At 53.8% G+C, this 57,671-nt stretch carries 37 protein-coding genes and 1 pseudogene (1 of these 38 running past the window's edge); 16 read left to right on the top strand and 22 right to left on the bottom strand.

Going from position 1 to position 57,671, the window contains the following annotated elements:
• A protein-coding gene (locus HB631_RS19860; RefSeq protein ID WP_213992913.1) for a nitrogenase component 1 crosses the window boundary here: on the bottom strand, positions 1-849 show its 5' portion. It extends 459 nt beyond the left edge of the window; the window shows 849 of its 1,308 coding nt (coding positions 1-849); it begins with the start codon at positions 847-849; its stop codon lies off the left edge, out of view.
• Positions 850-852: 3 nt separating this feature from the next.
• Positions 853-2,322, bottom strand: coding sequence for a nitrogenase component 1 (locus HB631_RS19855; protein WP_213992912.1), 1,470 nt, complete (start codon positions 2,320-2,322; stop codon positions 853-855).
• A gap of 273 nt (positions 2,323-2,595) precedes the next feature.
• Here HB631_RS19855 and HB631_RS19850 point away from each other — a divergent pair.
• The 4 genes and pseudogenes from HB631_RS19850 to HB631_RS19835 all read left to right on the top strand — a co-directional run.
• A pseudogene (locus tag HB631_RS19850) lies at positions 2,596-2,727 on the top strand (AraC family transcriptional regulator); the annotation flags it as partial.
• Between the two features lie 310 nt (positions 2,728-3,037).
• Positions 3,038-4,645 carry an iron uptake transporter permease EfeU gene (gene efeU, locus HB631_RS19845; protein ID WP_213992911.1) on the top strand — a complete coding sequence of 536 codons (1,608 nt, stop codon included), beginning with the start codon at positions 3,038-3,040 and terminating at the stop codon, positions 4,643-4,645.
• Between the two features lie 14 nt (positions 4,646-4,659).
• Positions 4,660-5,904, top strand: a complete 1,245-nt coding sequence (gene efeO / locus HB631_RS19840; protein ID WP_213992910.1) for an iron uptake system protein EfeO — start codon at positions 4,660-4,662, stop codon at positions 5,902-5,904.
• A complete protein-coding gene (locus HB631_RS19835) occupies positions 5,901-7,160 on the top strand; it encodes a Dyp-type peroxidase (RefSeq protein ID WP_213992909.1) in 1,260 nt (419 codons plus the stop codon). The genes efeO and HB631_RS19835 overlap by 4 nt, the downstream gene beginning before the upstream one ends.
• Positions 7,161-7,164: 4 nt before the next feature.
• Here the strand turns inward: HB631_RS19835 and HB631_RS19830 are convergent, their stop codons facing one another.
• Positions 7,165-7,959 (bottom strand): deaminated glutathione amidase, encoded by a 795-nt coding sequence (locus HB631_RS19830; RefSeq protein ID WP_213992966.1) that lies wholly within the window; start codon positions 7,957-7,959, stop codon positions 7,165-7,167.
• Between the two features lie 287 nt (positions 7,960-8,246).
• On the opposite strand from HB631_RS19830, the gene HB631_RS19825 reads away from it, so the two are divergent.
• The 4 genes from HB631_RS19825 to HB631_RS19810 all read left to right on the top strand — a co-directional run bounded on the left by HB631_RS19825 (position 8,247) and on the right by HB631_RS19810 (position 19,141).
• On the top strand, positions 8,247-9,539 hold the full coding sequence (locus tag HB631_RS19825) for an MFS transporter (protein ID WP_213992908.1): 1,293 nt from the start codon (positions 8,247-8,249) through the stop codon (positions 9,537-9,539).
• 160 nt (positions 9,540-9,699) lie between these two features.
• A complete protein-coding gene (locus tag HB631_RS19820; protein WP_213992907.1) occupies positions 9,700-11,136 on the top strand; it encodes a sulfatase-like hydrolase/transferase in 1,437 nt (478 codons plus the stop codon).
• 304 nt (positions 11,137-11,440) lie between these two features.
• Positions 11,441-12,442 carry a type I glyceraldehyde-3-phosphate dehydrogenase gene (gene gap / locus HB631_RS19815; protein ID WP_213992906.1) on the top strand — a complete coding sequence of 334 codons (1,002 nt, stop codon included), beginning with the start codon at positions 11,441-11,443 and terminating at the stop codon, positions 12,440-12,442.
• Positions 12,443-13,279: 837 nt separating this feature from the next.
• Positions 13,280-19,141, top strand: coding sequence for a hypothetical protein (locus HB631_RS19810; protein ID WP_213992905.1), 5,862 nt, complete (start codon positions 13,280-13,282; stop codon positions 19,139-19,141).
• Between the two features lie 99 nt (positions 19,142-19,240).
• Here HB631_RS19810 and HB631_RS19805 read toward each other — a convergent pair whose 3' ends face one another.
• A complete protein-coding gene (locus tag HB631_RS19805) occupies positions 19,241-20,620 on the bottom strand; it encodes a hypothetical protein (RefSeq protein WP_213992904.1) in 1,380 nt (459 codons plus the stop codon).
• Positions 20,621-21,125: 505 nt separating this feature from the next.
• Here HB631_RS19805 and HB631_RS19800 point away from each other — a divergent pair.
• Both HB631_RS19800 and HB631_RS19795 read left to right on the top strand, forming a co-directional pair.
• Complete coding sequence (locus HB631_RS19800; RefSeq protein WP_213992903.1) at positions 21,126-21,446, top strand: hypothetical protein; 321 nt, start codon at positions 21,126-21,128, stop codon at positions 21,444-21,446.
• A gap of 58 nt (positions 21,447-21,504) precedes the next feature.
• Entirely contained in the window at positions 21,505-22,314 is an 810-nt protein-coding gene (locus HB631_RS19795; RefSeq protein WP_255557139.1) for an SDR family NAD(P)-dependent oxidoreductase, read from the top strand.
• 133 nt (positions 22,315-22,447) lie between these two features.
• Here the strand turns inward: HB631_RS19795 and HB631_RS19790 are convergent, their stop codons facing one another.
• The 7 genes from HB631_RS19790 to HB631_RS19760 all read right to left on the bottom strand — a co-directional run bounded on the left by HB631_RS19790 (position 22,448) and on the right by HB631_RS19760 (position 31,153).
• A complete protein-coding gene (locus tag HB631_RS19790) occupies positions 22,448-24,046 on the bottom strand; it encodes a gamma-glutamyltransferase family protein (protein ID WP_213992902.1) in 1,599 nt (532 codons plus the stop codon).
• A gap of 14 nt (positions 24,047-24,060) precedes the next feature.
• Complete coding sequence (locus HB631_RS19785) at positions 24,061-24,927, bottom strand: ABC transporter permease (RefSeq protein ID WP_255557152.1); 867 nt, start codon at positions 24,925-24,927, stop codon at positions 24,061-24,063.
• Positions 24,928-24,937: 10 nt separating this feature from the next.
• A complete protein-coding gene (locus HB631_RS19780) occupies positions 24,938-25,882 on the bottom strand; it encodes an ABC transporter permease (protein ID WP_213992900.1) in 945 nt (314 codons plus the stop codon).
• A 37-nt stretch (positions 25,883-25,919) separates the two neighbouring features.
• A complete protein-coding gene (locus tag HB631_RS19775; protein ID WP_213992899.1) occupies positions 25,920-27,437 on the bottom strand; it encodes an ABC transporter substrate-binding protein in 1,518 nt (505 codons plus the stop codon).
• A gap of 13 nt (positions 27,438-27,450) precedes the next feature.
• The gene (locus HB631_RS19770; protein ID WP_213992898.1) at positions 27,451-28,530 is read right to left on the bottom strand and encodes an oligopeptide/dipeptide ABC transporter ATP-binding protein; all 1,080 of its coding nucleotides are present in this window, start codon (positions 28,528-28,530) and stop codon (positions 27,451-27,453) included.
• Entirely contained in the window at positions 28,527-29,537 is a 1,011-nt protein-coding gene (locus HB631_RS19765; protein WP_213992897.1) for an ABC transporter ATP-binding protein, read from the bottom strand. The genes HB631_RS19770 and HB631_RS19765 overlap by 4 nt, the downstream gene beginning before the upstream one ends.
• Positions 29,538-30,148: 611 nt before the next feature.
• Complete coding sequence (locus HB631_RS19760; protein WP_213992896.1) at positions 30,149-31,153, bottom strand: bile acid:sodium symporter family protein; 1,005 nt, start codon at positions 31,151-31,153, stop codon at positions 30,149-30,151.
• Between the two features lie 93 nt (positions 31,154-31,246).
• On the opposite strand from HB631_RS19760, the gene HB631_RS19755 reads away from it, so the two are divergent.
• The gene (locus HB631_RS19755; RefSeq protein ID WP_213992895.1) at positions 31,247-32,167 is read left to right on the top strand and encodes a LysR family transcriptional regulator; all 921 of its coding nucleotides are present in this window, start codon (positions 31,247-31,249) and stop codon (positions 32,165-32,167) included.
• On the opposite strand, the gene HB631_RS19750 is transcribed toward HB631_RS19755, so the two are convergent.
• A complete protein-coding gene (locus tag HB631_RS19750; RefSeq protein WP_213992894.1) occupies positions 32,164-33,234 on the bottom strand; it encodes an MBL fold metallo-hydrolase in 1,071 nt (356 codons plus the stop codon). The genes HB631_RS19755 and HB631_RS19750 overlap by 4 nt on opposite strands.
• 549 nt (positions 33,235-33,783) lie before the next feature.
• On the bottom strand, positions 33,784-33,918 hold the full coding sequence (locus tag HB631_RS27115) for a hypothetical protein (RefSeq protein ID WP_255557138.1): 135 nt from the start codon (positions 33,916-33,918) through the stop codon (positions 33,784-33,786).
• Between the two features lie 304 nt (positions 33,919-34,222).
• On the opposite strand from HB631_RS27115, the gene cycA reads away from it, so the two are divergent.
• On the top strand, positions 34,223-35,617 hold the full coding sequence (gene cycA, locus HB631_RS19740; protein ID WP_213992893.1) for a D-serine/D-alanine/glycine transporter: 1,395 nt from the start codon (positions 34,223-34,225) through the stop codon (positions 35,615-35,617).
• 127 nt (positions 35,618-35,744) lie between these two features.
• Here cycA and HB631_RS19735 read toward each other — a convergent pair whose 3' ends face one another.
• Positions 35,745-36,707, bottom strand: coding sequence for an aldo/keto reductase (locus tag HB631_RS19735; protein ID WP_255557137.1), 963 nt, complete (start codon positions 36,705-36,707; stop codon positions 35,745-35,747).
• A gap of 164 nt (positions 36,708-36,871) precedes the next feature.
• Here HB631_RS19735 and HB631_RS19730 point away from each other — a divergent pair, with 164 nt between their 5' ends.
• Positions 36,872-37,879 (top strand): LacI family DNA-binding transcriptional regulator, encoded by a 1,008-nt coding sequence (locus HB631_RS19730; protein WP_213992892.1) that lies wholly within the window; start codon positions 36,872-36,874, stop codon positions 37,877-37,879.
• 140 nt (positions 37,880-38,019) lie between these two features.
• On the opposite strand, the gene HB631_RS19725 is transcribed toward HB631_RS19730, so the two are convergent.
• The 7 genes from HB631_RS19725 to HB631_RS19695 all read right to left on the bottom strand — a co-directional run bounded on the left by HB631_RS19725 (position 38,020) and on the right by HB631_RS19695 (position 51,760).
• Positions 38,020-38,328 carry a YciI family protein gene (locus tag HB631_RS19725; RefSeq protein ID WP_213992891.1) on the bottom strand — a complete coding sequence of 103 codons (309 nt, stop codon included), beginning with the start codon at positions 38,326-38,328 and terminating at the stop codon, positions 38,020-38,022.
• A gap of 310 nt (positions 38,329-38,638) precedes the next feature.
• Complete coding sequence (locus HB631_RS19720) at positions 38,639-40,030, bottom strand: NAD-dependent succinate-semialdehyde dehydrogenase (protein ID WP_213992890.1); 1,392 nt, start codon at positions 40,028-40,030, stop codon at positions 38,639-38,641.
• Between the two features lie 239 nt (positions 40,031-40,269).
• Entirely contained in the window at positions 40,270-43,203 is a 2,934-nt protein-coding gene (locus HB631_RS19715) for a sulfide/dihydroorotate dehydrogenase-like FAD/NAD-binding protein (protein ID WP_213992889.1), read from the bottom strand.
• 200 nt (positions 43,204-43,403) lie between these two features.
• Positions 43,404-48,386 (bottom strand): 2-oxoacid:acceptor oxidoreductase family protein, encoded by a 4,983-nt coding sequence (locus tag HB631_RS19710; RefSeq protein ID WP_213992888.1) that lies wholly within the window; start codon positions 48,384-48,386, stop codon positions 43,404-43,406.
• Positions 48,387-49,222: 836 nt separating this feature from the next.
• Complete coding sequence (locus HB631_RS19705; RefSeq protein WP_213992887.1) at positions 49,223-49,708, bottom strand: GNAT family N-acetyltransferase; 486 nt, start codon at positions 49,706-49,708, stop codon at positions 49,223-49,225.
• A gap of 104 nt (positions 49,709-49,812) precedes the next feature.
• Positions 49,813-50,010 carry a hypothetical protein gene (locus HB631_RS19700; RefSeq protein WP_213992886.1) on the bottom strand — a complete coding sequence of 66 codons (198 nt, stop codon included), beginning with the start codon at positions 50,008-50,010 and terminating at the stop codon, positions 49,813-49,815.
• Between the two features lie 487 nt (positions 50,011-50,497).
• Positions 50,498-51,760: an MFS transporter gene (locus HB631_RS19695; RefSeq protein WP_213992885.1), complete on the bottom strand. Its 1,263-nt coding sequence runs from the start codon at positions 51,758-51,760 to the stop codon at positions 50,498-50,500.
• A gap of 309 nt (positions 51,761-52,069) precedes the next feature.
• Here HB631_RS19695 and HB631_RS19690 point away from each other — a divergent pair, with 309 nt between their 5' ends.
• Positions 52,070-52,945, top strand: a complete 876-nt coding sequence (locus HB631_RS19690) for a DMT family transporter (protein ID WP_213992884.1) — start codon at positions 52,070-52,072, stop codon at positions 52,943-52,945.
• Between the two features lie 200 nt (positions 52,946-53,145).
• Here the strand turns inward: HB631_RS19690 and treR are convergent, their stop codons facing one another.
• Entirely contained in the window at positions 53,146-54,093 is a 948-nt protein-coding gene (gene treR, locus HB631_RS19685) for a trehalose operon repressor TreR (RefSeq protein ID WP_213992963.1), read from the bottom strand.
• Positions 54,094-54,335: 242 nt separating this feature from the next.
• Here treR and treB point away from each other — a divergent pair, with 242 nt between their 5' ends.
• Positions 54,336-55,754 carry a PTS trehalose transporter subunit IIBC gene (gene treB, locus HB631_RS19680; protein ID WP_213992883.1) on the top strand — a complete coding sequence of 473 codons (1,419 nt, stop codon included), beginning with the start codon at positions 54,336-54,338 and terminating at the stop codon, positions 55,752-55,754.
• Positions 55,755-55,831: 77 nt separating this feature from the next.
• The gene (treC, locus tag HB631_RS19675) at positions 55,832-57,541 is read left to right on the top strand and encodes an alpha,alpha-phosphotrehalase (protein ID WP_213992882.1); all 1,710 of its coding nucleotides are present in this window, start codon (positions 55,832-55,834) and stop codon (positions 57,539-57,541) included.
• Positions 57,542-57,671 lie beyond the last annotated feature (130 nt).

The raw sequence follows: 57,671 nt of genomic DNA, 5'->3' as shown, positions 1-57,671 counted from the left end.
GCGTTCGATATAATAATAATACTCCGCTTCGGACTCAGCGATAACGCTATTCACTACCTCGGGGGGAATGCCGGCGGCCTCGGCAACCGCACGCAAAAATTTCGACGTTTCAAACGCGCCAATGGGCAACACCGGATAATGCAAATAGGGTGTAGCGTATTGGTCATGCAAAAAGACAACGCTTTGAATACCCGCCCAGGGAGACACTAAAATATTCAGCTCCGCCGCCGGGATTTTTTTTATGTTGCCGATACCGCGGTCATGGCCAAAAATGGTGTTGGGTTTAAGGCCCAGTCTGGTCAAAAGATGTTCGAGCGTTCGTAAATTACCCAGCCAATAGGGATCATAAAGCGGGGGACCGGCAAAGAGATTGACACATCCCTTTTGGGTCACAACCTTCTCTTTCGACAAAAGCTGATCAAAAATGCCCGATAACACCCAGTCATGACCGAGGATATTATTCCCTTTGAAACCCGGGGTGTTGACATATACCACCGGCTTACCCTGCCGCTGGAATTCGCGGCTGATTTCCTCCACGCGATCGCCGACGATTTCCGATGTACAGCCGGTTAACACCACAAACAAATCGGCATTGATGACTTTCAATGCATTTTCAATGGTGGCCTTGAGCTTATCGTTACCGCCGAAAATTACTTCTTTTTCGCTGATACTGGTGCAAGGAAAAATATTCGGTGAAAAATGCCCTGAACTTCCTTCCGCATTATTATTCAGTTTTTCCGCGCATCCCGGCCCGGAATGCAAAATGGGAATGGCGCCGGGAATGGATTGTACGGTGCGCATGGCCCCCAGCGCACAAACATATCTTGGCTGATCGAGAATTTTTGTCATGGCTTATTCTTTCTCCAGCAGCGCATCATTGTTTTGCCGATACCACCAGTCGGTATAAGGCATGCGGGTATGGGCAGCTAAATTTTTCTCAAAACTGCGGTTGCGCACGGTGTCCAATATGGTCTTGGCAAATGAGAGCATGCCTTTGTAGCCAAAAATCATATACTCGTCGGCAACGTACACCGAGGCTATTCCCTGTTTCACCGCCCATACCGTCGAACCAGGATGGCGCGAAAAATAGAGATCCGGCTGCTGCGTATTGAGAATGTTCATGACTTCAAAATTTTGCTGATCCGCGACGCTTAGCGGAAAATTATTCGCCGCGTGCTTATCCAGGAAATCCATCGCCGGCGGCGGCTGCCCGTTATCGTGTTTATAGTCATAATGCCAGGCAGCCGCCCAAGCCACTTCGATGCCGAGTTCTTGTAAAACCCGCGCGACCTCATAAGTATACCCCGGCCCCATGCCGATAACCGCCCGCAGCCCGGCAAGCTGCTCGGCCAGCGCGGTTATCTGCGGCAGGTATATCGCCCTCTCACGTTCGATATAGCTCTCCACCTCATAGATTTTATTGATAACCCGGCCGATTTCCCGTAACCAGGCTTCATAACCGATCACGCCCATTGGATTAAGGGTTCGGATATAAGGCACGCCATACAGCGATTCCAGCCCATTACCCAAATAGGTCCCCAATGTTCCGCAAATACAAACCGTCGCCAAGGATTCGGATAAATGGGAAAGATCTTCCACCGAAGAATTGGTATACAAAAATTGGGTTTTAACGCCGAATCCAGCGAACAGGTCGGTAATTTCCTGCCGGTGGCTTTCGTAGAAATTTTTAAAATTAATCACCTGCCGTTTTTCTTTAGGCGGTTTAACGATACCCTGGAGTACGGCATGGTCGGCGATATCAAAACCGGAAGCCCAGATCCTGGACTTAAAACCCTCGCAGTGCACGGCGATAACGGGAATGTCCAATTCTGATTTTAAATCCGTGACTAATCCGTCGATATCCTCGCCGATAACACCGCTCACGCAGGAGCCGGAAATAAACAAGGCCTTCGGCCGGTAGGTCTCGACTGTTTTTAATACAATTTCACGCAGTGAAGTTAACCCGCCAAAAATGGTATCTATTTCATTCATATCAGTGCCGATAATCACGGTTTCATATTTCTTACCAACCTTCACCGCCAATTGTTCACCGATAACCGTTGAACCGGGTGCCACGGCGGTACAACCGGCCGGCGTGTGGTAAATAACGGCGACATCCATAATTCTCGTCAGTTGTGAAATGGCACAGCTGGAAAGGCAGGTGCTTGACTGGCTAAAGCAGCGCTCCCGGTTTTTTACCTGACCGCAGCGGGTCTGCCGAGTCAAATTGGCCAAATCGCCCTGGTAGCCGGTAATGGATCCCAACCGGTTTTCGCGCGTTCTGACATTGGAAGAACGTATATTGATTGAGTTTATTTTCATTATTTTTTAAAGGATACGACCGTATCCCCCAATAACCATGCATATTATGTGGGTTAATAGCCGAACTTTAAGGCGTAATTTTACAGAAGTAAAATGCCCATATTGAATTTGTATATTTATTTATGATGTTTTATTTGCGACAGGTTAAACACCTAATGACGACTTGGAATTGCCATTGACATCTTCCCCTACCTTGCCATCATCACCTACAGCCGGGAGGGTGATGTTGATAGCAAAGTCGACGCGGGCGAGGAGTTGCTCATTGTTTACCGCAGCCGGTTCATTTTGGATATCGCCCCGCGATACCATTTTCACTCCCAGCAAACCTTTACCCAAACCTTTAAAAAACAGTTCGGCCTTACGCCGCGAGTTTATCGTCATTCCGCCGATTGGTCAGCACGAGGTCATCTCTATGAAATGAATTATATAGCATGATTTCTCTTTATCTTTGAACAGTAGCCCGCGCAGTGGAAATTAAAGGGGCTTTGCACTAGGGATGACATATTTCGACTGGTCGTATCGCTCATGCTGTGGCGCCAGAGCGTGACGTCGGTCGTGAAAAACCCGCCGGATACATTTATTTACACTTTACGATACGTTTCATTACTCTCCCTGTTTTCTCTTCTTCCTCATTCTTAATGTTAATGGTATTAATATTCATTCGTATTTTACCCCTAAAAATAATTGAAAGAGGTCCAAAACGTTAGCCACACTCGTGATAGGCCTGCGTGAAGGTCTGGAAGCCGCGCTGATAGTCGGCATTATAGCGGCGTTTCTGCGCAAGAACGGGAAACGTCTGACGGCCATGTGGATTGGCGTTGTATTGGCGGTGATACTCTCCATTATCGTCGGCGTCGGCCTTGACGTGGCCGAGCAGTCCCTGCCCCAGGCCCGCCAGGAAGGAATGGAAACCATTATCGGCGCCGTCGCGGTGTTTTTTGTCACCGGCATGATAGCCTGGATGAACGCCCACGCACAGGATATGCGGCGGCAGCTTGAGGCCGAAGCGGCGAACGCGTTAAGCCAGGCCAGTGCCTATGCGCTGGCCAGTATGGCTTTCCTGGCGGTGTTGAAAGAGGGCTTCGAAACCAGCGTGTTCCTATTGGCGACGTTCTCGGTGGCGCAGTCGGCGCAAATGGCCGTCGCAGGCGCCGTCATCGGGTTGCTGATGGCCGTTGTTATCGGTTGGGGTATTTATATCGGCGGCGTGAAAATCAATCTGTCCCGGTTTTTCAGCTTTACCGGCGCCTTCCTGATTCTGGTTGCCGCGGGACTGGTGATCTCCTCCCTGCGCACCGCCCATGAGGCCGGCTGGCTGAATGTCGGTCAACAGGCAGCAATGAACCTGTCGTGGCTGGTGGCGCCCGGGACCATACAATCCGCGCTGATTACCGGCGTACTGGGTATCCCCGCCGACCCCAGGCAGATTGAGGTGGCGGGCTGGCTGATTTATCTCATCGTGGTCGCCCTATTTGTCTATTGGCCATTATCCCTGCGTCCGGGGCCGCGTTTGGCCGCCCGGCTTCAGATAGCGGCGGCCGCGGCGTTCGCCGCCGTTGCGCTGGCTATGGTTATGTTTTATCCGGTCCCCCGGCCCGCGGTGCCCGAGCGGGCCCCGATAGTAGCCGCGGCGGACGCCGCCCCACAGCCCATCGGCACCCTTCGCTTGACAGCGGCGTCCGAGGATTCCCCGGCCACCCTGCAAGTTGCTCTCAACGATGGGCAAGGGAAAACGCTGCTCCTGTCCGAAGATCAGCGCCGGCAGGAGCAATATGAAGGCATCGACGCTTCCGTCTGGACCCTCAGCGGCGCCAGCCCGGTGGCTGATTCACCCTCTACGGTGACCCTCGACGACGTCGTGACGCTCAATGGCGGACGCATCCCCATCGGCCTTAATCCCCAGCAGCATCCGGGACCTTTCAATGCCTCCCTGTCGATGAATTGCTCCACCCGGGTGTGGGTTGCCGACGGCGTACTGCTGGATGCCGGCAGCAGCGTCAATAACCTGCTCACGCTGTCCGGCAGCGGTCTGCAGACCCCCCGTACGCTGATGGTAAACGATGCCGGCGCTCCGCCCGCCGCCTGTCACTGGCAGGTGGATGAGGCGTACCGGGACAAGGCCGTCGCCGCCATGAATCTCTTGGTGTTCGCTCGGGAGGAACGGCAGTTCTGGGCGGTAGTGCTGCCGACCGCGCTGGCTATCGCCTCGATTCTTCTCATGATTTCCGCCGCCCGAATTCTAATTCGGCTGTGCCGCGCCGCCAAAGCCGTCACCGCCGATTCAAAACCACACCACAGTCTTAATGCCGATAATCTGGATTAATAAAGGAGCACTACATGCCGAGCACCACCCAACCGTCACGGCCGTTCATCACCACCGCCGGTCTCACGACGCTTATCCTGTTCTCTTCAGGCATCTATTCCATTAATGCCTTGGCGGACAATACCCCGGCGCCGGTAAAAAACGGCGTCTCACAGGTGAATATCACCATGACCGGTGATAATGACGGCACCTGTGTTCTCGATCATAGTTTCGCCAAAGCCGGCCCTGTGACCTTTTCGGTAACCAACAAAACCGCCACCGCCATCACCGAGATAGAACTGCAAAGCAACAACCGCATACTGGGGGAGAAAGAGAATCTGGCGCCCGGCTTGCCTACCGTCAGCTTTACACTCACCCTTGACGGCGGCGCCTATCAGATCTACTGCCCCGGCGCGAAGCATGAGATGGTGAATTTCAGAGTCACCGGCAAAAGCGCGGCGCGGCCCACCGGCAGCACGGCATCGATTCTCGCCGTCGGCACCAAAGGTTATGCCACCTATGTAAACGGGGTGGTTGACGCCATGAAAACGGCGGTGGACCGGCTGAAATCCGACATTGACGCCGGCGATCTGGCCAAAGCCAAAGCGGATTACCCGCAGGCCCGCCCGTTCTATGAACGCGTTGAATCGGATGTGGACGGTTTCGTTTTGCCCGGTTTCAAAGCCACCGACAACGCGGGTAATCTCGATTATCTCATCGACATGCGCGCCTCCAACCTTGATCCTAAAGTCGGCTGGCACGGCTTCCACGCCATCGAACGGGATTTGTTCCAGAACGGAAAAATCACTGACCAGACCAAACAGCTGGCGGCGGAGTTGCAGGCTAACGTCATCAAGCTCGACAATGTGGTGAAATCCCTGAACTACAAACCTGAAGATCTTGCCAACGGCGCCGCCGATCTCCTTGAGGAAGTGCAATCCACCAAAATCAACGGCGAGGAAGAAGCCTTCAGTCATTATGACCTGGTGGACTTCGCCGGCAACGTCGAAGGAGCGCAACAGGCTTTCGCTTTCCTTGAACCCGGTATGGAAAAAATTGACCCCGACCTCACCAAACAGGTCAACGCCCAGTTTGCCGCCGTGCATACCCTGCTGGAAACCTACCGCGATCCAGGCGTACCCGGCGGTTACAAACTCTATACCGAGCAGTTGAAAGCCTCCGATGCCAGCAAACTCAGCAAGAGCATCCAGGCCCTCCAGGAGCCGCTGTCCAAAATTTCCGAAAAAGTCGCCACCGCAGGCAAGGAACATAAACTATGAGTGATAAAGACACCCCGGTCGACAGACCGACCGGGGAGTTTTCCCGCCGCGATGTGATCCGCGGCGCGGTGGTGGGCGCCCTGGGCATATCCACCTACGCGGGCGCCGCTCAATCCTTGCCTGCCGATGAGAAGGACAGCGTGGACCTGACGCGGTCCCACCCTTTCTATGGCAACGCCGAACAGGCGGGCATCCGTACGCCGCCCCAGCGCTATACCTTCTTCATGACCTTTGATCTGACCACCACCCAACGCACGGAGCTGCAAGTCCTGCTGGCACGCTGGTCGGCGGCCATCGCCCAGTTGACGAAAGGACAGACCATCGGCCAGGTGGAGCCGGTGCGGGACTTCGGCGTCGGTTTCGACACCGGCGAGGCACTGGATCTCGGTCCCGCTTCCCTTACGGTGACGGTGGGTCTCGGGCCCAAGGTTTTCACCGACACCTATGGCCTGGCACAGCATAAGCCCCCGTTGCTGCGCGAGTTAAAGCAATTGCCCAGCGATGCCATGAAGCCGGAATTAACCGGCGGCGATCTCTCGCTGCAAGCCTGCGCAGACGACCCTCAGGTGGCTTATCATGCCATCCGGGATTTGGCCCGTATCGCCAAGGATACCGGCGCGGCGTCAACCCGCTGGACGGTGATGGGCTTTGGCCGCGCCTCCGCCGGCAAAGGCCAGTCCACCCCGCGCAACCTGTTGGGATACAAAGACGGCACGCGGAATATCATGGACACCGCGGACTTTGAAAAATTTGTCTGGATAAAGGAGGGCCCGGACTGGCAGCGTTACGGCAGCTATCAGGTGGTGCGCAAAATTCAGATCCATATCGAGAATTGGGATACCGACCGGGTCAGCAATCAGAATGCGGTGTTTGGCCGCCACAAGGTTTCCGGCGCCCCGCTGTCAGGGGTCAAGGAGTTCGATACGCCGGATTTCCATAAGACCGGCGCCGACGGCAACCTGGTGATCCCCGCCACCGCGCATATTGCGTTGGCCGCTCATGAGAACAACGGCGGCCTTAAAATCCTGCGGCGCTCGTATAATTATACCGACGGCATCAACAATGTCGGGCTGCTGGATGCGGGACTCCTGTTCATCAGCTACCAGAATGACCCGGCCGCGTTCGAGACGCTGCAAACCAGGCTGGGTGCTTCCGACGGCCTTAATGAATATATTTCCCATATCGGATCGGGGATCTTTTTCGCTCCTCCCGCCCCGCCCGTGGGTTCCTACATCGGCGGCAACCTGTTTGTATGAGGCGTTATTCATCATTGAGCCGCGGAGGAGAAAATCGGCGGTTTGCCAGCACCGGCAAGTTCTGGCGCGCATAGGCAATCCGCTCGGGAGAGAGTTCGGTAAATACCAGCGCCGGCGCTTCCGCCGCGCGGGCGATGGCGACGCCCAGCGGATCCACCGTCATGCTGCCGCCGATATTGCGAGGACCGCATTCTCCCACCGCCACCACATAACAGGTATTTTCCAGCGCACGGGCGGTCACCAGCACCTCCCAATGCATCTCCTTCAGCGGCCCTTTGACCCAGGCGGACGGCAGCACCAGCACATCGGCGCCGTCCAGCACCAGGCGCCGGGCCAGCTCAGGGAAGCGCACGTCATAACAGGTCATCAGTCCCACGCGCATCCCGGCCACCTCCACCAGCGGCGGGATCTCGTTGCCGGATGCGACGTTATCGGACTCCCGCATGGAAAAAGCATCATATAAATGCAGCTTGCGGTAACTGGCGATAATGTCGCCGTTGCGCAGCGCAATCAGCACATTCCAGGCTTTAGCCCGCGGCGCGGGAACATGCACGCTCATCATGGTGGTCATATTGTTGCCGCGACTTGAGGCCAGCAGCTGCGTGACAAACGGGCCGTCCAGCGGCTGCGCCGCTTTACGCGCAAAATCGGGATCGGCGATATCCCGCGCCAGCACCGCCTCCGGCAAAACCAGCAAATCGGCGCCGCCCTGGCGCGCCTGGTTCATCAGGGCGATACAGGTTTCGGCATTGGCCTGCCACTCGCGGGCGACCATAAACTGACCCATGGCGACTTTCATCATCAGGCTCCTGTTGCGATGAACGGAAAAAGCTGCGAGACCTCTGTCTGATAATAAGCGCCTCAGCGCGGGATGATAAGCGTTGTACAAAAGAACAATAAAAATGAGTGCGGCGCCTTTCATCGCCTGGGCCGTTTAATCCCATTAAAGACAAATGGTTAGTGGATTATGTTATTTGCACCCTCTTGATCGCCAAGCGTATAAGTTTTGTGGCAACAAAAAGCACATCAAAAAAAGTGGAATGCCAGGAGCGCGCCGGCAGCGCGCACAGAGAGGATTGAAGTGCAATGAAACCGAATTACGTCAAGGGCCTTAGGTGGTGGATCATCGGACTGGTCATGTTCGGGGTCGTCCTGAATTATTTAGACAGAAGCGCCCTGTCCGTGGCAATGCCGACTATCGGCAAGCATCTGGCCATCACGACGCAGCAGTATTCCTATGTGGTGGCCGCGTTCCAGGGTGCGTATATGGTGATGCAGCCCATTGCGGGATACCTTTTGGATCTCATGGACACCCGCATCGGGTTCGCCGTCTTTACGGTACTGTGGTCGGTTGCGTGCATGCTGCACGCCTTTACCACCGGCTGGTTATCCCTCTCCTTCTTTCGGGGCTTGTTGGGCTTTTCCGAGTCCGCCGCCATTCCCGCCGCCATGAAGGTTGTCGCGGAGTGGTTTCCCGACAAAGAGAAATCCGTGGCAACCGGCTGGTTCAACTCCGGCACCTCCATCGGCGCCATGATAGCGCCTCCCCTGGTGGTCTGGTGTATTCTAAGCTACTCATGGCAGGCGGCATTCCTGATAACCGGTGTGCTCGGCCTCTTTTGGGTCGCCGTCTGGCTTCTGGTGTATAAAGACACGGAAGGCCATCGCCGTCTGAACCCGCAGGAACGTGATTATATCGTCGCCGGACAGTCCATAGCCGAACCCGTCGTCAAGCCAGGCAAAACGTCCTGGACGGCGCTGCTCAAAAAACGCGACCTGTGGACACTGATGGCCTCGCGCTTTCTGGTGGCGCCCGCATGGGCGACGTTCACGTTCTGGATCCCGATTTATCTCACCACCGTTCGCGGCATGAGCCTCAAGGAGATTGCCCTCTTCGCCTGGATGCCGTTCCTGGCGGCGGATCTGGGCAGCATCGTCGGCGGCTATCTCTGCCCGTTATTCATGCATCAATTCGGCGTGTCCCTGATTACGTCGCGAAAACTTGTGGTCATCTTTGGGGCATTGCTCATGTTTGGTCCCGCGTGCATCTGGCTGGCAACGGACAAATACACGGCGGTGTTCCTGTTCTGCATCGGCGGATTCGCCCACCAGGCGCTGTCGGGATCGCTCATCACCCTGGCATCGGACATTTTCCCAAAAAGCGAAGTCGCCACCGCCAGCGGCTGGACCGGCTCGGCGGCATGGCTCGGCCAGGCGTGCTTCTCCCTGCTCATCGGCGCCACCGTCGCCACTATCGGCTACAATCCTTTGTTCATTTGCCTGGCCTTTTTCGATGTGCTCTCGTCCATCATTCTATGGACGATGCTTCCCTCCACGGTCCCCCGGAAGGACGAGACGGTTGCGGTCACGCCGGGTTGACGGCGTCCAAAGAACGCCGGTACGACAAGGTTGCCTGTTCTAATGTATGGTCCGTTCCAAACGTTCCGACAAGGTTGCCTGTTCAGAGCGTCCGGTACGATCTATTATCGGTTTAACCTGACGACATTACCGTCAATTTCCGCTGCCTGATAAGATGACTATGACCGCTCCGAACGTATTACTGATCACCGCGGACCACTGGGCCGCTTCAATGATGGGATGCGCAGGCCACAGCGCAATAATGACCCCCACCCTCGACCATCTGGCCAGGACCGGTACCCGGTTTACGAATTGCTACAGCACCTGCCCCGTCTGCATCCCGGCTCGCCGCTCGCTTATGACCGGCACATTTCCCCGCACGCACGGCGATCGTGTCTATACCGACAGGCTGCCGATGCCGAACGTGACGACGCTGGCCCAATCGTTCAGGGACGCCGGATACCAGGCGTACGCGGTGGGCAAACTTCACGTCTATCCCCAGCGCAACCGGATTGGCTTTGACGATGTCATTCTCTCGGAAGAGGCCCGCTACAACTTTGGCGTCACCGACGATTATGAGATATGGCTGGGAGAGAATGGTTATCTTGGTAAAGAATATGCCCACGGCATGTCCAATAACCAGTATTACACCCGCCCCTGGCATTTGCCCGAGGATGCCCACCAGACAACCTGGGCCACCTCGCAGATGATCAAAATGATTAAACGCAAAGACCCGACGCGGCCGGCATTCTACTACCTGTCATACGTACATCCCCATCCGCCGCTGGTGCCTCTGCAAGCCTACTGGGATATGTACGACGGGGTGGATATCCCCGCGGCCCCGATGGGAGACTGGCTGGACGCCGACGCCGCAATGCTCAAGCGATACCGCCGGGACGCGGCCCCCTACAGCCCGCAAGATATAAAAAGAGCCAAACGGGCCTTCTTCGCCCTGTGTACCCATATCGATCATCAAATCCGTCTGCTGATAGGCACACTGCGGGAAGAGGGACTGCTGAACGACACCATCATTGCCTTCACCGCCGATCACGGCGACACGCTGTTCGACCATGGTCTGACGGCCAAAAGAACTTTCTACCGGAACGCAACCAACGTGCCCCTGATACTTACCGGGCGCCCGCTTGGCGCCTATGCGGGAATGACGGATAACCGCGTTGCCTGTCTTGAAGATATCATGACGACGCTGCTCAACGCCTGCGGCATCGCCTCTCCCGCCTCCGCAGAAGGCCGCGATCTGCTGAAGGGCGAAAGGCGCGACATGCTCTATGGCGAGGTATGCGAAGGGGTGGTGGCCACCCGCATGGTCACCGACGGACAGTATAAGCTGATCTATTATCCCTACGGCAACGTCCTGCAACTCTTTGACTTGCGGAAAGATCCGGATGAAACGCACAATCTTGCCGCAACCGCCGAAGTCCAGACGGTGGTTAATAGATTAACAGCTTTTTTGATTGCCAATTTGTATGGCGGGGATGAACAGTGGGTTGAGAACGGCAAACTGGCGGGGGTCGTGGATTCAGCTCCGATGGATCCCGTTATCGATTACGGGCTTAATAACCAGCGCGGCGGGCATTGGCCGGCACCCAAAGCGGGGTGAGCCCAAAACGGGGTGAGCCGAAACCTTGTCTGAACTCGCCCCGGCGCCCTATAGCTTACTTAACCCACGCGGCAAAGCTGTTTCCATTAACATAAGTCATATCTCGTAAAAAAATATTCAGTTATATAAAACATCAATTAATACAGTTGATTGTAACAGCCAACAGGCTTTAAGAGCGCTTTGCGCCTGCTGCCCTCTGGCTAATACTTAGCTATCTTAGTAATGTCTTATGTAACAGCACGAAGGCTTGCTCATGAAAAGCGGTTATCTATTACTGACAAATTTTGTTTATGAGGAGTAAGTTATGAAAAAGATCGGTATCAATGGTTTTGGTCGTATCGGACGTTTGGTGTTGCGTCGGATTCTGGAAACTAACAGCGAAGTGGAGATCGTTGCCATTAACGATCTCACCTCCCCCAAGGTGCTGGCCTATCTGTTGAAACACGATTCAAGCTACCGGGACTTTCACGGCACGGTGGATTTCACCGACGACGCCATCATCGTTAACGATAAGAAAATCGCGGTCTATGCCGAGAAAGACGCCAAAAATATCCCATGGGGCACGCTTGGCGTAGAGATTGTGATTGAGTCGACCGGCTTTTATGCCTCCAGTGAAAAAGCTCAGGCTCATTTGGACGCGGGGGCGAAAAAAGTGCTGATATCCGCCCCGGCCGGCAATATGAAAACCATCGTTTTCAACGTGAACTGCGATACCATCACCTCCGAAGACACCTTCCTTTCCGTCGCGTCCTGCACCACAAACTGCCTGGCGCCGATGGCTAAAGTCCTCAATGACAGTTTCGGCGTCAAAATCGGTACCATGACCACCATTCACGCTTATACCGGCACCCAGTCGCTGGTGGACGGCCCGCGTGGCAAAGATTTGCGCGCATCCCGCGCGGCGGCGCAAAACATTATTCCCCACACCACCGGTGCGGCGAAAGCCATCGGCCTGGTTATTCCTGAACTGCAAGGCAAGCTGAAGGGCCATGCCCAACGCGTGCCGAACCTCACCGGTTCGGTTACCGAGCTGGTGTCGGTGCTGGATAAAAAAGTCACCGTGGATGAAGTCAATGCCGCGATGAAAAAAGCCGCCGAAGGCAATGAATCGTTTGGCTACACCGAAGAAGAAATCGTCTCTTCCGATATCGTCGGCACCCACTTTGGCTCGGTGTTTGACGCCACCCAAACCGAAGTCAGCGAAGTTGGCGACCTGCAGTTGGTGAAAACCGTCGCCTGGTATGATAACGAGTATGGTTTCGTTACCCAGTTGGTACGCGTGCTGGATAAAGTCGCGGCATACTGATTTTCCACATCTTTCCTGCCTTCTCTTCCCGGAGAAGGCTATAAAAATTTTCATCTTAAAATCATCATATTGTTAACCAAAACGCCAAGTAATTGTGCGGACAAATCTTTTTAAATAGGTACTGTCTGTAATAAACACAGTCTAAATTAAAACCAATCTGGCAAAATGCATTCTTGCCGAAAGATCTTTTATAATGTTATCGGTGAATTTAATGTCGCTAGGAATCAGAAATAGTGTTGGCTCTTAGTCTGAGTATGCCGTTAAGCAGCGTAGCTGTGCTGTCACTCCTGTTAACTCTAACGTCAGGCATTTATCGTGAGCGCGGTGGGCGTCATCAGATATATTGGCAACATTCATTGGCCGCCCTCATTATATGTACTTGATGTAAAGTTTTCTTTATTAAACGTTTGGAAAATATTGTCTCCGGCTATTAGATAATTCGAGGACCATCAGGGAATAGATGACAACCTGCCGTTGAGACCCTGCATATTATGGTTCATCATGTTGTTAACCGGAAGCGACTCTAATTAAGCAGACAAAAGAATTTTTAACAGGTAAGGTCTATATTAAATACAAAGAGGAAAGCTCAAGACAATAATTGACATAATTAAATAAACTTAACGATGAATATAATTTAAACCTATAGAAGGCTAGTCATTAATATAACATAAAAAATCAATAGTACCCCCGAAGACTATAGACGCAGAAAAATGCCAAACTCATTTATAGAAAAAAATTACATTACAAAATGCAAGTATATAGCCAATTCTTGGTCATTTTAGTAAAAAGAGACAAAGCATCAATTTCAATTTTTCATATAATATCAGGAGTTTAAAAATGAACAACATATCATGTTCTGGCAACTCTTATCCGCCAAACATCATCCATCCGCAGACTTCGGGCATTATCCCTCCCCCCGTTCTGCATCAATCATCATTAGATAGCAGTGTTGCTAGCGGAAGCATGGCCTCTGGATGGGAAAAAAAAACGGCGCGTCATAAGGTATCACCTCCTTCTGCAGAGAATAACCTACAACATTGTGCGCAAGAAGAAATCAATGCGGATAATTTATTTTCCTGTGTCGCAGAATTAAAGCGGAATATCGATTTTTTATTAAAAGCGAAAGGAAGTAAATACGTAACACTATCCATTGAGGGGAAAAAAAGCTCGATATTGGCCAAAATAGTCGTTTTGCCCAGCGGGAGAGAAATATACGTGGGGAATCTTTCAGGTAAGATGATGGTTTCCGACGGCACGCTTTATCATCTGGAACATACCTCAGCCAATCAGAACAGTGTTATCTCCTCATTGATGCTGGCATGGGCCCACGGAAGCATGGCTTTTTGTCAGCCTCCTTCACAGCATGCAACACGCCAGAGTGATGCCGATCTACCCCGTCCGGGATACGATGGCTTTCAGTCTGCAACCGCGGCATCAACGGCTGTGCCGCAAATCGCCGCACATTCCTGGTATTCTCCTATTTTTTCAGTCTGGACGAATATCATTATGCGACCCGCAGAAGCCCTGTTGAATGCATTCACTTTACCAGGAGCGGCGGCAACTGAAACACGGGGTTCCCCAGATGATATTTTTGAAGAAGAGTGGCCCAATGATATTAAAGATCTTATTAAGGATGAAATAACCCCTATTCCCATGAGAAACGGATGCCATCCATCCAGAGACTACTTAAACGAAGATAACTATTTTGTAGTCGATAAATCGTTGACCTTTATGATCGATGGAAAAAAAACGACACTGTCAATGCCCCACCGCGATGCTCAGAGTGAATTTGAGCATTGGGTGTCAGTTTTCTCTCTCACCCCCTCCCCTTCCGCTGATTCCCTCGAAATGCTATTGTCTTTTGATCAGTATATTGGGGAAAAAGTACAGCTAACTTTTGATAAAGGCAATATTTTATCAAAAGAAAAAAAATATGTGCATCTTATTCTCTTAAAAGGTATGGTTGAAAAAATTATCAATGGCTGTCTTGAAAGGACTGAAGTAAGCACTGCTACACAAACCGCCATAAAAAAATATGAAAAAAAACAAATCAAGATTAATCGCTTTCTTAAAACCGAGGCAATTGATTTAAAGAATTTATTTAGTGAATCTGAAATGGACATGATTTACGAAACCCTAGAGTTTAAAAGAGGCGTAACATTTGAAGATGCGAAAGGTACCATTCACGCATTATATAAAGATGCCGATTATGAGCAAAAAGAAAAATATGTTAAATATTATAAAATATTATTACTGATGGAAGAAGCAAAAATACATTATTGCAATGAACTCAACGCTGTTCCAAATTCGACAACCCTGGAAAGGGTACTTTATAAGAATGACATGCAGTTATTGGAAGCAATATTTAATGAAAACATAGAAATAGCTAACAGTTTAATTAAAAAGAGGATTTTTTACAGCGTATTTGAATTTACTCGAGGAAACGACGTTAGTTTACAAACTGAAAATCTGCTAATGCCTGGAGAATTAACAAAATATAACACATTATTTCAACAGCCAGAACATGAAGTTATCGAAGATGACCTTTTGAAGAACTTTTCAGCTGAACTTACAAATTATTTAAACTTGCGTAACGAGCATGGTTCTAATTTAACCAAGACCCTAAAAGTAATAGAATTATTTAGAGAAAACGACGAAAAAGAACTCAATGTAGATCCTTGGCACGAGATAAACCTCATGCCCTTCAAAAGGGCTAAAAAATTATTTTTTGAAATAATTCACTCCAGTCAAGAGAAAAAAACATACATAGCCTTACCCGCTACGTGGCAGAATGATTATAATACTCAGTTATTTAATGATAAAATTTCATATATAAATTCCGATATTTTAATATCCTTACAAATGGATTTTAATAAGATAGTCAGCAGCATCTTGGACAATGGAAAATTCATAGAAGCGGAAAGTGAGGAACAGCGCATCATTCAGGCTAAACTGGCAGCGGTGGCGCTGACTTTCCCGAGTGATTTAATACGAACTGATTATGATTCACACCTGATATCTTATAAAGACAGTGTCAGTCAAGGGTATATATCTGTCCTAATATCGGCAGCAGCCTACTGGTATCTTTCTACACTCAAAGCAGAAAGCCTATCCCATACACTGCGAGATGCTCATGTCTTGACAATCGTCCGTCAATTTGTCGAGCAAGAACATAACATTGCCACGGAACTCAATCTGGCGGCATCGGAGAGGTTCTCAAGCGTTTACACTTTGAAACCCTCCAATGAATTTGACGATAAACGTGATTATTATAATCAATTTATTGATTATAAAATAAACACTATTAAAAGAGAAGCAAAATATAAAACATTTTTTGCTATAAAACACTCATCCATTGGCTATTATGATCTGATTTACAATCCCCAAGAAGTTTACACCTTTAAGGTTTACTCCAGAAAATATATCCAAAACACCTTGGCCAATGCTCCCAGCGTATTAAGCCCAGCGACAAACCTGGGTTTTGTGTCCATCGCCAAAACAGAAACGAATCGTTTATTTCTTATTTCGACCCTTGCGGATTTTACCTATATCAATGATGTTACCGAGCTTATGGATGATTTATTTATTTCACGTATAATAAAGGAATGGGTGAGTGCGCCGGATCGGCTGGAGACGAAAAGTCGCAACAAATTCGCCGTCACCCTGCGCGAGTTGCAACTGCTCTTTTGTTCATCTGAACAAGACAACAATGATAGCAATTTCTCTATGGATTTATTATTAATAAAACCGCAGGAAAATGAATATTCAACTCCCTCATCGGAAATTACCTTCTCCGCGGTAAAAGAAATTGATCTTAATCAAAATTTACGAGATTTTATAGACACTTTGAATGTTAAAACCTTATTGGAAATTTGTAATGGTCTAAAATTTTCTTTAATTAAACCAACTTGGATTGATTTTATTACAATGAATATCCCTTTTTATCATACCTTAGAGAAATATTGGTATGATGCCGATATGACGCTCAGATTCGAAGATGTCATTTTTGATATTTTTGATTTACTCATTACTCTAATTCCCGCAGGAGTTGTCGCTGGCAGGCTTCCAAAGAATTTTATAGTGACTATTTTGAGCTCTGCTAAATCCAAAAATATCCCCAAACAACTATTCAGGAGTTTTTTAATCGCTGAATTTGCAAAAATCTTACCGGGCATGTCTCTCTCTTTAGCGAAAAAAGCGTCGAGTGATTTATTAGGATTTATTAGTCCACTGCCTTTATCCCTACAATCGACATTGCGCTTGCCCTTAATATGTTATAAAGGTTTGAAGATAAATATGCATTTTGTTAATTCAAGAACGAAGACACAAAGAATATTTCGGGAAAATTTGCGCAATAAATGGAGCATGAAAACAACTCCTGAAAAACTGAAGCCGCTTAGGGATGGCATCTATATTGAAGATGAATGGAGTAAAACTGCCCGGCATTTTATTAAAGATAGGAACGATATTTTCCAAGTTCAGCGCGATGAGACAAACAACGTTTGGCGTGTTCTTGATCCTGGTGCAAACGAAGGCATGAACAATGCGGTAGCGGTTGCGCCACATGGAGTAAACGCTTGGGAAATTAATCCATTGGATGTTAAAATTGAATCGCCGGCCTTTTCATATCATGCCCCTGCATTGACGGGTAAAAATATTATCCCGGATATTGAATTTGAAAAATTTCCCCCTGTGCTGATGAGCCACGCCACTGAAGATAATTACGCAGAAAGCCACCTGCGGGTGCTGAGCTTTTTTTTGACGGAAAATGATTATTATATAAATGAGCTATTATCCTCTCATTTTAGCAGAGATAGCATACTCTTGGCATTGTCCGATCGGCTTAAGGGTAACGTCTCCAAAGCCCAGATTTTCTCCAGTGAGGATTATACTTCGTTACAAAATAATCTAATTGAGGAATTTTATAGTCTCTCGACTAAATTCGAGACGAATATCAGTTTCCGGGCCATCAATTTCTGGATCGACAAACTTGATTACAGCCCTATTAATCATATTCTGATTAATTATAAAATCGGTAATAATGTTTACATTTTAGACTTGCAGGCACTTAGGCCGCCAAAAAATATAAACACCAGCACCACGCAGGTCTATTTAGAAAATGATTGGCTAAGAAAATACAAAACCGATTTACCCTCAACATTGACTTTAGTGAAATATAAAGATTACATCGATATTGATGAGGCCTTGTTATTTTCAAAAAAAGGGCACCTTTCACCTTCACAGGTAATCGAAAATTCGTATCTGCTCAGGGAACCGGCATGGTATCTGAGTTCCGTATTGAAGAACAGCCACACCTCTATGAAAAAGGCCTATCCAATAACATCCGGAAACAGTCCCGGTTTCCGTGGTATCTGTAGAAAATCCTTCAGAAATTTGAAATCAATGACGCCCTTTGAAGCCCTACCGCCCAAGGTACTTGAAGAGGCAGGCTTTATTGATAAAGACCAAGCGAAAGTACTTTTAAGTCAACTTAATATTTCGAAATCCAATATTATTCCCGCCGGCGCTTTTTTAGATGCAGGCGCGCTGATACCAAACCTTGATATATTTATACGTATTAATCCAGGAAAATTGGTGCTCTATTACGATCAGATTGGCATACTGAGTCATGCCCAGGTGAGCATCGGCAATGGGCGTTTCGCCAGCATAGGCAATGCTTTTTTCGACCCCCAGCTGTCTGATCGGCCTGCCATATTAACGGCTGAAGAACTAGGTGTGTTTTATGGAAAAACCTTGGAGCTCAGGCACAATAATATGAAATTGACCGTTATTGCCGGCAGTATAAAAGGCAGCGAAGAAACATTGCCGACAATTGCCCCCACCAAAATGATATTAAAGACCTTGGCGGTGAAAGGTCATGGCGAGGAAGTCATTGAGAAATTGATTCCAATGCCTCGGGAAGAGATGCTGCTGGGTAAACATTGGGAAATGAGTCAAGTCCCTAGTCTTAAAGACCATATTCAGATCAAAGTGCATGGTATGCCCTTCAATGTCAATTACATGGACGCAATGGAATTTTCCCATGTTGTCCGTGGCCTTATGCTGGCCAAGCCTGACACTTACCCTTTGGCTACACTGCGACAAATCGATCTCTTTTCATGTTTTAGCGGGTTTGGCGGCAAATATTCCATGGCGCAAGTCCTGGCAAATGAGTTGCAGGTAAGGGTAAAAGCCTATCCCAGCATGATTAGCAAAGACATTGAACAGAGGCATCCCTCGTGGTTTCATATTTATCAGCCTATGAACACCGACCTGACGGGCAATAAAAATCGTTATGTCTTCGAAAGGCAGAATGACCAGTTGCAGGGTATCATCTCAATGCATACTCAACTACATGATTTTGTTTCATATCTTGCGCAACTGAGAACAACATTCTTTCCTATCCGAGGCAAACGAGCAGTGGCCGGCGAGCCAAAATTCATCGGCTTACCTTACATACCCAGCATACAAACCGCATTAGCGAAATTAATTCTGGGTATATTACCTTTACACCAATTTATAATGGATTTTGATATCGCAAAGGAAACGGAAATAGAGCTTAAAAGGCTCATAACTGATTATCGATTTGAGGAAAATGATCCGGATGACAATTATTTCCAGCTTTATTTTGACATCATTTGTAGCATTGAACGTTTTAAAGATATCGGCAACGGCTGGAAAAGGTTTTCCACTCCTTGATGCGCCGGGTAGGGATTACCTTTTGTCAAAACACATTTCATGAGATGAAACAGGGGGCGGATGCCCCCACAAGTACCCGCGCATAGCGGACTATCCGCTTTACGCGCCCTCGCTGACTAGCGCTTCGTCGGGTGTGTCTTCCCCGGCGGCATTGCCGGCGACGCCATTGGCTATCGCTTCGTCGGGTGTGTCTTCCCCAGCGACATTGCCGGTGACGCCATTGGCTATCGCTTCTTCGGGTGTGTCACCCTCGGCGACATTGCCGGTGACGCCATTGGCTATCGTCCCGCCGGGCACACCTTCCCCAATGGCACTTCTGGTGACGACATTCGCCATCAATCCACCGGGCACGACGCCCCCAATGGCACCACCAATGACGCCACCGGCTATCCCTTCGCCAGGCACGCCTCCTTCAATGGCATTGCCGGGGACCTCATCGGCTGCTACGCCGCCTGGTATGACTTGTCCTATGGTTCCGGCCATGGAGCCGCCGATTATTCCCCCCACATCTCCCCCGCCGGGCAATCCTCCGATAATCCCTCCAGCCAGGATGCCCCCCGGTAACAGACCGATTGATAGGAGTCCACCGGCCAGCAAGGCACCGGGGTAAAGCTTCTCAACCAAGACTGCCAGCGGGGTATTGGCGATATACAGCTTCAATGTGGTAGACAAATTGGCGGGCAAAGCCGCCAATTGGGTATTGCTGGCCTGGAGAATCTGCAGGCCAGAGGGCAATTGAGCCGGAAGCCTGCTCAACTGGGTATTGTTGACGTTCAGGGTTTTTAAGGATGACGGCATCTTCTCCGGCAGGCTGGTCACTGCCGAGCCGCTCAACCCGAGCACCTGCAATCCGTCCGGCAAAGCACCCGTCGGCAGGCTGGTTATCTGGGTACCCTCAAGGTGTAATTCCTGCAGGCCGGACGGCATTTGGTCCGGCAGGCCGTTCAGTTTGGTCCCCCCGACAAACAGCGCCTGCAAGCTCGTTGGCATGCTGGCCGGCAGGCTGTTGATTGGGACGTTATTCAGATGAAGCACCTTCAGGCCCGAGGGCAGATTGTCAGGAATCACCGCCAGTTTGGTTCCGCTAAGATGGAGATTATGCATTGTCGTCGGCAGGTTGTCCGGTAGGCTCTCTAGGGGCGTATTGTCTACGTCCAATTCTTCCAGATCCGGCGGCAGTTGTTCCGGCAGGGTGGTGAAAGCGTTACCGCTGGCTTTGAAAGTAAGCAGACTCGGCGGCAGGTTGTCCGGTAAGCTTGTAAGATGCAGACAATTCAAATTCAGGTAGGTGGCGCCTCGTTCCGTACAATCGCGCAGGTGTTTTACGGCGATGTCGCGCTGCTCCGATCCGCCGGCGGTCGCCTGCTTGGCCCAAGTATCCCACTCATCGAAAAGGATTTTATTTTGAGTATTGCCGTGGTCAAGTCCATTTACTGCGCCTGTAGGAAGGCTGGGGGTTGAGGTTGGGGAGATATCCATATATTTCCTCTTTTAAGTGCATCGAAAATTTGGCACTGAAGAACTCTCAGCTTTGTTGTTATTTAACGGCCTGTCCGCACATTTGGCCGGTAATATCCCCCCGCTCCACGTCCTGAACCGGCGCGGGAGATATTTTTGCCGGCGAGCTTTCCTGGCGAGCGTCGTGGCGTTAAACACACAAAGCTTAGATAGGGATTTATGGATGGGTTAAGTCATTATGGTGAAAGAGATAATGACTATTGCCGGCTTTTATAATCAGCTGATTCTCAAACATTCCGCCACCGGCATAATGGCTTTTAACGCAGGATCCGCCGAACTATACCGCCTGGCCCAAAGACGGTTTCAACGGTATATTTTCCGCTGTTCACGTCCCGGCTCACTGGCGATGGGGTGAGTATCCCCCCACCACCGGCCCTCAGGCCGAAAATCCGTCATCCGGCCAGAAGGAACGGGCCTTTTCCAGCAGCAGGCCACGCATGCGTTTCGCCTCATGGAACGGGGCGCCATGGCTTTTATGTCGTCCCACCGCGCCAGCATTGAAAAAAATGTTGAACCGGGCCTCGGTCTGGAGTTATACAGGGCTAGTAAAGCCGTGCTCACTATGCTGGCAAGAGGTATTTATGCCGATATCAGGGAACCGGGCCATAGCCTGTTGTCCATTCATCCGGGCTGGGTCGCTACCGCCATGGGTACCCTTGACGGCACAGTTGAAGCGGAAATTGACGTCAATACCAGCGTGAACGGCATGGCCGAAGTGATTGAACGCTATCGCGGTTCAGGGCGGCATCACTATCTGGATTATCTCGGTAACCGTCGGCCCTGGTAAAGGCGATGATGGGCATCGTCTGATGCCGCTGTCCGCCGACGGATTTGAATAAGGAAAAATGATGGATTTGAAGATCGCGGGTAAGGTGGCCCTGGTGAGCGGCGCCAGTACCGGTATCGGTTTGAGTATCTGTGAAGAGCTGGCGGACAACGGCGTGCATCTCGTCATGGTGGCCAGAAACGAACAGCGCCTGGTCTTAGCCGCGCAAACGCTGGAAAATAAATACGGCGTAAAAACCCTGGCCGTTGCCGGCGACGTGGCCCGGCCGGATTTTCCCCAAGCCGTCGTCAGCGAGGCGCTGCAACATTTCCCCGGCATCGATTTACTGGTCAACAACGCCGGGCGGGCGCATACCGGTACGTTGCTGACCACCTCGGAGGAGGATTGGCACAGTATGACGGAAGTGAAATTTTCGGCGATGCGGCGGTTTTGCCGCGAGGTTATCCCCGGGATGCAGCGGCGCCGGTGGGGGCGCATCGTGAATATTTCCTCTATCGGCGGCATTTTCCCCAATCCGCCGCTCACCGTGTCTCACGCACTGAGCGCGGCCATCAATAACCTGACGCGAAGCCTGGCGCTGGATGTCGCCGCCGACGGTATTCTGGTGAACGCCATCGGCGTGGGCGCGGTGGCCACCGAGAACTGGGCGCGAAATATGCTGCCCGGCGTCCGGGCGCGCAGACCGGAGCTGAAAGACAGTAGCGACGGGGAAATTATCGCGCAACTGGGTCGGGAGAAAACCCCGGTCGGTCATTTTGGCCAGCCGGAAGACATTGCCGCCATAACGGCCTTTTTGCTGTCGGCCCGTAATAATTTCGTCACCGGGCACACGGTGGAAGCGTCCGGCGGAGCGGACCGTTTTATGTGATTTATCCCCTGCGCCATGAGTCGCGGAACAACCGCTGCGCTTCCGGACAGCCGGCAATAATCGGCTGCCCGGCGGAAGTGATGGCGGTTGAAAACATTAGCGCCTGGCCGTCCTCGCGGGTTTTGCTAACGGCTCAGAACACCAGAGCCTGGCCGTCCTTGCGGGATTCGCTGGCGGCGATGTAATGTCCCTGGGGATGGCGCTGTATTATTTGTGAACCGCCGAACAGGTGGTTAAGCTGCACGTCTTCAATTTCTACCTGGTGGCCGAGAGCGCGCAACGCGGTGAGCAGGTTACGGCCCATGGTATGTTCCACCATCACCCGCCGACCGCCGATAATTCGCCAGCGCGGCGCGTCGATGGCGGCCTGGGGATTCTGTTTGTATTGCATAACCCTCAAGGCCACCTGCAGATGGCCTTGTGCCTGCATCGGGCCGCCCATCAGGCCGAAAGACATCAGCGGCTGGCCGTTACCGTCCAGGGCAAACGCCGGGATAATAGTATGCAATGGACGCTTGTTGGGCGCCACGCAATTGGGATGACCGGCCTTTAGTACAAAACCGGCCCCGCGGTTCTGCAGACTGATGCCGGTTCCCGGCACCACGATACCCGACCCGAACCCTTTGTAATTGGATTGGATATACGACACCATCATGCCTTTGCTGTCGGCGCTGGTGAGATACACCGTGCCGCCCTCGCGGGGGGTGCCGTAGCTGAAATCCCCCGCCTGACGGGGATCGATTAGCGCCGCCCGCTGTCTGAGATATTCATCGCTCAACAGCATATCGGCGGAAAACCGCATATGGTCGATATCGGCAATATGGTTATCCAGATCCGCCAGCGCCAGCTTCATGGCTTCAATGGAGAGGTGCAGCACCTCAATGGAATCGGGGGAATAGCGGCCGATATCCAGTTGCTCCAGGATACCCAGGGCGATCAGCGTGGCAATGCCCTGCCCGTTGGGGGGCAGTTCCTGTACCGAACCGCCGGCAAAGGCGCGGGACAACGGCTTGACCCAGTCGGGGCGATGATTTTTCAAATCATCCCGGCTCATGACCCCGCCGCACTGATTGGAAAACGTGATGATTTTTTCCGCCAGCTCACTGCGATAAAATGCCTCACCCTGGCTTTCCGCAATCAGAGCAAGTGAACGTGCCTGATCCGGATTTTTAAAGCATTCCCCGACACGGGGAGCGCGGCCGCCAGGGGCGAAGCATGCGCTGAAGCCCGGCTGGTCTTTCAGCAGGGCCAGGTTTTTATGCCACAGGAAACTCACCAGAGGAGAGACCGGAAATCCCTGCTGCGCATAATCGATCGCCGGCTCGGCCAGCGTGGTCAGCGGCAGAGAGCCAAACCGTTGCGCCAGCTCCACCCAGGCGGATACCACACCCGGTACGGTTATCGAATTTATGCCCCGGGCCGGCATCTCACTTCGGCCGGCGAAATGCCCTTCGGTCCAGGCCGCCGGGGAGCGTCCCGAGGCATTCAGCGCGTGCAGCTGTTTACCGTCCCATACCATGGCGAACGCATCGCTGCCGATACCGCAGCCGGTAGGCTCCACCACGGTTAATGCCATGGCGGTGGCAATGGCCGCATCCACGGCATTCCCCCCCTGTTGCAGCATTCTTATGCCGGCCTGGGCGGCCAGCGGCTGCGATGTGGCAACGGCATTACGTCCCATCATGGCCGGTCGGAATGAGGGATAGGCAATATTAAAATCAATATCATTCATCGTATTATCCTGGTTTATTCAGATCGGGGATCGAGAGCGTCGCGCAGTCCCTCACCCAGTAAATTAAAGCCCTGCACCGCGAGAAAAATAGCCAACCCCGGTACGATGGACATCCATGGTGCCTGTTCTAGAAAGCTTTTCGACGAATTGAGCATCGCCCCCCAGGACGGCTGCGGCGGTTGCTGCCCCAGTCCCAGGAACGACAGGCTGGCTTCGGTAATAATGGCATGGGCAATGGACAAGGCGGTCTGGACCAGTATGGGGGACAAGACATTAGGCAGAACGTAACGCACCAGGATCCAGCGATCCGGCAAGCCAATCGCCTTAGCACCCTCGATATACTCCTCATTGCGAATAGCCATAACCTGGGAGCGTGTCAGCCGGGCAAAGATGGGCATTGCCGCCACGCCGATGGCAATCATCACATTTCCCAGGCTGGGTCCGAGGAATGCGCCCAGCGCAATGGCAAGCACCAGAAAGGGGCATGACATCAGGGCGTCAATAACCCTTGAAATAAGGCTGTCATAAAATCCCTGCCAGTAACCGGCTATCAATCCCAGCGGCACGCCGAGGGCGATAGCCAGGACAATGGAGAGACAGCCGGCAAGCAGGGAGGATCTGGCCCCCCAGATCACCCGCGAGAGAATATCCCGTCCCAGCTCGTCGGTACCGAGCCAGTGGATAAGCGACGGCGCCTTGCGTATCACCGTGAAATCGGCTTTGATTGGATCAAAAGGGGCAATCAGCGGCGCCAGTAATGCCACCAGAACAAAACACAAGATGATTGCCGCTCCGGTCATCGCCCCTCTGTTGGCAAAAAATTTATTAAAAGCCCGTCCATGGCGCTTTTTCTTGCCCAGGTTAATGGCCCCGGCCGTCAGTTGGCTCACGTCAGGCCCTCCTCATACGCGGATTGATGGCGATATTGAGTACGTCGGCCATTAAATTGAGCAGGATGAACCCCACCGCCACCACGATGACCACGCCCTGCACCACCGCGTAATCCCGGTTAAATACCGCGTCGACAATGAGTTTGCCGAATCCCGGAATGGTAAAAACCTGTTCGGCCAGTACCGCGCCGCCCAGTATTTCCCCGAACAGCAGAGTACAAAGGGTGATGATGGGAACCAGCGCATTGCGTAAGGCATGTTTCAGTACGATACGCAGCGGCAGCAGTCCCTTGGCTTTCGCGGTACGGATATAATCCGCCCTCAGCACGCCGAGCATCGCTGCGCGGGTGTGGCGCATCAGAATCGCCCCCAGTCCGGATCCCAATACCAGCGAGGGCATCAGCAGGGTCCTGAGATTCTGCACAAGATCCACCGCCGGCGAGACATAGCCCGAGGCGGGCAGCCACCGGAGCTTGACCGCAAACAGCAGGATCATCAGCATACCCAGCCAGAAATGCGGAATGGAGATGCCGGTGAGCGACAGGACGTTCGCCACATGATCCAGCCAGCTCCCCTTGCGCACCGCGGCAAGAATGCCAGTGGAAATGCCGATAATCATCGCGATCAGCAGCGATAAAACCGATAACTCCAGCGTGACGGGCAATTTACTGGCAATCAGGCTCAATACCGGCTCCTGATTGCGCAGCGATGTTCCCAAATCTCCCCGGGCCGCACTGGCGAGCCAGCGGTAATATTGCACCGGGATCGGATCGTCCAGATGGTATTTCGCCCGCAGCGCCTGGATAACCTGGGGATCGCGCTCCTCGCCGGCCATGGCCAGCACCGGGTCGCCGGGCAGCAATTTTTGCAGGCAAAACGCCATCACGGTGACCAGTAATAGAGTGGGTATCGCCAGTACCAGACGTTTACAAATTATCTCTAACATAAGGCATCCTCGGCCGTTCGCCCGTGATTCGCTACATTCATTGACTGAGGGTCACATCCGCCAAACGCAACAAGGCATCGGGATACGGGACGAACCCCTTTACCTTATTGCTGATGGCAAATATGCGCGGTTCAAAATAGAGATAGGCCACCGGCATGTCGGTTTGCAGTTGCCGGACCACGTTGGTGTACAGCGCCTTGCGCTGATCCTGGTTATTGGTTTGGCGGGCCGCCAGCAGCCACTTGTCCACCTGATCGTTGCTATAACGGCCGTCATTCAAGGCGCCGTGGCTTGAAATAAACGAATAGACATCGCCGTCCGGATCCGGGCGACCGGACCATGAGGACAGGGCCAGCTGGAAGTCCCCAGAGGATAACCGGCTCAGCAGCGTGGCATGCTCAGTCATTTGCAGACTCACATCAAAACCCGCTTCTGCCTCCATGGATTGGATAACCTGGGCGACTTGCTGGGCGACGGGTTCGTTAGGCACCACCATGGTGACATGCAAAGGCGAGGTCACGCCCGCCGCGGCCAATAATGCCTTGGCCTTAGTCACATCGCGGGACGGAACCGGCAACGGGACATGATAGGGACTGGCATCGGTAAATGGCTGGTTTGCCGGCGTATATTGCCCGGCAAAAACCACCTGATTGAGGGCTTGCCGGTCGATGCCCAGAGAAAAAGCCTGCCTGACGCGCGGGTCGGTCGCCAGAGGACTGGCGGGTTTGTTTTGACCATTGGCGATATTGAACACCACGCTCATGTATCCCAGCGGCGTAGGTTTAGCCAGGGTCAGATGGCTGTCAGACGTCACCGTGCCCACATCGCTGGCAGAGACCCAGTCAATGAGATCCAGGTCGCCGGCGCGTAAATTGGCCAGTCGTACCGAAGCGTCGGGAACCGGCAGAAAAATTACCCGGTCAAAATGGTAACGCTTGCTGTTCCAGTACTGATCAAACTTTGTCAGTACAATGCGATCCTGCTGCACCCGGCTGTCGAATTGATAAGGTCCCGAACATACCGGGTGGGCGGCGACATTTCCCTTGGCCGTGGCGCCGGGGGCCAGCATGGCGCCGGCACGATCGGTTAACTGGGATAACAGCGCCGCGTCGGGATTCTTAAGATGCAAAACAACGGTATAGGGATCGATAACTTCCACCGAACTAACGGAGGAAATTTCACTTTTACGGGTTGAACCCGGCAAGGTAAGATCCCTTTCGATATTATATTTGACGGCGGCGGCATCGAATTTTTCGCCGTCATGGAACACCACGCCCTGACGCAAATGCAGAGTCAACGCTTTATTATCCGCGCTCCAGGACCATTGGGTCGCCAGGCCGGGGACGATATTCAGATGCTCATCTATATCCACCAACCGATCGCACAACGCATTAAAGACAAATCTGCCGGTATAGGAGCGCGAGGTCGCAGGGTCGAGCTGATCGGGATCACTGCTCAGACCTACCCGCAGCACGGTTTCCGCCTGGGCAATACCGCTCGCGCTGAGCATGATCAAACCGCTGAGACCGAGAAAAAACCGAGCACTTATTTTCATCGAGAATTTACCTTTAGGATTGGCTGCTGTTAATGGAAATCTGGCGTTCAAAAAGCCTATGGCGTCTTAAAAAAGCCTCTGATAACGGCGGGGCGACGATAGATCCCTCATGCTGCAACTCTCGCCAACGATGGCATGAGACCTGACGACCCTCCCCTACCGGCGTTAATACCGGCTCCCAGCTCCGGCAGACGTCGCGGGCATAAGGGCAGCGGGTGTGATATCGGCAGCCCTGCGGTACGGAGCCGGGGCCGGGCAACTCCCCCGCCTCTATCGGCAGGTCGCGCCGTCCTCCCGGGGTAAGCCTGGGCGCGGAACGGATAAGTGCCCGGGTATAAGGATGCAGCGGGCTGTCGAACAACGCACCGGTGGGCGCCGATTCAATGATTTGTCCCAGGTACATGACTGCGGTGCGATCGCTCATATGACGAACAACCGCCAATCCATGGGCGACGATAATCATGGTCAGTCCAAACTGCTGCTTAAGCTTTGCCAGCAGATTAATCACCTGGGCCTGCACCGAAACATCCAGCGCCGAAACCGGCTCGTCGCCCAAAAGCAGCTTGGGGCCGCAGGCCAGCGCGCGCGCGATTCCGATGCGTTGCCGCTGGCCGCCGGAAAATTCATGGGGATATCGATCGTCAAACACCGCGGGCAAACCCACTGTTTTTAATAATTCCCTGACCCGCTGCCGGCGTTCTTCCTGACCGACGTTTTCATGCAACCAAATCGGTTCACCGATAATCTCCCCCACCGTCATACGAGGATTGAGAGAAGAGAAGGGATCCTGGAATATAATTTGTAATTCGCGCCTAAGCTGGTTGAGCGGTTTTTTTTTCAAGGCACAAATATTGCGACCCTGATACCAGACCTCGCCCTCGCTGGCGGGGAGCAGCCCCAGCAGCAGACGACCCAGCGTGGATTTTCCCGATCCGGATTCACCCACTATCGCCAACGTTTCCCCCGGGTATACGCTCAGTGACACGCGATCCACCGCCAGCACGCCGGATGTGGTCCGCAACAGCGTTTTGGCGGCGTTAAAGCGTTTGGTTAACGACAAGGCCTCCAGCAAGGGAGGAGTTGAATTGCTCATTGCGCCGCCTCCGCCGATATGTTTTCTTCCAGAGGGGCTTTGAAACAAGCCACCTGATGTTCACGGACCAGATTTTCCAGCTGTGGCCGGTGATGACGGCAATGATGATCCGCAAAGGGGCAACGGGTGGCGAAACGGCAGCCGGCAGGCATCTCATGGGGCTGGGGGACCGTACCCGGAATGGTGGACAGGTTTCCCCCGTGGGCTGAGAGCGTGGGGATAGCGCCAATCAAACCGACGGTATAAGGGTGCTGGGGATTGTTGAAAATCTCCAGGACGGACCCCTGCTCGACAATCTGTCCGGCATACATCACCGCGACATGATGGGCAATTTCCGCCACGACCCCCAGATCATGGGTAATTAACAAGATAGCGCTACCGGTATCCTGCTGTAATTGGCGTAACAGTTGAAGAATTTGCGCCTGGATGGTCACATCCAGCGCGGTGGTGGGTTCATCGGCAATCAGCAGACGGGGGCCGTTGATCAGCGCCATGGCAATCATGACCCGCTGGCGCATTCCTCCCGAGAGCTGATGAGGATAATTATCCATACGCGCCGCCGGATCGGGGATCTGAACTTTTTTCAACATTTCCAATGCCAACGCTTTTGCCTGCGGGCCGGTGAGCGCCTGATGGCGCATGGCCGCTTCCATTAGCTGATTGCCGAGGGTAAATGACGGATTAAGGGACGTCATGGGTTCCTGGAATATCATGGCAACCTGCCGACCCCTGAAATCGGCAAATTCACGTTCGGACAGATGGGTCAGATCGGTGCCGTCCAATTGCAGGTTGCCGGTGATAACCTTGGCGTTCGGCGGTAATAACCCCATTAACGCCAAAGAGGTAATACTTTTACCGCAGCCCGACTCGCCTACCACCGCAAGGGTTTGCCCGCCCTTAATAGCCAGAGAAATATTATCCAGCACCGATATTGGCGCATGGTTAAACCGAACCTGGAGCTTGTCGACATTTAAGACCGTGGATTCAGGGCATGTTGAAACTGTCATGAGTGTTTCCTATTCGTTATTCAAAACCGGCCTGCTTTGTTCAGATAACGACGTTATTCGTTAATCGCCATGTTTTGAAATAGTATTTTCATACGACGATTTTGATATTCATCTCACGCCCTGTGCCCCGATTTTTTACTTCTGCGTGCCATCCTGACAGGAGAAATTTTTGAAATAACGCCATCAAATAACAGAAACAGGGATAAAAAATTTAAATGGGATGAACTCATTGATTACAAGTATTGGTTCAAATAGATGTCTTACACTTCCTACTTATTACAAGCATAAAACGTACCACTAAATATAGAAAATAATAAAAAATATTATTACATATAAAACAATATGTTATTGATAAGTTATTTGGAGGAATAATAACACGTTAATGTTTTATCCGGCACCTGCCCTCATTAAGTGCAAAGGGGAAAAGATATAGTGCAGTTGCTTTAACATCCATGTCATTAGTGATTGAAAAAATCCGATGATAATATATAAAAAATCACCACTCAGACTATGCCCATACTCTTATTCCTGCAATCTATAGCATGTATACATGGATATTGATCATATTGTTTTCTTATTTTATTTTCCTCCCAACTTCTTCTACTTCATCATTATCTATTTACTCGCACCGGGTGTTTCTTACCCGCGGTCAACGCCTGTTGTGCTTTATTTTTATATCTTCTCGCTAATACCGCGCACAACATTAATTGAACCTGATGGAATATCATCAAAGGCAATACCATCACGCCTACGCTTGCGGCCGGAAAAAGTATGTTCGCCATCGGTATTCCATTGGCCAGGCTCTTCTTTGAACCACAGAATAATAGGGTAATTTCATCTTGCCGGTTAAAACCCAACCGTCTGGCGCACCAGACATTGATGAACATGATGACTGACAGAAAACCCAGGCATGACACCAGAATCAACATCAGTGAGCCCGGACTGACGCGATGCCATATACCATGCGTTACCGCTTCGCTGAATGCTGAGTAGACCACCAGCAGTATCGAAGCCCGATCGGTTTTTCCGACAATGTTTTTATGACGTCCCAACCAACCGGCAATCCAGGGGCGCATCAGATGACCGGCAACAAATGGCGCCAACAGTTGCAGCATGATGCTGCCGAACTGACGGATATTGCCGCCGGCGCCGTGGACATGCATCACCAGACCCACCAGTAACGGAGAGATGAACACGCCGAGTAGGCTGGATGCCGAAGCGCTGCATACCGCCGCCGCGACATTTCCGCCAGCCAGGGACGTAAATGCAATGGATGACTGCACGGTGGCAGGCAAAATAGCGAGATAGAGAAAACCGTCATACATTTCCTGGCTCATAGGTACCGGCCGCCACCAGGTAAAGAGCAGGCCCAGCAGAGGAAACATGACAAAGGTGCTGCCCATGATCCATAAATGCAGCCGCCAGTGCGAACTGCCGGCAATGATGGCTTCACGGGAAAGTTTAGCGCCGTGCATGAAAAACAGCAGCGCGATGGCGGCGGTGGTCAGTACCTGAAAGAATTCCACCAAATCGCCGCGGGCGGGAAATATCGAGGCAAGCACGACGGTGCAGACCAGGGACAGCGTCATGGGATCCAAATAATCGGGAAGTTTCATCAAAATTCCTGGCGAAAAAAGTCATAGGCTATTGTGCTTAACTGGCTTTAAGAAATAAAATTGATTTATCTAATCATCTTATGAATTTTCCGCATGAATTATTCTCTACGCCAGCTTCGCGTTTTTGTCGCCATAGCCCGCCACGGCAGCTTCAGCCGCGCGGGCGAAACCATCGGACTCAGCCAGTCGGCGGTAAGCCATAGCATCAAGGAATTGGAAAAAGAGGTGGGGGTCACGTTACTCGATCGCACCACCCGAGAAGTGGTATTGACCGAAGCCGGGCAGCGTCTGGTCAGTCGCCTGGAGCGCGCATTGGATGAGTTGAATACCACCTTGCAAGACGCCCGGCATTACGGACAACAGCGCAGCGGTAAAGTCCATATCGCGGCAAGCCCGACCATCTCCGCCCATCTGATGCCACAGTGCCTGTCAGTCAGCGAGAAGCTGTATCCCGACATTAAGGTGCGATTACGTGACCGGCCTCAGCAGTGGGTGCTGGAGAGTATCCGCAATGCCGAAGTGGATTTCGGCATTGTCATCGACCCGATCCAAACCGCGGACTTGTACTGTCAGCCGGTGTTGCTGGAACCTTTTTTGCTCTTATGCCGCAGCGATCACCCGTTTGCCGGGCAGAAGCAGGTGGCCTGGCGATCCCTGAACGGCTGCCGTCTGGTCTTGCAGGATTACGCCTCCGGCAGCCGCGCCCTGCTGGATGAAGCGCTCAGACAACAGGGCATCACCGCCGAAATAGTGCAGGAGATAGGCCATCCCGCCACGCTGTTTCCCATGGTGGAAGCGGGTATCGGCATCAGTATCGTGCCTGCGCTGGCCCTGCCGCTGCCGGCGGGCAGTTCACTGGTGGTCCGGGCGCTGCAACCGGAAATTAATCGTTCGCTCATGTTAGCCCGGCGTAAAAACCGAACGCTATCACCGGCCGGTGAAGCTGTTTGGGAAGTTGTTCAGCAACAGGCAGCGTTGTTGGCGCAACAGCGCCAGCTGCATCCTTTTTACTAGGCGGGCGCCGCTTGTCCTTCTGCCTGCCACCAAGGGTCAAAACGATGCCCGGGACGCTCCAGATTCACGATGTCCCCCATGCGGGGGGTTTCAAGAACAAAAGATTTACCCTGGCTTGCGGCAACAATGCGGTTATAGGGCTCGTCCCAGGCATGGTGAGACAGGGTAAATCTTCCGGCATGGGCCGGCAGCACTCTTTTTGCCTTCACATCCAGGGCTGCCTGAACCGTTTCTTCGGGCATCATATGGATATATTTCCAATGTTGATCGTACTGTCCGTTTTCCATGATAGCCAGATCCACTGCCCCGAATCTGTCGCCAATCCGGGCAAAGTGCGGACCATAACCGCTATCCCCGCTGTAAAAAACCCGGCGATGGGGCGTCTCCAGCATGACGCTGGCCCAGAGCGTTTGATTCCTTTTCGGTCCGCGGCCGGAAAAGTGCCGCGCGGGCAGCATATGCAAGGTAAAATCCGGCTCGGGCGTCCACTGTTCGTTCCAGTCGAATTCATGGATAATTTCCGGCGCTATTCCCCAGTATTCCAGGTGGGCCCCCACGCCAAGAGGACAGATAACCACCTTGATTTTCCCCTGCAACGCGATCATCGTCGGATAATCCAGATGATCCCAGTGATCATGGGAAATAATCAGATAATCGATTTCCGGCATATCGCCGGCGGAAAAAACCCCGTCGGTGCTGAACGCCTTATTCAAAAAAGACACGGGCGCGGCATAGGGGCTGAAAACCGGATCGATAAGAATACGCTTGCCGGCAAGCTGCAGGTAATAAGATGAATGGCCGAACCATAGCGCCATATCAAGATTCGGGTCCAGTTTTATCAGATTGGTCTTAATCACCGGTAGGGCGTAGTCAGGTTTAACTCTTTCCGCGGCGCCAAACGTAAAATCCCATAATGACGAAAAATAGCTGCCCCCATCGGAAAACATCGTGGTGGGAAGCTGGTTGCGAAATTCGCCCCCGACATAGTTTGACGAAGCCACTATACGATCAAGACGGGGCCCTTTGGGGAGCCTGCCGAATGAAGCGGCAAAATGTGAAAGAGACATAGGTTACGGCACCATTCATCAAGGGAAAACACAACATTAAAGGGTGACTTTTTCGGCGGGACTGTTGCAGCGGGATTTTTCCCAGCGCTTAGGTTTACCCACTGTCCCGCCGGCGACATCGCAGTTTGGCTATCGGACGCATTTCGGGATGCCATTGCCGTGATGCTACAACAACGCGTATTTATGATTTGGGTTTATGGGCCCATGGGGATAGGGTCAGTAAACAAGGTTATCAGGTCAGCGATGACATGTGGATATATCAAAGGATTCCATTTCGTCCCTAACCCAAGAATAACCAGGTACATTGCACATGTCTACATGGCTTATCACAGGCTGTTCCACCGGCTTTTAGAGGATGCATAATCTCGTTCATTTGCATTATCTGCCTTTAAAATACTCGACTAACGCTTTGGGGCTGGGACAGTTATGATGTTGTGCCGCAATCTGTTTTAACCTGTCCCAAGGCATATTAATGGTATTTTCCGGATGCGGTTCATCAAACACATCATCTTCCAGCCAGGTTCTCATCGCTTGCGTATCGGCAATAAATTACCCGCCCTCCTTTGCATCAATAACTGGACGAACGAGTTCAAAATCATGGTCTTTCAAAAACTGCTTAAAAATGGCTGATTCAATAATGGTTCTTTCACTGTCGCCTTCAACGATAAATCCCACTTTTACCATGGCAAACCACCATCAAATAAATTTGTTAGCCAAGCGGTATCCAGGGGAATCTATTCCTCCTGAACCTTATTGCCGATGATGGCTTTAACATCCGACGGCAGGTGGCCTAACTTGCCGTAGTTAATCTTAACACCTTGTTGAGATCAAGAGTGATTCACATAGAGTCTGCAACGATTCATCCAGCTAAAAAACTATTACCCCCTCAAGCTATTATTCCACTATCTTATGCGGCTAACCGGCGTTAACGCCGCACGGATATCGGCCGGCAGAGCCGAAACAACATCACTGACAGGAATAAGTCTATATGGTTGAGCATGCAACAGAAAAACTATTAACTGAACAGAGTCCGAATAAGCTCCGGCGCAATCTCCATAACCGCCATATACAGCTGATTGCCATCGGCGGCGCCATTGGTACCGGCCTTTTTATGGGTTCCGCTAAAACCATCACACTGGCCGGCCCCTCAATCGTTTTCGTGTATCTGATCATCGGCTTTATGCTGTTTTTCGTGATGCGCGCCATGGGGGAGTTGCTGCTGTCCAATCTGGAGTATAAATCTTTCAGCGATTTCGCCGCGGATCTGCTCGGTCCCTGGGCGGGCTATTTCACCGGCTGGACTTACTGGTTTTGCTGGATAGTCACCGGCATTGCCGACGTGGTGGCCATCAGCGCCTACTTTCAGTTCTGGTTTCCCGATTTCTCTGTCTGGATGAGCGCAGTGCTGTGCGTTGGGGTGTTTTTTGCCCTGAATATCGCCACCGTCAGGCTGTTCGGCGAAATGGAATTCTGGTTTGCGATTATTAAAATCGTTGCGATTGTCGCCCTGATTGTCGCCGGCTTCGTTCTGGCGGCCCTTCATTATCCGTCACACACGGGCGGCACGGCGGCACTGTCGAATATCTGGCGTCATGGCGGTCTTTTTCCTAAAGGTCTCAGCGGTTTTTTTGCCGGTTTCCAAATCGCGGTCTTCGCCTTTGTCGGTATCGAACTGGTGGGAACCACCGCGGCGGAAACCCGCGATCCACACAAGGTATTGCCGCGCGCCATTAACGCCATCCCCCTGCGCGTCATCATGTTCTATGTGCTGGCGCTGATAGCCATAATGGCGGTAACGCCCTGGGACAGCATCGCGCCGGATCATAGCCCGTTTGTGTCCATGTTCATGTTGACGGGCCTGCCCGCCGCCGCCGGCGTGGTGAATTTTGTCGTGCTGACCTCCGCGGCCTCCTCCGCCAACAGCGGCATGTTTTCCACCAGCCGCATGCTGTATGGCCTGGCGGAACAGGGTTCGGCCCATCGCCGTTTTGCCCGCCTGTCGCGCCGCGCCGTGCCCACCAACGGGCTGGTGTTTTCCTGTCTGTGCCTGCTGCTTGGCGTCGCCTTGATTTACCTGATTCCCAACGTCATGACGGTCTTCACCCTGGTGACTACGGTGTCGGCGATTCTGTTTATGTTCATCTGGACCATTATTCTCTGCTCTTACCTCGCCTATCGTAAACAATACCCGGAGCGTCATCGGCAATCGCACTTTAAAATGCCGCTGGGTAAAGGGATGTGCTGGGTGTGCATGGGATTCTTTCTGTTTGTGCTGGTGCTGCTGACGTTACAGGCGGATACCCGGCAAGCGCTGTTGGTGACGCCGCTTTGGTTCATTATCCTCGCCGCCTGCTGGGGGCTGAGGGGCAAAAAAACGTCTTGACAGGCGGTCGGTGTCAGCGGCATTTTGTCTGGCGACAAGGGGGAGCCCCGGCTCATTTTTAACCGCCGTAACCGACTTCGCCGACGATGCGCGGCGGGAAACCATCCGTCATGGGATGCGGGCCTCATCAGGCCAAAGCAATAAGCTCGCGCACCTGAGCCGGGGTGAGTGCCGGCCCGGAAGCCGCCGCCGCGTTTTGCGCCATGTTATTGGGATTGCCTGTACCCGGTATCCCGCAGGTAATGGCCGGATTGGCCAGGATGAACTTCAGCGCCAGCTGCGCCCATGAAACGGCCCCAACCTCCCCGGCCCAGGCGGGCAGAGGCGTTGAACCGAGACGGCGCAGCAGCCCGCCGCCGCCGAAAGGGGTATTGCAAATAACGGCCACGCCTTTATCCCGCGCCAAAGGCAACAGCCGCTTTTCGGCGGTGCGGTCATCCAATGCATAATTGATCTGCAAAAAGTCCAGCGGTGTGGTATTGAGCACCGACTCAAGGGCATCGTAGGCCGAGGCGGAATAATGCGTGACGCCGATATAGCGGATACGGCCCGCCGCTTTCAGGTCTCGCAGCGTCGGCAGGTGCGTGCGCCAATCCAGCAGATTATGAATCTGCATCAGGTCGATAACGTCGGTTTGCAGCAAACGGAAGGAATCATTCATCTGGCGGATGCCGGCCTCGCGGCCTGAAGTCCAGACTTTGGTGGCGATAAATGCCCTGGGCCGGGGATGCCGCGCGCTTAATAGCTCCCCCACCGAGCGCTCCGCCAGGCCGTACATGGGGGAACTGTCGATAACCGTGCCGCCGGCGGCAAAAAGCGCGTCCAGTACGCCGGGCAACCGGGCATAATCGGCGCTGCCGGGACCGACATCAAAGCCGCGATAGGTGCCGAGGCCGATAACCGGCAGCGCTTCGCGAGAAGAGGGAATTATTCGGGTCGGCATGGTTTTCGCTCCTGGTGAAGGTTGTCCCGCGGCGTCCGCGGCAGCGCCACAGGAGGCAAGACCGCCTCCCAGGGCTGCCCATGCGGCAGCCAACCGCAACACCTGTCGGCGGGATAAGGTTATCAGCAAGCCGGACTGTTTCTTCATCGGTGTTCCCGCTGTGGACCAAACGTCTTAAACGATTATCGGGTTACCTTTACAATAACCGACAATAAACCCTCCGCCAAGGAGGACGCGAGATGTAATAGCTGACTCGAGTTAGCGGATACGTTACAATTTCCTTACGGTGACTTTTCGGGACAGCATTTTTAATGGTAAAAACGGTTGAGCAGATAGCCACAGCGTTACATCTCTCCATTACCACCATCCGCCTGGTACTGAACGGGAAAGCTGAGCAATATCGCATCAGCGCCAAAACGCAGGAACGGATCAATAACTATGTGGCCGAGTTTGGTTACAAGGTAAACCATACGGCCCGCAGCCTTAAGCTGAATAAAACCGATACCCTGGGGCTCATTGTGCCGCGCCTGTCCAACCTGTTTTTTTCCACCCTGGCGGAGAAATTGGAAATACGCTGCCGGGACGCCGGTTACCAGCTCATGATCGGTTGTACTTACAGCGACGTCCGTCATGAAAACAAGCTGGTTGAAGGGTTGCTGCAACGTAATGTGGACGGTCTGTTTGTCGTGCCTTCATCCCGCGAGTCACAAAACCATCATGCAAAACTGGTGGAAAGGCGTCCGCTGGTGCTGCTGGACCGCGACTTTGGCGAGACGGGCGTTTCATTGGTGGTCAGCGACAATTGTCAGGGCGCCGTGCAGCTCACCCGCGTCATGAAGGCAGCCAACGGATCGGCGCCGCTTTATTTTCTGGCGGGGGATGCCGAACAACCGGCGATTAAAATGCGTTTGCAGGGTTACAGGCAGATCATGGGGGAAAACTCCCGCCAATGGATCCTGGAGGCCGGCCATAATCGCCAGGAAGACGGGGTGCTGATGATGAGCCGGTTCTTTGCGCAGCATCATCGGGCGCCGCAGGGATTTATCGCCTCTTCGTTGCCGATACTGGAGGGTGCGCTGAGCGTTTTGCGTGAACAATATGGCTATATCCCGGCCGAAATCAATATCGGCACCTTTGACGAACATGCCATGCTGGGATTTTTATCAAACAACGTTTGGTCAATGCGGCAAAATGAAAACGCCTGGGTGGAACAGGCCTTTAATGCCATGCAAAACGCATTGACCCATGGCGTGGCCGGCGTTGAGAAAGTCATGATCCCCATGACGATGATCCACCGCCAAAGAGCGGTTGTGCAGTAGTCCTCGCGGCGCAATAAGCGTCATGCCCTGTCGCCTGTTGCCGACTGGACGGCTAATGACTTACTGCAGGCAAACGGCTTTATTCGATAACAGGAAAACGGGGTATTGATGAGATTCTTCGTGGAAAAGGGCTATTATTTTTAGCCGGGCTGTACGCCGCTGGATTCCGCCGCAAACTCGCCAAATAACGGATCCCATTCCGAAATGCTCAAACTCACGATTAATCTTGCCAGGGAAAAGGGGTCTTTCTCAATCAACAATTCAACTTCCTTGCGGGACGCGGCCTTGAAAATCAGAAAACCACTGCGTAATGGCGAATTTTTCACCGGACCCGAAGCCCGCAAAACGCCCTGTTGAACCAGTTTTTGCAGATAGTCGATATGTTCGTGCAGATGTTTTTTCCAGCCATCACCGTCGGGGTGTGTCATGGTGACGATAAAAAAAGCCATTTCGCTCTGCTCCTGTTCTTTGTATGGATTACCATAGCGATCGCCTTCGCTTCGCCCGCCGAGCCAGATTCGTCGCTGATCATAACATAAGATGAAATACGGCCAATCAATAGTATTGGCCGTATTTCACGTTAAATGTACCTTACTTGACAGACGTCGGGTTGCAGCAAGATAGCTGGCTTGTGACAAATCTGTCTGGAACAGATTTGAACGCTGCTTGCAGCGGCCCGAAGGGACGAGGCTCATGGATGAGCCGGGTTACAAAGCAACCCGGCCGCAACGGGAAAAATAAAGGGTATAAACGCCCTCTTTAAAACTCGGCGTTGATATCCACCACCGACACCAGTTTATGGTTTACAAACTCTTTGATGCCGAGCCCGATAAGCTCGCGTCCATAGCCGGAGCGCCGGACGCCGCCGAACGGCAGATCCGCTTTCACCCGGGTGGGATGGTTGATATACACCATGCCGGTGGAGAATTTCCGCGCCAATTCCGCGCCGTGCTTGGCATCGGCGGTGAATATCGAGCCGCCCAGGCCGAAGGGGGAATCATTGGCAATGCGTAAGGCATCGTCCTCGTCCTTGGCACGAAATATCATGGAGACCGGGCCGAAATATTCCATGGAATAGGCCGGGTTATCCTCCGCGACATTCGTCAGGATAGTGGGTTGAACAAACGCGCCCTGCGCCGGCACCTTAGGACCGACTTCCGTCGCGGTGGCGCCGTGTTCCACCGCCAGCCGGATTTTTTCTTTTACCTCTTCCGCGGCTTCCTGGGAAGACAGCGGCGCCAGGGTGGTGGTGTCCAGCAGAGGATCGCCGGCGCGCAGCGCCGCGACGCCCTCGGTATAGCGGGCCATGAAATCGTCATAAACATCGTCAACCACGATCATGCGTTTGGAAGAGACGCACACCTGGCCGCCGTTCCAATGCCGTCCGAACACCGCCCATTTCACCGTGGGTTCCATATCCGCGTCAGCCAGGACAATAAAGGCATCCGCCCCGCCCAGTTCAAGCGTGGACTTTTTCAGCGCCTTCGCGGCCTGTTGGGCCACCAGGGCACCGGCGCCTTCCGAACCCGTCAGCGCCACGCCCTGAACATGGGGGTGGTTGAGGATAAGCTCAATTTGCGAGCGGGTGGCGTACAGATTGGTGAACGCGCCATCCGGCAATCCCGCTTCATGCATAAGCTGCTCAAAAATAGCCGCCGCCTGGGGAACGTTGGAGGCGTGCTTCAGCAGCAGGGTATTCCCGGCCGAAAGCTGCGGCGCAATGATGCGGGCAATCTGATAATACGGGAAATTCCAGGGTTCGATGGCCAGCAGCACGCCCAGAGGCTCATGAAAAACCACCGACTCCCCTTCTTCGGGTTTCGCCACGGTGAGTTTTTCAGGTGCCAACAGGGTTTCGGCATTTTTGGCGTAAAATTCAAAAATCTGTGCCGACAGTTCAACTTCAGCTTTTGCCTCGGATAAGATTTTCCCCATTTCAAGGGTCAAAATCTTGGCGTAACGTTCGCTGTTGTCGCGCAGAATATCCGCGGCGCGCTGCATGATTTTACCGCGCGTCGAAAAAGTCTGGTCTCTCCAGTTCAGAAAAGCCCCGTGCGCATGCTCTATGGCAGTAATCACTTCTTCGTCGGTTGCGTCGGGAAAGGTTTTTATCACTTTGCCGGTAAACGGATTCTTGGTTGCATAAGCCATTATTGTATTCCTTCACATTTTATTTACATCATAGAAGCATTTAATAATACGCTTCGTAACTTTATAATACAGTACCGCTAATATTTCGATACAAAATACCATGAAATTGAACTTATCTATTGAAAGTCACTAACATAATGCTTGAGAAGCGGTACAAAAAACTGGCGAAGAGAGGCGGGAAGATGGCCGATGGCGAGTCCCCCTGAACGGCCTGGTAAGACCGTCCGGGGGAGCCCTTGTTACGCGAAGCCATGCTGCCGTTTACTGGCCTGTTCCTGGACATTGAACTGATTAAAACGCGGCAGGAATTTATCCCAGTCGATAAGATGCCCGTCGATTTCCGGGCCGTCGATACAGGCGTGTTTACGCACCATCTTGCCGTCGATATTCACCGGCACCATGCAGGCGCCGCACATGCCGGTGGCATCCACCATAATCGAGTTCAGGCTGGCAACGGTTTTCACGCCGTAAGGACGCGTCAAATCGCAAACCGCGCGCATCATCAGCGGCGGACCGATGGTCACGACTTCGGTTATTTGCCGCCCTTCCCCTCTCAGGTTGCTTTTAAGCAGGTCTTCCAGCGGGACAGTGACAAAGCCTTTGACGCCAAAACTGCCGTCGTTACTGGTATAAATGACATCCAGCAATCCCGGATAACTCAACTGCAGTTTGCCGATGCGTTCGTCGTCCCCGATCCAGAACAGCAGCCCGGCGTTGCGGAAACCCGCGATGAGAGTGACATGGTTGCCGGCGCGTAAATGCTCCCGCATGATGGGATATACCGGCGGCAGGCCGACGCCTCCGGCGGTAAAGACCACGGTATTGTTGCCGGCGGTCTGGTCCCCAGGCTTGCAGGCATTCTGACCTGTGGGCTTATCCGCATAGCTGCCCGAAGCGTTGCCCGCATCCTTATTCGCTAAGGTGTCCGTATCGTTGCCCGCACCCATATCCCCGGATGTGTCCGAATAGCTGTGCACGACGCTGGGCCTGCCCAGTGGACCGGCAATGCCGGCAAACACATCCCCCACCCGCATCCGGTTGATGGACAGACTGCTGCTTCCCATCCCCTGTACCACCAGGCAGAGAGTGCCCTGCTCCGGGTCCCAATCGGCCAGGGTCAGGGGAATCAATTCGCCGCTGGCCCACGGCAGCACACGAACAAACTGTCCGGCGCGGGCGGCTTTGGCAATCAGAGGCGCATGGACGATAAATTCGACGATGCCGTCCGCCAGCTCTCTCTTCGCCAAAATGGTTTTCGGGGCGGCGGCAAGCAATGAGTAGCCCCGGGCCAAACTTACCCTGGTCCGGATTTCCTCGGGGGACAGCGTCATATCGCCGACGATTTCACGGGCCGCCGCCTGGCCGTCACCGGCGGCGTTAATGGCGGTGGAGCCGCCGCGTGATGCATCTCCCCCTGAATACACGCCGTTGATGGAGGTTTGCTGCGAACCCTGCCCCACCTCGACGGTGCCCCATCGGGTGGTATGCAGATCCGGCTCGGCGTCTTTAATAATAGGATTGGGAGAGTTGCCGAGGGCCATAATCACCAAATCCACCGCCATCGGCTCTTTTTCGCCGGTAGCCGCCGGGCTGCGTCGACCGGAGGCGTCGGCTTCCCCCAGCGTCATGACATCAAGCATGGCCTGCCGGACAAAATGGGTGTTATCGTCGCCGATAAACTCGCAGGGGGCGCGCAGGACTTTGAGCACAATGCCCTCCTCCCGCGCATGTTGCAGCTCTTCCACCCGCGCCGGCATTTCGCTCTGGGTGCGGCGATAGACGATAGTGACCTCGCCCCCCAGGCGCAGGGCGGTACGGGCCGCATCCATCGCGGTATTGCCGCCGCCTATAACCATCACCCGTTTGCCGCTGACTTCCGGCAGCGGCGTTTCATACTCCTCCTGAGCGCCTTGCATCAGATTGACGCGGGTCAGAAACTCGTTGGCGGACATCACGTTAAGCAGATGTTCTCCGGGTACGTTCATAAAGCGCGGCAGCCCGGCACCGGTACCGACGAAAATCTTCCAGAATCCGGCGCTCTTCAGGTCATCAAGGGTGGCGGTCTTGCCCGCCACGAAATTGGTCACGAACTTTCCCCCCAGCAGGGTTATCTTGTCCACCACATCATTAATCAGGTCATTGGGCAGCCGGAACTCCGGGATACCGTAACGCAACACACCGCCCAAGGCGTGGAAGGCTTCGAATACCGTCACCGGAAATCCCTCCGCCGCCAGCAGGTAGGCGTTGATAAGTCCTGCGGGTCCGGAACCCACCACGGCGATGGGGGGTTTTACCGCCAGAGCCCAGGGATCGGGGCGCAGGGGGACATCCTCGCCGCCGCCGTCGGCAAACATCTTATGCCGCTGGGGCAGATACCATTCAAGCTGGCCGATTTCAATCGGTCGTTTTTGGTGGGTGCAGACGCCCTGGCACTGCAACTCCTGCGGGCACACCCGCCCGGTGACGTTGGGCAACGGATTGCAGCTTTCTATGAGTTCCATCGCTTCGCGAAAGCGGCCGGTGCCCAGCAGGCTGAGCATCTGCGGAATGTGAATTTTCACCGGGCATCCGCCCTTGGGCGCTGATTTGCCGGGGACGGTCAGGCCGATTTCACAGGGCTTTTCTTCGCACTGCTTGTCACGCAGGGCTTCCAGCCAGACCAGCAATTCCACCTCACGGGCGCTGTAACCCACATTCATATAACCGAGATAACCCTGGTTTACCAGTTCGAAATCCCGCGCGCGCAGCGCCGGGTCACGTATATAGGGCGGAATGGCGTTCTCCGCCGGCCAGTTATCCGACAATCCCAGGAATACCGGATAACGCCCGGACAGATGCCGGTCGAGGGCTCGAATGAATTTACGCTTGAGTTTTAATGGAACCTCCCAGATAAAACGCATCAGCAGTTTGCCGGCATCATTGTCCGAAAGCAGTAGCTCCCACAGGGTAAAGGTGAATTCGGCGCCCAGCTCCTCCTGGCGGAATTCCAAGGCCACGGCCTGGGTGCCGTCGGCGATGAACATATCGTGAAAGGCCCGCGGCTGGTTTTGCAGCCGGCGGCCCAACAGCGCCATCTGCCGGTGATAGGTATCCACCGGCTCCGTTTGCTCTAGGGCCGACAACTGCGCTCGGGTATTTTCAAGGACCGTGCCGGCCCCGAGATAACGGCGCAAAGCGTCCTGTGGGAAAGCGTTCTCTAAGCAAGCATTCTGTGAAGACGCATACGGTGAGAAAGCGTTCTCTGAGCAAGCATTCTGTGAAGACGCGTCCGGTGAGAAAGCGTTATCCGCGGAAGCAATCCGTGATGATGCGTTTTGTGAGAAAGCATCCTGCGGTGATCCGCCCTGTGTTAACGAAAGCCTGTTTTCGCTGCTCATTGTATGATCTCCGCATCGCAGTTGGCCGCTACCCGCTGAATACGGCGCTTCAGCTCCGGCGTGATGGTCAAACGCTCCAGCACGCCGGGGATCATATGGGCGATTTCCCGGCTCTCGCCGTTGATAACCACGCGGGTCCTTTCAAAGATCTCAGGCAAATCCTGATAGCAGGTTTTGCAATTGGTGCACTTCTCCTGGTCTTCCGGGGAGAGCGTGACCGGCGCCTCGCGCTCCGCCGCGGGGGATAGGCCGGCGGACGATGCGTCGTTCACCATGGTGATGGGAATAGCGCCGGCGCCCATCGGCGGTACCTTGCTGGACGCCGCCAGCCGGGACATGGCGCGGGCGATATCGTCCATGGCAACTTCCCGCTGTTGCACGGAGGCCTGATACCGCGCCGTCAGGGCGTTGATGGCGGCATCGTGTTCCGCCGCCATTTTCCCGACATCCTGACCGGCGAGATATTGCAACATCCGCCAGTACTTACGCCGCTCTTCCACCAGTTCGATCAACGACGGCGAGACGCCGAGCTTGATGAGATGCCGGTTGGCGTCCACGGCATAGACAAAGGGAATGCGCTGCGTCCGCTCAACGGGCGGCAGATCGATATACGTCTCCACCGCTGTCGTGTGCCCCTCGTCCTCGCTATCCAGCGCATAAAACTGCTTTCTGAAGCGATTTTCCCCCAGGGCGAAGACCGCCGGCGTCAGCGCCATGGTCAACAGCCGCAGGGCGCCGTTTTCGTCGAGATACTCAAGGGTAGTGGCGGTCCAGTCCTTATCCGCATCAGGATTCCCCTCCAGGGAGAACCAGTCGTGCAACGAAGCGCCGCGGCGCGTATCGTGCACAAACACCGGGTTCATCCGGCTTTCCACCGCCAGACGGCCATGCCGGGCGGCGGCGGCGTCGGTAATGCCGTGCTCGCTCTGACAAGGGGTATAGATATCCAGCACCGCCGGGCCCTGGCTATAGCGCAGGAACTCCAGCGTATTCTTGAGGAAATGCCCCGGCAGCGCGGTGGTGGTGGAACAGACAAACACACCGGGATGGAATGAGGCAATCAGCCCCAGCTCTTTGCGGGCTTCATGCTTGCCGCCCTGAGCCTTGCCGATGCGGGCCAGGTCGGCGTCCTGGCCGATGAAGCTTGAAGTTGAAGCCTGGCCACCGGTGTTGGAATAGACACCGGTGTTCAGCACCACCACCTTGAGGGGCGTGCCGCTGGTTAGAATGCGTGACAGCGCGCCGAAGCCGATATCATAGGTGGCGCCGTCCCCGCCGATGGTCATTACCGTCGGCAACAGGGCAAGTTCGTCTGGGGTGAAGCCGCTCCACGACAGGTAACGGAGCGCCGGATCGTGCAGGTCCGGACAGTATTGGTCCGCCAGTTCGAGACGCGCCAGGCGCAAGGCGCGGACATCCCCCACCGCCTGTGCGGCCAGCCCCTCGAACATCCCTTTGGCCAGCGGTTGGGCGTCCTGGAACAGGCTGTTGACCCAGGGATCGTTATAGCAGTTGTACGGGAAGGTCGAGGCGTAAACGCTGCTGCAGCCGGTGGAGTTGGCGATAACCGCCCCTGCCGGGCCACTCCCCCCGGGACCGCCTTCGTACAGATACAGCCTTTTTTCCAGCGTATCGATAAGTCCGCCGAGGCGCACGCGCCGGGCTTCTTCCGCCTGCGGCAATCCATTCCGCTTCCCGTTCAGCCGGGCAATAAGGTCCTCCAGCTCTTCCCGGTGCTCCTGCTGGCGCTGATGCGTGATGGCATGATTGGCGGAGACCACCAAACGGATGGCCGTCACCTCGCCGCAGCCGCGACATCCGCCGTGGCCGCCGGTGGTGGCGTAATAATTGCCGGGTTCAAGCAACATCCGTTTGATGTCGCCGTCGGGTTTGAGCGCGTCGGCATAAAAACGCGCCGGGGTCTTCGGCAACGCGGTCATAAACTCGAAACGGGCCTGCAGGGTCTGTTGCAGCGGCGCGTCCTGAGCGCGTTCCGCCAGCGCGCCCGGCCCGCAAACGCTGATGCACTCAAGACAACCGGTACATTTCCACGGATCAACGATCGCGGCAAAAAGGCCGCCGCCGGCACCGGTCTTTTCCACCGCATCGAAGAACGGCCGGGTCCGGGCAACGGGATACACCGCCAGCACCTCGGCCAGTTTGACAAAATCTTTACGCAGGCCCGCCGCGTCAATGGCCAATCCCGCCACCGCATCGGCGACGACATCATGGAAGGGCCGCGGCGTTTTACTTTGACGGTAGCTTTCACGCACCGCATCCACCAGCGGGTAAAGATGCATACCCATGGCCTCGCGCCGGCTTTCATCCAGACCGAGCCGGCGGATACCCTCCAGCAGCAGTTGGTGGATATCATGTACCGTATTCGGGATCGCCGCGTCCGGACACACCAGCGCACACTCCATACAGCCGGTGCATGCTTCGGCGTTGAACGCGGGAACCGAACGGCGAAACAGCCCTTTATCCTTCGCGCTCGCGGTGCCGGCGGGCATAAACAGACCGGCGCCGGGCAGTACCGGCGCTTCACCGATGGTGCCTTCACGGAAGGGGCGCGCCACGGTTTCTTCATAATATTCATGGTCGAAAAGACCGTTCAAAACCGATGTATCTTCCGGATGTTCATGCCCGGCGGATAAAGATACCGAATACGGGCTCACCGATGCCGGTTGACCGGCGATGTCGATAAAAGCCGCAGAGACGTAATCAACCCGCCTGGTGGCGGCAATGCCGTCGTGGATAACCGCCATATTGCCGTCCACCACCGCACCGCCCTTGGCACCGAACTTTTTACCGATCTGCTGGCGGATTCTCGCCAGTATCACGTCGGCGGATGAGCCGGCCGACACCCGTTCAACATGACCCACCACCGCGCCGATAAAGGCGATGCCCATCATACGGGTTTCTAGCTCCGGCGTCGGCGCATGTTTTTTCGCGACGGCAAACGCATCGATAATCAGAAAATGGATCTTTTTTTCATCCAGGGTCTTGCGGGCCGATGCCGGTAATTCCCGCCACACCTCCAGCGGGGAAAGATTGGATTGCATAATAAAAGTGCCGCCGGCCACCAGGCCGCGCAGGGGGTTGGTATGACTGAATACCTTGTGATCCGGCGAAATGACGATTTCAACATCCTCGAGTTCGGCATTGGTGATTTTCACCGGCTCCGGACTGAGGGTAATGTAATAATTGGTGGGCGCGCCGCTTTTTTCCGAACCGTATTTCGGCGCCGATTTCGAGTGCATATCCAGCGCGCCCGCCAGAATATCGGTTAACAGTTTACCTGTGGCGATAGTGCCGTAACCGCCCACCGAATGAAAACGGATGCGGAACGCGCCCTCCGGCAGAAGGTTCGGGTTCGGCCCGGTGTTAAGCGCCATCCGTTCGGTTTCCGGATAGGCTCCTATCAGGCGCGCCTGGAGTTTCTCCAGATAGGGGGAAGGCGATCGGGAGAAGAACTGCGAACCCAAATAGACCAGCGGCGCCCCCTGGCCATTCGCCATATTGTCAAAGGCGGCGATCAAATGCCGCGGCTGCAGGTCGTGCCCGCCGAGACCGAAAATGGCGGTGGTGAGCTGCGGCATGGCGTGGATCGGTGGAATATCCCCATGACGCACTTCATCGGCATTCTCCCGGGCCTTGAACAGAGCGCGGGTCACCCGGACGGTGAGCTCCGTCTGGTCGGAACGTTCCAGCACCGTCACGGCCCGCTTACCTTGCAGCGCCGCCACCAGTTCCGCTTCCGGGAACGGCTGCAGCAGCTTAACCGCCACCAGCCCCACTTTCCGCCCCTGGCGGCGCAGATACGCCACCACCGCCTCGATATCATCGGTGACGGACCCCAGCGCCACCATGACATTTTCAGCATCTTCACACATAAAGGTCTGTATCGGCTGATAATGGCGTCCGGTCAACTCGCCGTATTCCGCCATTGCCAGACGCACCAGCGCCGGCACGTCACTGGCGAAATGCGCGCGATGATCAGCCGCCCCGGCCTGGAAATCCGGCTGGTTCTGTACACCGCCGGTCAGCCCCGGCTGATTGACGTCGATTAACGCCGGCACCAATTGCCGGGTACCCTGCTCAAAGGCATTCATCCACTGCCTCCGCCAGGGAGCGTGCAGTTCGACCGGCAGCCAGCCCAGCGTCTCGGCTACCAGGCTGCCTTGTTGCTCTTGTTCAATGGCTTGCGCGTTAAGCTCCAGGTAGTTTTGCAGCGCCGACCGCCCGTCGTTGGCGATATCGGCCTGGTGGCGGGACAGATACCGCTTAAGCTGGAATACGCGCCCTTTGGCGCCATAAAGCATCTCCTGCGCCGCGGTGGGCGCTTTGATGCGCCCCGCCGGATCACCCAAGTACTCCGCCAACAGCGCCGGCTCGGGCAGCAGCGCTTCACACAGCATATGGCTGGTGGAAAAGCCGTCCATGGCGTTGGCTACGGGAATCAGCGACAGCGACGAGACCCGATAGGCAATGGCCGCCAGGTCCGCCGCTTCCTGGGGATTAGCCCCGAACAGGATGGTATAACCCGAGGAGAGCAGCGCGTAGACGTCGTCATGGCCGGCCATCACATTCAACGAATGTTTTGACACCACCCGCGCCGCCACCTGCAGCACAAAGCCCCCCACCTTCTTGCCTACCGTGACGTAATGGGATTCCATGGCATAAAGAATGCCCTGGCTTGACGAGGCGTTTGAGATGAACTGGCCGCCGGTCAATGCCGCCCCGAGCGCGCCGCTCTGTGCCGAGTGCTCCCCCTCCGGGCTAAAGAAAAACGGATGCTTGCCCCAGACGTTGATGCCGCCTTCGGCGCGGGCGGCTTCGAAAATCTCCGCAATTTCCGTCGACGGGGTTATGGGATAACCGATAACGCCGCCACAAACGTGGTTCATGACATAGGCAACAGCGCCATTGCCATGAATCACACTGGGAATGCCTGGATATTTCACTTTATTATTTTTCATAGTGACTTGTCTGTAGGATGGGTAATATATAAGCCGTGCTAACTGGAGTGCGGCGGCGCCTTTATATAAAATCGCTTTATATAGGATCAATGTCTTGGTTTTGTATTTCCTTAAATGCACGTTTCTCGATTTAAGCAATGACAGCAATATCAAACAATTGAATCTAAATAGCTAAAACAATACTGATATGGCTTAAGCAAAACCTATACATTTCATTAATCACATTCGGGCTACCGGTTACACTCACAAGACCTATTACATCATACAAAGCCAATGTCCCGTTTCCCCTCTATCGCCTGCGGGATATACCCCAGGCGATAACCGGCAGACGTTTTCCTGTACCTGTGCCCGTCGCTGAACCAGAAACCGCCGTCGGGATAGGGCATCCCGTTTTGGACTTCCTGGCACAAGGGCATATCGCAAAACCCCTTCTATTTATATGGTTATAGACAAAGAATGTACCCGCTTTTTGCCGATAAAAAGCAGCTTTACATCACGCGGCGGCGCTTTTTACAGCGGGCGCACGGGAACGACGACAGTCAGGGCTGACGGTGAATCCTTATTGAGCACAGCGGGATAATGTGCTGCTACCACCCTCGTCTGCCGTCGGTTTTGCGCACATCAGGCGTTAAAGGGTGAAGGACACTGGATAATGGCCCGGCGGAAAAAATAAATGCGTACGGGGGTTAAAAAAAGGCAGTAGAAATGTTTTCGGGCCGATACGCGCCCAGCCGTTAAAACATACCGGTCTGGGGGAAAATCCTGGCCGGCTCAATCACAGGGCGAACCAAGACGAATGTCCCAAGGCAGCCGGTTCAGAACAGGCAAAAGACGGGCTAGTAGGGGGCGCTGTTAAGTTTTCTCGCCATATTGATGCCGGTAATATTAAAGCCCACTTTTTTATAAAGATTCAGCGCCGGCTGATTATCCGGGTCCACGCGTAATGTTATGGCGGTATTACCGTTTTGCGCTAATTGATAGAAAAGTTCGGTTAATGCCTCTGTCCCCAGGCTTTGCTTGCGATACTCGGGTAAAATATAGAAATCCATAACAAAAGGAGACTTATCCTTCTTTGAAGATAAAATCCAGATATATCCCACGTTATGCTGTGCACCACTGATGGTTTTTACGATACGAAACAGCGAATTGTTCGTAATCCCGACTTCGCCTAAAAATGCGGAATCAATGATATTGACTGCTTTTTCATGGGCTTCATATTCACTGAGTTTATGATTCCGAGTCAAATCCATTTCATATTCATGAATGAAGATGGTTCGATACGCGTCAAACTCTTTTCCATGACCTTTAATCGATACTAACATACCTGTTCCTTTTTCAATTCAGTGAATTGCTTGCCTTTAAAATACAGGCACAACCTAACGGCTGACCACAGTCAATTTTGCCCGGTTTATGCAAGACTCAAGGTTTAGCGGTCGGCCGGTAAATCCGCCAGCACAGCAAGTTCTTCCCCGTTCAATCCGGTAACGCGCTCGATCGTGACGCTGTTAAGACCTAAAGCCAGCATATTACGGGCAATTTCTCTCGCCTGCTCGTTACGACCTTCTTTGAGACCTTCTTTGAGCCCTTCTTCACGGCCTGCATCCCGTCCTTCACTACGTCCCAATTACAGCCCTTGTTGCAGTCCAATCTCGCGTCCAATTTGTTTTAGCTGTTCTGCGACAGTCATCATCTTTTCCCTGTAAAGTGGCGTATTTTCGATAAGCATACGTATAAAGGCATTCAAGTCAAGGGGATCTGCCACTTCCGCCAGGTAGTGAAGCAGCGCCGGCATCGCTAAAAAATTTTCTGAAAAAAATCATGAGGTGTGGGGAACGTTTTCATTGCCGCACTGTAACGCCTTAAATATAAAATATAAATAAAGCTGCGCCGCGAAGTATAAAGAACAAATTTTCAAAGAGCTTCACATTTCTATAGAATACGATCGTTGGTTTCTTTTCATTGCAGCGCAAATGCATTTAGGCAAATAAAATAAAATTTCGTCGTCATTTGAAAACATCATTATTCAGGTAGCTTATTTACCTAGATTTTTTAGCGCATTGACATTCTTTTTCACATAAATAACCCACAGTAGCGCTATCAGGTTCAGTTATTCAAAGCGTATCCGCCGCCCCCTCCTTGAATTCTTCCGTATTCTCCAACCGCTGACGTTGCCGAAGCTTGGGGAACCAGGCCATCCAGAGCGCCACCACCAGCAGGGTGCCGATGCCGCCCAGCGCCGCCGCCGGCACCGCCCCCAGCCAGGCCGCCAGCATGCCCGATTCAAACTCGCCGAGCTGGTTGGAAGTATTGACGAATATCGAGTTAACGGCGTTAACGCGGCCGCGCATTTCGTCGGGGGTATCCAACTGCACCAGGGCGCCTCGTATCACCATGCTTACCATATCGAACGCGCCGAGGGCGAACAGTGCCAGCAGCGACAGCCAAAGTACCGTGGATAACGCGAACACCAGGGTCGCAATGCCGAAACCCGCCACCGCGCCGAACATAATCATGCCTACTCGATGCTCCAGGGAGCGACGGCTAAGCCAGAACCCCATCAACAGCGCCCCCACCGCCGGCGCGCCGCGCAGTAAACCCAGTCCCCAGGGGCCGGTATGCAGGATATCCTTGGCGAAAATCGGCATCAATGCCGTGGCGCCCCCCAGCAGCACGGCAAACAAATCCAGGGAAATGACCCCCAGCACGTCCGGGCGGGCTCGAATAAAATGGATGCCGGCAAACAGGGTGGAAAAACTGGCCGGCTCTCGTCGCGGCGGCGATTGCTCATAGCGCAGCAGGCCGACCATCACCATCGACACCAGATAAAGCAGACCGGTCACCAGATAGACCGTACCTGCCCCCGCCACATAAAGCACGCCCCCCAGCGCCGGGCCGACAATCATAGCGGCCTCGCTGGAGACGGCGTTAGCGGCGGTGGCGCGCGCCAGCATGGACGGAGGCACCAGCGCCGGCATCATCGACTGAAGCGACGGCGCTTCGATGGCTTTAGCCACCGCGATAAGAAACACCAGCCCCAAGATAATGATTTCATCGGCAAGGTGCATAAGGGTTAACGCCGCCAGCATGATTACGGCAAGCCACTCGACGACCTGGCCGAACAGCACGATACGGCGGCGGTCGTATTGGTCAGCGACATGCCCGGCCGGGAGTGCCAGGGCCACCGAAGGCAAGAACTGCGCCAGCCCGATAAGCCCCAGATCCAACGCGCGGCCGGTTGTGGCGTAAATTTGCCAGCTCACCACGATGGACAACATCTGAAAACCAAAGCTGGAACCGGTACGGGCCAGCCAAAAAGCGATAAAAGAGCGGTGGTGCAACAGCGAATCCGCACTGGCGGGGGCAGAAGAAGACATAACCCATCCTGATATACACTATTTATGGTCTTGCCAGACATGCGGCTCTGAATGTGATCTGCCGGTTAGCGTTTACCTCTTTGCACCGGCAATTTTCATCGGTACTGTTCATCGGTACATCTCACCGGGACTTAACATCAACTTATCATATCCGCCGGCATTGCTACCATACCAACCATTTCAATCAATACCAATAGCCTGAACCAAACCGATCCCGGTTTCCTTCTTCAGTCATATTTTCCGCTTTCTAAAAAACTGATTTTCATGCTAAAAAGTCACCCCTACCCTTATGCTAACCGGATCAGCCCCATGCCACCGTCCATCGCCACTCGGCTCGTCCCTTTTCTGCTGGTTCTGGGATCCATCGTTTCATTGGGTATCGGGACGTCCTTGGCAAAAGCGTTCCTGTTTCCTTTGATCGGCGCAACGGGCACTTCCGCGCTGCGCACGGGATTTTCCGCCCTTATCCTATTGGTTTTGTGGCGTCCCTGGCAGGCGACCATAACCCGGCGGGAGCTGAAATTCATCGCTCTGTACGGCATGACGCTGGGGGCGATGAACCTGTTTTTTTATCTGGCCCTGAAAACCATTCCCTTCGGCCTGGCGGTGGCGATTGAATTTATCGGTCCGTTAACGGTAACGGTAATTTATTCGCGCAAATTCACCGACTTTATCTGGATACTGTTGGCGGTTGGCGGCATGTTGATGATATTGCCGCTGCGAGGCAACCAGAGCGGCCTGGATGTGACCGGCGTGCTTTTTGCCCTGATTGCCGCCTTTGGCTGGGGGCTTTATATTGTATTCGGCAAAAAGATAAGCCATCTGCATTCCGGGCAAACAGTGGCCATCGGACTGGTATTCGCTTCCATCGTTACGTTTCCGGTGGGGATGTCAGATGCCGGCGCGATTATCACCCATCCCTATCTGCTGTTGATCGGCCTGCTGGTGGCGGTGATTTCCAGCTCGCTGCCCATGACGCTGGAAATGGCCGCCTTGAAGCGATTGCCACATAAGACCTTCGGCATCCTGGTGAGCATGGAGCCGGCGGTGGCGGCCATCGTGGCGTTTTTTCTGCTGGCGGAGAACCTGACGCTTATCCAGATCCTGGCGATTGCCCTGTCGGTGACGGCGGGAATAGGCAGCGCGATCACGGCACGACCGCAGATCGATACATTGGTGAATTGAATGGAGATTGCGCTGGCAGCTGATTGATACTTTGTTGCATTGAATGGAGATTGCGCTGGCCGCAAACCAGACAATCAAGTTAATTGCCTAGATTCGGTCATCCGACTCATTCAGCTGATTCGGTTAATTCGGTTAATTCGGTTAATCAGACTCATTCCGCTAATTCAGTTGATTTGATTCCGTTAATCCGATGAGTCCGGTTAATCCAGTGTACAGGGTATGATGATATTGTCCCCGGCCGGCTCGCCGTTGAGCAGATTCACCAGTTGGTGCGCCGCGGCTTTGCCGGCGTTGGAATAGCCGAGATCCACCGACAGGGTGTCGGGAAACAAAAAGCTCAGCAGCGGCGTATGGCCGATACTGCACATTTGCATCGGCTCAATATGATGCTGCTGGAGATATTTTATCGCCCCCAGGGCGATGGTGTCGGTGGCACAAATCAGCGCGGTGGTGTCGGCGGTGATAACCTCGCCGGCCAAATTAAAGCCGCTTTGATAGCCGAGATCCCCCAGCGCCGCCGCCGGTGAGATACCCATGTCGTCACAGGCCCGCAGATATGCCTCGTAGCGCAGGCGTCCGGTGGTTTCATCGCTGGGGATCACGCCGATATAACCGATATGGCGATGTCCCTGCCGCCGCAGGCGCGCTACCAGCAGCTGGACCGCGCCCGCATCATCGTAACAGACCGAGGAGAGCCCGGCGTATTCCCGCACCATCACCACCATTTTATCCCGCCACTGTGCAAGCATGTCGTTTTGCAGCCCGGTGAAGCCGAACAAAATGACGCCGTCAACGTTGCGCTGGAATAATACCCGCAGATGCTCCCGCACCCGGCCGAGATTAAGCAGGCTCTCCATCAGGATGGAATCATAACCCTGTTCATACAGCAGCGGCAGAATGGCCCGCACCGCCTGGTTCTCCGACGGGGAGTCAAGACGGGTGACGATAATGCCGATGATTTTGTCGCTTTGTCCCCGCATCGCCTGCGCCGATTTCGAGGGCACAAACCCGTGCTCCCGTATCACCGCCTCCACGCGCTCGCGGGTTTGCCGGCTGACCTTGCTTTCGTTATTCAGCACACGGGAAACGGTGGACTTGCCGACGCCGCTCAGGCGGGCGATATCCTTGATGGTGAGACGACTCCGTATAGGTTCCATTGAATAATTGCCTGAATTTACCTTGTAATATTGTGCCTATCGTAGTGTAACACCATACCGGCCCGCCGGTGCCCTCCTGTCCTGTTTCAGGGGTGCTTCGGCTGCCGCCGTGAATATTTAATGTGATCATAGTCGAAAATGGGAACGTTCCCACTTTATCGCCAAAACTATTAGGGTTATTTTCCCGTTGCCCTCCAATACCTCTGGAACCCATAACAATAAAGGTCGCCGAAATGAAAAAAATAAACCCGCAGGATATCGACAGTTTGATATCCCTTGTAGGCGGCAAAGAGAACATTGCCGCCGTCAGCCACTGTATTACCCGACTGCGTTTTGTATTACACGATCCGCAGGCGGCGCAACCGAAAAAAATCGAACAATTGCCGATGGTAAAAGGATGTTTTACCAACGCCGGGCAGTTTCAGGTGGTGATCGGCACGGACGTCGGCGATTGGTATCAGGCGCTCATCAGCGCAACGCAGCTTAACGCCAGCGACAAGGAGAGCGCCAAACGCGCGGCACGCCAGAATATGAGCTGGCATGAGCTGGCCATTTCCCATTTTGCCGAAATCTTCTTCCCCCTGCTGCCGGTACTGATAAGCGGAGGTTTGATTCTGGGGTTTCGTAACGTTATCGGCGACGTGCCGCTGTTCGGCCATCAGCCGCTGATTAAAAACTCACAGGTTTGGCAGGCTATATATGACTTTCTCTGGCTGATTGGCGAAGCGATTTTCTTTTATTTGCCCGTGGGCATCTGCTGGTCGACGGTAAAGAAAATGGGCGGAACGCCCGCCCTGGGTATCGTGCTGGGCGTGACCCTGGTATCGCCGCAGTTGATGAATGCCTATCTGCTCGGCCAACATACGCCGGATGTGTGGAATTTCGGACTGTTCAGCATTGCCAAGGTCGGCTATCAGGCGCAGGTGGTGCCGTCGCTGCTGGCGGGCATGGCCTTGGCTTTTATCGAAACCCGGCTTAAACGCCTGGTGCCGGATTATCTCTATCTGGTAGTGGTGCCTGTAGTGTCGCTGATTTTAGCGGTGTTTCTGGCCCACGCGATTATCGGGCCGTTCGGCCGCATGATTGGCGACGGCGTGGCCTGGGCGGTGAAAGGACTCATGACCGGCGGCTTTGCCCCCATCGGCGCGGCGCTGTTCGGTTTTCTCTATGCGCCGCTGGTCATTACCGGCATCCATCAGACGACTCTCGCCATTGACCTGCAGATGATACAGACCCTCGGCGGCACGCCGGTCTGGCCGATTATCGCGTTATCCAATATCGCCCAGGGATCGTCGGTACTCGGCATCATTCTTATCAGCCGCAAGAACAACGAACGTGAAATCTCGGTACCGGCCGCCATTTCCGCCTTCCTCGGGGTGACGGAACCGGCCATGTACGGTATCAATCTGAAATATCGCTTCCCGATGCTGTGCGCCATGATCGGCTCCGCGTGCGGGGGCCTGATTTGCGGGCTTTTCGGCGTAATGGCCAACGGCATCGGCGTCGGCGGGCTGCCGGGCATCCTGTCGATTCAGCCGCAGTACTGGCAAATCTACTCCATTGCCATGATGGTGGTGATTGTGGTGCCGCTTACGCTCACCATGGCGGTTTATCGCCACAAGACCCACGTGAATACCCTGCCGGTGGTATAAGACTGTTTTAGCACGGACATCAACGGACCTCGCCTCGCCGGGGTCCGCACTTGTCGCGAAGATTAAGGATAATAGGCATGAACAACACTGATATTCCCTGGTGGCGAAACGGCGTCATCTATCAAATCTATCCCAAGAGTTTCCAGGACAGCAACGGTGACGGTATCGGCGATTTGCCGGGCATGATCAGGCGGCTGGATTATCTGCAATGGCTGGGAGTCGACGCTGTCTGGCTGACGCCGGTCTATGTCTCGCCCCAGGTGGATAACGGTTATGATATCGCCGATTACTGCGCCATCGATCCGCTGTTCGGCACCCTGTCCGACTTCGAGCGGCTGGTGGACGAGGCGCGCCGGCGCGATATGCACATCGTGATGGACATGGTATTCAACCATACCTCTATCGAACATGCCTGGTTCAAGGCGGCGACGGATCCCGCCAGTCCCTATCGTGATTTTTATATCTGGCGCGACGGCGTCAACGGCGGCCCGCCCAATAACTGGCACTCGAAGTTCGGCGGTTCGGCCTGGCAACTGCATGAATCCAGCGGTCAATTCTATCTGCACTCCTTCGCCGTGGAACAGGCGGATCTCAATTGGGAAAACCCCCGCCTGCGCGAAGAGTTGAAAAAGGTGTGCCGGTTTTGGGCGGATAAAGGCGTCGCGGGGCTGCGGCTGGACGTGATTAATCTGGTCTCCAAGCACCCTGAATTCCCCGATGACGATGAGGGCGACGGTCGGCGTTTTTATACCGACGGCCCGAATATCCATCCGCTATTGCAAGAGTTCAGCGACGAGGTGTTTGCGCCATACGGGTTGATGACCGTGGGGGAAATGTCTTCCACCAGCCTGGATCACTGCCGGCGTTATGCCCGTCTGGACGGCAAGGAGCTGTCCATGACCTTTAACTTTCATCATTTGAAGGTGGATTATCCCGGCGGTGCCAAATGGACCCGGGCAAAGCCCGATCTGATTATGCTTAAGCGCATTTTCCAGCAGTGGCAACAGGGCATGCACGGTCAGGCCTGGAATGCGCTGTTCTGGTGTAACCACGATCAGCCCCGCGTTGTTTCCCGCCTGGGGAACGACGGCGAGCTGCGGGAGGTCTCGGCCAAAATGCTGGCGATGGTGCTGCACGGCATGCAGGGCACGCCCTTTATCTATCAGGGCGAAGAGATAGCCATGACCAACCCCCATTTTGCGGATATCCGGCAATATCGCGACCTGGAAAGCCTGAATATGTTTCATACTTTGCGCCGGCAAGGAACGGACGACGAAGAATTGCTGGCGATCCTGGCGCAAAAATCCCGGGATAACGGCCGCACGCCGATGCAGTGGGATGCTTCCCGCAACGCCGGGTTCACCGAGGGGGACGCATGGATCGACCCGGCGGCGAACTATCGGGAAATAAACGTGGAACGGGCCTTAAACGCCGGGAATTCGGTGCTTTTTACCTATAAACGGCTGATTGCCCTGCGCAAACAGTATGAGATTATCACTTGGGGGGACTACGGAGATCTCGCGCCGGAACACCCTGCCCTGTGGTGTTATGAACGCCGATGGGGAACACAGCGTCTGCTGGTGATGGCCAACCTGGGTTGTGAACATCTTCCTTTGGAAGAAGACTTCCTTGCCGACAAGGGGCAACAAACACTGCTGCTCAGCAATTACAGCAGTGATGACCCGGCGCCGGACGCGCGGTTCTTGCGACCTTATGAGGCTGCCTGGTGGCTGTTAAGTGAAGATAAACAAGGCGAAAGCCGGCCCAGCCGCCCCACAGTACGGTAGACCCGTCATCACTGAAGCTAACACCGGGCGTGTTAAAGGGAGACCGTGCCAATGAGGTCGAATCGGGCATGGGTTTTCTGCCCGACCGAGCGCCTCATGGCACGGTAGGCCCGTCATCACTGAAGCTAAC

Origin of the sequence: Sodalis sp. dw_96 (assembly GCF_018449575.1) — a bacterium.
In the GTDB taxonomy this organism is placed as follows: domain Bacteria; phylum Pseudomonadota; class Gammaproteobacteria; order Enterobacterales; family Enterobacteriaceae; genus Acerihabitans.
Note: the sequence above shows the minus strand (reverse complement) of the source record. Positions and strands in the feature narration are given on the sequence as shown.

What these genes read in the sequence shown, in the direction of transcription:
- HB631_RS19855 (WP_213992912.1), bottom strand. Translation starts at nt 2,322, where the DNA reads ATGAAAATAAACTCAATCAATATACGTTCTTCCAATGTCAGAACGCGC.
- efeO (WP_213992910.1), top strand. Translation starts at nt 4,660, where the DNA reads ATGCCGAGCACCACCCAACCGTCACGGCCGTTCATCACCACCGCCGGT.
- HB631_RS19835 (WP_213992909.1), top strand. Translation starts at nt 5,901, where the DNA reads ATGAGTGATAAAGACACCCCGGTCGACAGACCGACCGGGGAGTTTTCC.
- HB631_RS19830 (WP_213992966.1), bottom strand. Translation starts at nt 7,959, where the DNA reads ATGAAAGTCGCCATGGGTCAGTTTATGGTCGCCCGCGAGTGGCAGGCC.
- HB631_RS19825 (WP_213992908.1), top strand. Translation starts at nt 8,247, where the DNA reads ATGAAACCGAATTACGTCAAGGGCCTTAGGTGGTGGATCATCGGACTG.
- HB631_RS19820 (WP_213992907.1), top strand. Translation starts at nt 9,700, where the DNA reads ATGACCGCTCCGAACGTATTACTGATCACCGCGGACCACTGGGCCGCT.
- gap (WP_213992906.1), top strand. Translation starts at nt 11,441, where the DNA reads ATGAAAAAGATCGGTATCAATGGTTTTGGTCGTATCGGACGTTTGGTG.
- HB631_RS19810 (WP_213992905.1), top strand. Translation starts at nt 13,280, where the DNA reads ATGAACAACATATCATGTTCTGGCAACTCTTATCCGCCAAACATCATC.
- HB631_RS19805 (WP_213992904.1), bottom strand. Translation starts at nt 20,620, where the DNA reads ATGGATATCTCCCCAACCTCAACCCCCAGCCTTCCTACAGGCGCAGTA.
- HB631_RS19800 (WP_213992903.1), top strand. Translation starts at nt 21,126, where the DNA reads ATGGCTTTTATGTCGTCCCACCGCGCCAGCATTGAAAAAAATGTTGAA.
- HB631_RS19795 (WP_255557139.1), top strand. Translation starts at nt 21,505, where the DNA reads ATGATGGATTTGAAGATCGCGGGTAAGGTGGCCCTGGTGAGCGGCGCC.
- HB631_RS19790 (WP_213992902.1), bottom strand. Translation starts at nt 24,046, where the DNA reads ATGAATGATATTGATTTTAATATTGCCTATCCCTCATTCCGACCGGCC.
- HB631_RS19780 (WP_213992900.1), bottom strand. Translation starts at nt 25,882, where the DNA reads ATGTTAGAGATAATTTGTAAACGTCTGGTACTGGCGATACCCACTCTA.
- HB631_RS19775 (WP_213992899.1), bottom strand. Translation starts at nt 27,437, where the DNA reads ATGAAAATAAGTGCTCGGTTTTTTCTCGGTCTCAGCGGTTTGATCATG.
- HB631_RS19770 (WP_213992898.1), bottom strand. Translation starts at nt 28,530, where the DNA reads ATGAGCAATTCAACTCCTCCCTTGCTGGAGGCCTTGTCGTTAACCAAA.
- HB631_RS19765 (WP_213992897.1), bottom strand. Translation starts at nt 29,537, where the DNA reads ATGACAGTTTCAACATGCCCTGAATCCACGGTCTTAAATGTCGACAAG.
- HB631_RS19760 (WP_213992896.1), bottom strand. Translation starts at nt 31,153, where the DNA reads ATGAAACTTCCCGATTATTTGGATCCCATGACGCTGTCCCTGGTCTGC.
- HB631_RS19755 (WP_213992895.1), top strand. Translation starts at nt 31,247, where the DNA reads ATGAATTATTCTCTACGCCAGCTTCGCGTTTTTGTCGCCATAGCCCGC.
- HB631_RS19750 (WP_213992894.1), bottom strand. Translation starts at nt 33,234, where the DNA reads ATGTCTCTTTCACATTTTGCCGCTTCATTCGGCAGGCTCCCCAAAGGG.
- HB631_RS27115 (WP_255557138.1), bottom strand. Translation starts at nt 33,918, where the DNA reads ATGGTAAAAGTGGGATTTATCGTTGAAGGCGACAGTGAAAGAACCATT.
- cycA (WP_213992893.1), top strand. Translation starts at nt 34,223, where the DNA reads ATGGTTGAGCATGCAACAGAAAAACTATTAACTGAACAGAGTCCGAAT.
- HB631_RS19735 (WP_255557137.1), bottom strand. Translation starts at nt 36,707, where the DNA reads ATGAAGAAACAGTCCGGCTTGCTGATAACCTTATCCCGCCGACAGGTG.
- HB631_RS19730 (WP_213992892.1), top strand. Translation starts at nt 36,872, where the DNA reads ATGGTAAAAACGGTTGAGCAGATAGCCACAGCGTTACATCTCTCCATT.
- HB631_RS19725 (WP_213992891.1), bottom strand. Translation starts at nt 38,328, where the DNA reads ATGGCTTTTTTTATCGTCACCATGACACACCCCGACGGTGATGGCTGG.
- HB631_RS19720 (WP_213992890.1), bottom strand. Translation starts at nt 40,030, where the DNA reads ATGGCTTATGCAACCAAGAATCCGTTTACCGGCAAAGTGATAAAAACC.
- HB631_RS19710 (WP_213992888.1), bottom strand. Translation starts at nt 48,386, where the DNA reads ATGAAAAATAATAAAGTGAAATATCCAGGCATTCCCAGTGTGATTCAT.
- HB631_RS19705 (WP_213992887.1), bottom strand. Translation starts at nt 49,708, where the DNA reads ATGTTAGTATCGATTAAAGGTCATGGAAAAGAGTTTGACGCGTATCGA.
- HB631_RS19695 (WP_213992885.1), bottom strand. Translation starts at nt 51,760, where the DNA reads ATGTCTTCTTCTGCCCCCGCCAGTGCGGATTCGCTGTTGCACCACCGC.
- HB631_RS19690 (WP_213992884.1), top strand. Translation starts at nt 52,070, where the DNA reads ATGCCACCGTCCATCGCCACTCGGCTCGTCCCTTTTCTGCTGGTTCTG.
- treB (WP_213992883.1), top strand. Translation starts at nt 54,336, where the DNA reads ATGAAAAAAATAAACCCGCAGGATATCGACAGTTTGATATCCCTTGTA.
- treC (WP_213992882.1), top strand. Translation starts at nt 55,832, where the DNA reads ATGAACAACACTGATATTCCCTGGTGGCGAAACGGCGTCATCTATCAA.